At 70.3% G+C, this 57,266-nt stretch carries 51 protein-coding genes (1 of these 51 running past the window's edge); 33 read left to right on the top strand and 18 right to left on the bottom strand.

The features are described from left to right. Positions 1-642, top strand: the 3' end of a protein-coding gene (locus MKK68_RS03460; protein WP_244028723.1) for a methyl-accepting chemotaxis protein. Its footprint begins 1,041 nt before the window's first position; only the last 642 of its 1,683 coding nucleotides appear in the window; its start codon lies beyond the left edge, outside the window; its stop codon occupies positions 640-642. A 270-nt stretch (positions 643-912) separates the two neighbouring features. Beyond that, complete coding sequence (locus MKK68_RS03455) at positions 913-2,310, top strand: DUF459 domain-containing protein (protein WP_243989136.1); 1,398 nt, start codon at positions 913-915, stop codon at positions 2,308-2,310. Positions 2,311-2,326: 16 nt separating this feature from the next. Here MKK68_RS03455 and MKK68_RS03450 read toward each other — a convergent pair whose 3' ends face one another. From MKK68_RS03450 to gltB, 5 genes are all read right to left on the bottom strand, one after another. Then, the gene (locus MKK68_RS03450) at positions 2,327-3,760 is read right to left on the bottom strand and encodes a glutamate synthase subunit beta (RefSeq protein WP_147725179.1); all 1,434 of its coding nucleotides are present in this window, start codon (positions 3,758-3,760) and stop codon (positions 2,327-2,329) included. A gap of 48 nt (positions 3,761-3,808) precedes the next feature. Further along, a complete protein-coding gene (locus MKK68_RS03445; RefSeq protein WP_243935535.1) occupies positions 3,809-4,420 on the bottom strand; it encodes a glutathione S-transferase family protein in 612 nt (203 codons plus the stop codon). 100 nt (positions 4,421-4,520) lie between these two features. Next, on the bottom strand, positions 4,521-4,811 hold the full coding sequence (locus MKK68_RS03440; protein ID WP_244028721.1) for a BrnA antitoxin family protein: 291 nt from the start codon (positions 4,809-4,811) through the stop codon (positions 4,521-4,523). After that, a complete protein-coding gene (locus tag MKK68_RS03435; protein WP_244028719.1) occupies positions 4,774-5,043 on the bottom strand; it encodes a BrnT family toxin in 270 nt (89 codons plus the stop codon). The genes MKK68_RS03440 and MKK68_RS03435 overlap by 38 nt, the downstream gene beginning before the upstream one ends. Positions 5,044-5,068: 25 nt before the next feature. Beyond that, positions 5,069-9,769 (bottom strand): glutamate synthase large subunit, encoded by a 4,701-nt coding sequence (gltB, locus tag MKK68_RS03430; protein ID WP_244028717.1) that lies wholly within the window; start codon positions 9,767-9,769, stop codon positions 5,069-5,071. 795 nt (positions 9,770-10,564) lie between these two features. Here gltB and MKK68_RS03425 point away from each other — a divergent pair. Further along, positions 10,565-11,554 carry a hypothetical protein gene (locus tag MKK68_RS03425; protein ID WP_244028715.1) on the top strand — a complete coding sequence of 330 codons (990 nt, stop codon included), beginning with the start codon at positions 10,565-10,567 and terminating at the stop codon, positions 11,552-11,554. A gap of 7 nt (positions 11,555-11,561) precedes the next feature. Here the strand turns inward: MKK68_RS03425 and fdhD are convergent, their stop codons facing one another. Further along, a complete protein-coding gene (gene fdhD / locus MKK68_RS03420; protein ID WP_244028713.1) occupies positions 11,562-12,437 on the bottom strand; it encodes a formate dehydrogenase accessory sulfurtransferase FdhD in 876 nt (291 codons plus the stop codon). A gap of 285 nt (positions 12,438-12,722) precedes the next feature. Here fdhD and coxB point away from each other — a divergent pair, with 285 nt between their 5' ends. From coxB to MKK68_RS03345, 15 genes are all read left to right on the top strand, one after another. Then, entirely contained in the window at positions 12,723-13,559 is an 837-nt protein-coding gene (coxB, locus tag MKK68_RS03415; RefSeq protein WP_147725192.1) for a cytochrome c oxidase subunit II, read from the top strand. Between the two features lie 82 nt (positions 13,560-13,641). Further along, on the top strand, positions 13,642-15,270 hold the full coding sequence (gene ctaD, locus MKK68_RS03410) for a cytochrome c oxidase subunit I (protein ID WP_147725193.1): 1,629 nt from the start codon (positions 13,642-13,644) through the stop codon (positions 15,268-15,270). Between the two features lie 235 nt (positions 15,271-15,505). After that, a complete protein-coding gene (locus MKK68_RS03405; protein ID WP_243935525.1) occupies positions 15,506-16,450 on the top strand; it encodes a heme o synthase in 945 nt (314 codons plus the stop codon). Beyond that, positions 16,450-16,629 carry a hypothetical protein gene (locus tag MKK68_RS03400; RefSeq protein ID WP_147725195.1) on the top strand — a complete coding sequence of 60 codons (180 nt, stop codon included), beginning with the start codon at positions 16,450-16,452 and terminating at the stop codon, positions 16,627-16,629. The genes MKK68_RS03405 and MKK68_RS03400 overlap by 1 nt, the downstream gene beginning before the upstream one ends. Then, positions 16,629-17,231, top strand: a complete 603-nt coding sequence (locus tag MKK68_RS03395) for a cytochrome c oxidase assembly protein (RefSeq protein WP_244028711.1) — start codon at positions 16,629-16,631, stop codon at positions 17,229-17,231. Before MKK68_RS03400 ends, MKK68_RS03395 begins: the two co-directional genes overlap by 1 nt. Positions 17,232-17,397: 166 nt before the next feature. Then, entirely contained in the window at positions 17,398-18,255 is an 858-nt protein-coding gene (locus MKK68_RS03390; RefSeq protein ID WP_147725199.1) for a cytochrome c oxidase subunit 3, read from the top strand. Positions 18,256-18,408: 153 nt separating this feature from the next. Beyond that, on the top strand, positions 18,409-18,780 hold the full coding sequence (locus MKK68_RS03385) for a DUF983 domain-containing protein (protein WP_243935313.1): 372 nt from the start codon (positions 18,409-18,411) through the stop codon (positions 18,778-18,780). A gap of 74 nt (positions 18,781-18,854) precedes the next feature. Further along, positions 18,855-19,547, top strand: a complete 693-nt coding sequence (locus MKK68_RS03380; RefSeq protein WP_244028739.1) for an SURF1 family protein — start codon at positions 18,855-18,857, stop codon at positions 19,545-19,547. A gap of 63 nt (positions 19,548-19,610) precedes the next feature. Continuing rightward, on the top strand, positions 19,611-20,024 hold the full coding sequence (locus MKK68_RS03375) for a DUF4864 domain-containing protein (RefSeq protein WP_243945788.1): 414 nt from the start codon (positions 19,611-19,613) through the stop codon (positions 20,022-20,024). A gap of 69 nt (positions 20,025-20,093) precedes the next feature. Next, the gene (gene thrC, locus MKK68_RS03370; protein ID WP_244028710.1) at positions 20,094-21,506 is read left to right on the top strand and encodes a threonine synthase; all 1,413 of its coding nucleotides are present in this window, start codon (positions 20,094-20,096) and stop codon (positions 21,504-21,506) included. Next, entirely contained in the window at positions 21,503-22,798 is a 1,296-nt protein-coding gene (locus MKK68_RS03365; protein ID WP_244028708.1) for a M16 family metallopeptidase, read from the top strand. The genes thrC and MKK68_RS03365 overlap by 4 nt, the downstream gene beginning before the upstream one ends. Positions 22,799-23,009: 211 nt before the next feature. Further along, on the top strand, positions 23,010-25,880 hold the full coding sequence (locus MKK68_RS03360) for an EAL domain-containing protein (RefSeq protein WP_244028706.1): 2,871 nt from the start codon (positions 23,010-23,012) through the stop codon (positions 25,878-25,880). A gap of 167 nt (positions 25,881-26,047) precedes the next feature. Continuing rightward, complete coding sequence (locus MKK68_RS03355) at positions 26,048-26,479, top strand: DUF805 domain-containing protein (RefSeq protein ID WP_187274633.1); 432 nt, start codon at positions 26,048-26,050, stop codon at positions 26,477-26,479. A gap of 260 nt (positions 26,480-26,739) precedes the next feature. Beyond that, entirely contained in the window at positions 26,740-27,171 is a 432-nt protein-coding gene (locus tag MKK68_RS03350) for a hypothetical protein (protein WP_244028704.1), read from the top strand. Between the two features lie 34 nt (positions 27,172-27,205). After that, on the top strand, positions 27,206-28,135 hold the full coding sequence (locus tag MKK68_RS03345; RefSeq protein WP_244028703.1) for a ferredoxin--NAD(+) reductase: 930 nt from the start codon (positions 27,206-27,208) through the stop codon (positions 28,133-28,135). Positions 28,136-28,285: 150 nt separating this feature from the next. On the opposite strand, the gene MKK68_RS03340 is transcribed toward MKK68_RS03345, so the two are convergent. After that, positions 28,286-30,748: a glycogen/starch/alpha-glucan phosphorylase gene (locus MKK68_RS03340; protein ID WP_244028701.1), complete on the bottom strand. Its 2,463-nt coding sequence runs from the start codon at positions 30,746-30,748 to the stop codon at positions 28,286-28,288. 392 nt (positions 30,749-31,140) lie between these two features. On the opposite strand from MKK68_RS03340, the gene MKK68_RS03335 reads away from it, so the two are divergent. Together MKK68_RS03335 and glgA are read left to right on the top strand one after the other, a co-directional pair. Further along, positions 31,141-32,727, top strand: a complete 1,587-nt coding sequence (locus MKK68_RS03335) for an alpha-amylase family glycosyl hydrolase (protein WP_244028699.1) — start codon at positions 31,141-31,143, stop codon at positions 32,725-32,727. Positions 32,728-32,904: 177 nt separating this feature from the next. Continuing rightward, entirely contained in the window at positions 32,905-34,440 is a 1,536-nt protein-coding gene (gene glgA, locus MKK68_RS03330) for a glycogen synthase GlgA (protein ID WP_147725216.1), read from the top strand. A 13-nt stretch (positions 34,441-34,453) separates the two neighbouring features. Here glgA and MKK68_RS03325 read toward each other — a convergent pair whose 3' ends face one another. The 8 genes from MKK68_RS03325 to MKK68_RS03290 form a co-directional block, all read right to left on the bottom strand. Next, positions 34,454-35,899 (bottom strand): DUF2142 domain-containing protein, encoded by a 1,446-nt coding sequence (locus MKK68_RS03325; RefSeq protein WP_244028697.1) that lies wholly within the window; start codon positions 35,897-35,899, stop codon positions 34,454-34,456. Then, the gene (locus tag MKK68_RS03320; protein WP_244028695.1) at positions 35,896-36,594 is read right to left on the bottom strand and encodes a TVP38/TMEM64 family protein; all 699 of its coding nucleotides are present in this window, start codon (positions 36,592-36,594) and stop codon (positions 35,896-35,898) included. The genes MKK68_RS03325 and MKK68_RS03320 overlap by 4 nt, the downstream gene beginning before the upstream one ends. Further along, positions 36,591-37,349: a glycosyltransferase family 2 protein gene (locus MKK68_RS03315; protein WP_147858102.1), complete on the bottom strand. Its 759-nt coding sequence runs from the start codon at positions 37,347-37,349 to the stop codon at positions 36,591-36,593. The genes MKK68_RS03320 and MKK68_RS03315 overlap by 4 nt, the downstream gene beginning before the upstream one ends. A 54-nt stretch (positions 37,350-37,403) precedes the next feature. Next, entirely contained in the window at positions 37,404-38,363 is a 960-nt protein-coding gene (locus MKK68_RS03310) for a glycosyltransferase family 2 protein (RefSeq protein ID WP_244028694.1), read from the bottom strand. After that, a complete protein-coding gene (locus tag MKK68_RS03305) occupies positions 38,360-39,235 on the bottom strand; it encodes a glycosyltransferase family 2 protein (RefSeq protein ID WP_244028692.1) in 876 nt (291 codons plus the stop codon). The genes MKK68_RS03310 and MKK68_RS03305 overlap by 4 nt, the downstream gene beginning before the upstream one ends. 114 nt (positions 39,236-39,349) lie before the next feature. Then, on the bottom strand, positions 39,350-40,468 hold the full coding sequence (locus tag MKK68_RS03300) for an NADH:flavin oxidoreductase/NADH oxidase (RefSeq protein WP_244028690.1): 1,119 nt from the start codon (positions 40,466-40,468) through the stop codon (positions 39,350-39,352). A 103-nt stretch (positions 40,469-40,571) separates the two neighbouring features. After that, on the bottom strand, positions 40,572-42,500 hold the full coding sequence (locus MKK68_RS03295) for an AMP-binding protein (protein ID WP_244028689.1): 1,929 nt from the start codon (positions 42,498-42,500) through the stop codon (positions 40,572-40,574). A gap of 151 nt (positions 42,501-42,651) precedes the next feature. Beyond that, on the bottom strand, positions 42,652-42,834 hold the full coding sequence (locus MKK68_RS03290; protein WP_147725554.1) for a YdcH family protein: 183 nt from the start codon (positions 42,832-42,834) through the stop codon (positions 42,652-42,654). A 157-nt stretch (positions 42,835-42,991) separates the two neighbouring features. Between MKK68_RS03290 and MKK68_RS03285 the strand changes: the two genes are divergently transcribed. Then, the gene (locus MKK68_RS03285; protein ID WP_147725555.1) at positions 42,992-43,210 is read left to right on the top strand and encodes a YdcH family protein; all 219 of its coding nucleotides are present in this window, start codon (positions 42,992-42,994) and stop codon (positions 43,208-43,210) included. On the opposite strand, the gene MKK68_RS03280 is transcribed toward MKK68_RS03285, so the two are convergent. Continuing rightward, positions 43,200-43,364 carry a hypothetical protein gene (locus MKK68_RS03280; RefSeq protein WP_243935606.1) on the bottom strand — a complete coding sequence of 55 codons (165 nt, stop codon included), beginning with the start codon at positions 43,362-43,364 and terminating at the stop codon, positions 43,200-43,202. The genes MKK68_RS03285 and MKK68_RS03280 overlap by 11 nt on opposite strands. Here MKK68_RS03280 and purE point away from each other — a divergent pair. The 4 genes from purE (at position 43,333) to MKK68_RS29850 (ending at position 46,616) form a co-directional block, all read left to right on the top strand. After that, positions 43,333-43,830 carry a 5-(carboxyamino)imidazole ribonucleotide mutase gene (gene purE, locus MKK68_RS03275; protein ID WP_409567153.1) on the top strand — a complete coding sequence of 166 codons (498 nt, stop codon included), beginning with the start codon at positions 43,333-43,335 and terminating at the stop codon, positions 43,828-43,830. The two genes, MKK68_RS03280 and purE, sit on opposite strands and share 32 nt — an antisense overlap. After that, complete coding sequence (locus tag MKK68_RS03270) at positions 43,827-44,927, top strand: 5-(carboxyamino)imidazole ribonucleotide synthase (RefSeq protein ID WP_244028685.1); 1,101 nt, start codon at positions 43,827-43,829, stop codon at positions 44,925-44,927. Before purE ends, MKK68_RS03270 begins: the two co-directional genes overlap by 4 nt. Positions 44,928-45,201: 274 nt before the next feature. After that, positions 45,202-46,074, top strand: coding sequence for a tetratricopeptide repeat protein (locus MKK68_RS03265; protein ID WP_147725558.1), 873 nt, complete (start codon positions 45,202-45,204; stop codon positions 46,072-46,074). 200 nt (positions 46,075-46,274) lie between these two features. Further along, positions 46,275-46,616 (top strand): DUF6894 family protein, encoded by a 342-nt coding sequence (locus tag MKK68_RS29850; RefSeq protein WP_409567152.1) that lies wholly within the window; start codon positions 46,275-46,277, stop codon positions 46,614-46,616. A gap of 110 nt (positions 46,617-46,726) precedes the next feature. On the opposite strand, the gene MKK68_RS03260 is transcribed toward MKK68_RS29850, so the two are convergent. Then, complete coding sequence (locus MKK68_RS03260; RefSeq protein WP_244028683.1) at positions 46,727-47,848, bottom strand: aminotransferase class I/II-fold pyridoxal phosphate-dependent enzyme; 1,122 nt, start codon at positions 47,846-47,848, stop codon at positions 46,727-46,729. Positions 47,849-47,938: 90 nt separating this feature from the next. Here MKK68_RS03260 and MKK68_RS03255 point away from each other — a divergent pair, with 90 nt between their 5' ends. The 4 genes from MKK68_RS03255 (at position 47,939) to MKK68_RS03240 (ending at position 51,833) form a co-directional block, all read left to right on the top strand. Next, positions 47,939-49,210 carry an adenosylmethionine--8-amino-7-oxononanoate transaminase gene (locus MKK68_RS03255; RefSeq protein WP_244028681.1) on the top strand — a complete coding sequence of 424 codons (1,272 nt, stop codon included), beginning with the start codon at positions 47,939-47,941 and terminating at the stop codon, positions 49,208-49,210. Between the two features lie 868 nt (positions 49,211-50,078). After that, positions 50,079-50,477: a response regulator gene (locus MKK68_RS03250; RefSeq protein ID WP_244028680.1), complete on the top strand. Its 399-nt coding sequence runs from the start codon at positions 50,079-50,081 to the stop codon at positions 50,475-50,477. A 147-nt stretch (positions 50,478-50,624) separates the two neighbouring features. After that, positions 50,625-51,353 (top strand): MarR family winged helix-turn-helix transcriptional regulator, encoded by a 729-nt coding sequence (locus MKK68_RS03245; protein ID WP_244028678.1) that lies wholly within the window; start codon positions 50,625-50,627, stop codon positions 51,351-51,353. A 264-nt stretch (positions 51,354-51,617) separates the two neighbouring features. Beyond that, positions 51,618-51,833 (top strand): hypothetical protein, encoded by a 216-nt coding sequence (locus MKK68_RS03240; protein ID WP_244028676.1) that lies wholly within the window; start codon positions 51,618-51,620, stop codon positions 51,831-51,833. A gap of 25 nt (positions 51,834-51,858) precedes the next feature. Here the strand turns inward: MKK68_RS03240 and MKK68_RS03235 are convergent, their stop codons facing one another. Next, positions 51,859-52,365 (bottom strand): hypothetical protein, encoded by a 507-nt coding sequence (locus MKK68_RS03235; RefSeq protein ID WP_147725565.1) that lies wholly within the window; start codon positions 52,363-52,365, stop codon positions 51,859-51,861. A 308-nt stretch (positions 52,366-52,673) separates the two neighbouring features. Here MKK68_RS03235 and MKK68_RS03230 point away from each other — a divergent pair, with 308 nt between their 5' ends. The 4 genes from MKK68_RS03230 to MKK68_RS03215 are packed head-to-tail and all read left to right on the top strand — an operon-like array spanning position 52,674 to position 57,174. Next, positions 52,674-54,266 carry an ABC transporter substrate-binding protein gene (locus MKK68_RS03230; protein WP_244028674.1) on the top strand — a complete coding sequence of 531 codons (1,593 nt, stop codon included), beginning with the start codon at positions 52,674-52,676 and terminating at the stop codon, positions 54,264-54,266. A 24-nt stretch (positions 54,267-54,290) separates the two neighbouring features. Then, positions 54,291-55,268: an ABC transporter permease gene (locus tag MKK68_RS03225; protein ID WP_243945806.1), complete on the top strand. Its 978-nt coding sequence runs from the start codon at positions 54,291-54,293 to the stop codon at positions 55,266-55,268. Further along, positions 55,265-56,197 (top strand): ABC transporter permease, encoded by a 933-nt coding sequence (locus tag MKK68_RS03220; protein WP_244028672.1) that lies wholly within the window; start codon positions 55,265-55,267, stop codon positions 56,195-56,197. Before MKK68_RS03225 ends, MKK68_RS03220 begins: the two co-directional genes overlap by 4 nt. Beyond that, positions 56,194-57,174, top strand: a complete 981-nt coding sequence (locus MKK68_RS03215; RefSeq protein ID WP_147858105.1) for an ABC transporter ATP-binding protein — start codon at positions 56,194-56,196, stop codon at positions 57,172-57,174. The genes MKK68_RS03220 and MKK68_RS03215 overlap by 4 nt, the downstream gene beginning before the upstream one ends. Positions 57,175-57,266 lie beyond the last annotated feature (92 nt).

Here is a 57,266-nt window from a genome sequence, read left to right as displayed (position 1 = left end):
GAGCAACTCGGATCCTCGGTGCAGGAGATCGGACGGCAGATGTCCAGCTCGTCCGAGCTGGCGCGAGCCGCCGTGGTGGACGCCGATCAGACGGCGCGGCTTGTGCAGGAGCTCAGCCACGCCGCCGAGCAGATCGGGGCCATGGTCGGGATGATCTCCAACATCGCCTCGCAGACCAACCTGCTCGCTCTGAACGCCACGATCGAGGCCGCGCGTGCCGGTGAGGCTGGCCGCGGCTTCGCGGTCGTCGCGACGGAGGTGAAGGAGTTGGCCGGCCAGACGGCCAAGGCCACCGAGGAGATCAGCCAGCGCATCGGGCACGTGCAACACGTGACCGATCAGGCCGTGAGCGCGATCGGCGGCATCACGACCCGGATCCGCGAGATCAACGCGGTGGCCGCGACGATCGCGGCGGCCGTCGAGGAGCAGGGAGCGGCGACCCAGGAGATCGTGCGCAACGTTGCGCAGGCCTCGGCCGGTGCGAGCGAGGTCACGGCCCACATCGCGGGCGTGGCGCGCGCGTCGGAGGACACGGGCGCTGCCGCGACCCAGGTCCTGGCGTCGAGTTCCGAGCTGTCGCGCCAATCCGAACGCCTCGGCGCAGAGGTCGCGCACTTCCTGGCCACCGTCCGCGCCGCCTGAAACCCCGTCGACGCGTTCGTCGGCCCGTTTCCCTCATCCTCGCGGTGCCGCTTCGGCGGCTGCGAAGGATGAGGGGGACGAACGATCGTCGGAAGACCGACGCTTTCAGGGTCGAATGGCCGCCCGTCATCCGTCGCAGGACCGCCGTCGCGCCATGCCTGGCACTGGAGACCGCCGGCGCTCGGGAGGTTTTGCGGGAGGCTCTTAGACGCGGCGCGGCCGCTCCGCTATGGTCGCCCGCGGGCTCAGACCCGCGGCACCGGAGGGCGCATGAGACGCGACGCGACAAACCGAGCCGACGCGGCAGCCGCCAAGGCGCGCCGCCTCGTTCTGGCGCTCGGGGCCGGCCTCGCGCTTCCGCTCGTCCTCCTGCCGCCGTCGCCGGCCGAGGCGCAGTGGGGCGACAGCTACGACCAGCCGCGCCGACGCGGCCGCGACGCCTATTACCGCGAGGACGACGGCTATGCCCGCGCGCCGCGCCGCGCCGCGCCGGAGCCCGAGCAGCGCCAGTTCTACTGGCCGTGGGAAGACCGGCCGAGCCCGCCGGAGCCGCGGCAGGCGGCCCCGACCTATCGCCCGCCGCGTGTGCGCCCGCCCGCCAGCGCGGAGACCGGCCGCCAGCTTCGGCGTCCGCAGACCCGGCCGGCCCCCACTGTCGCGGCGCCGGCGCCGGCCGTGAAGAAGACCGAGGCGAAGGTCCAGATCGCGGTGTTCGGCGATTCGCTGGCCGACCATCTCAGCCGCGGGCTGGACGACGTGTTCGAGGACACCGCCGACGTCGCGGTGATCGATCGCGCCAAGGCCGACAGCGGCCTCGTGCGCAGGGACGTCGTCGATTGGCCGAAGGCCGCCGAGGACTACCTGAAGGCGAACCCGAAGGTCGGCTATGCCGTGGTCATGCTCGGCGCCAACGATCGCCAGCCGATGCGCGACGGGGACCAGACCCTCGATCCGCTCTCCGACCGCTGGCGCGAGGTCTACCGCACCCGCGTGGACGCCCTGGTGAAGGTCTTCACCGACCGGAAGATCCCGCTCGTCTGGGTCGGCGCCCCGCCGATGCGCAGCGAGAGCCTGACGCGCGACCTCGGCAGCCTCAACGAGATCGTCCGGGATGCCGTCACCAAGGCGGGGGGCACCTACGTCGATGTCGGGCCGGGCTTCTCCGACGACCGCAACCACTACACCGCCACGGGACCGGACCTCGACGGGCAGAGCGCCAAGCTCCGCACCGCCGACGGCGTGCACTTCACCCATGCCGGCGCCCGCAAGCTCGCGCATTTTGCCGACGTGGAGCTGAAGCGCCTGATGGGTGCGACGGCGCCCACCGCGCCCGAGCAGCCGGCCGCCGCCGTCTCGGCCCTGCCCGCGACGCCGCTCGACGGGGCACCGACGACGACCCTCGACGACGTCACCGCGATCGACCGGCAGATCACGGCGATGCTGCCGAGCCTGCCCGAGCCGCCCGGCGTCCCGGCCCTCCCCGTCAAGCCGGCGGCGGGGCCGGTCGTCCCGCTCGGCCGGATCGAGCTGTCGCCCGGCGGCGTCCTGGTCAGCGGCCGACCGCGCGACGGCGACGCCACCGGCACGGTCGAGCGCGCGCTCCAGCGCGGGGCGGCACCGCTGCCGCAGCCCGGCCGCGCCGACGATTTCCGCTGGCCGCCGGGCTGAACGCCCGGCGAAAACCTCAGCGCGGGAGGATCGAGGCACCCATCAGCGTCTCGTCGATCGAGCGGGCGGCCTGACGGCCCTCGCGGATCGCCCAGACGACGAGGGACTGGCCGCGCCGCATGTCGCCGGCCGCCCAGATCTTCGGGTCGGAGGTGCGGTAATCCTCCTCGTTGGCGGTGACGTTGCCGCGCTTGTCGACCGTGATGCCGGACTGCTCGAGCAGACCCTTTTGGATCGAGCCGGCGAAGCCGATCGCCATGAAGACGAGGTCGGCCGGCAGCACGAACTCGCTGCCCTCGATCGGCTGGCGCTTGGCGTCGACGCGCGCGCAGACGACGCCGGTGAGCCGGCCCTTCTTGTTGCCTTCGAGCCGGAGCGTCGCCGCCTGGAACTCGCGCTCGGCGCCCTCGGCCTGGCTCGACGAGGTCCGCATCTTGGTCGGCCAGTACGGCCAGACCGAGAGCTTGTCCTCGCGCTCGGGGGGGCGCGGCCGGATGTCGAGCTGCGTCACCGACAGGGCGCCCTGCCGGAAGGCGGTTCCGACGCAATCGGACGCGGTGTCGCCGCCGCCGATCACCACCACGTTCTTGCCCGATGCCAGGATCGGCGCCTCGCCGTTGCCGCGCATCGGCTCGGCGCCGACGCGGCGGTTCGACTGGATCAGGTAGGGCATCGCGTAGTGCACGCCCTCCATCTCCTGCCCCGGCAGCTGCGGGTTGCGCGGGTCCTCGGCGCCGCCGGAGAACAGCACCGCGTCGAACTCCGCGGTCAGCTCCTCGACCGGCTTCGTCACGCCGACGTTCTGGTTGTAGTGGAAGACCACGCCCTCGGCTTCCATCTGCTTCACGCGTCGGTCGATGTGGCGCTTCTCCATCTTGAAGTCGGGGATGCCGTAGCGGAGCAGGCCGCCGGCCTTCGGCTCGCGCTCGTAGACGTGCACCGCGTGCCCGACCCGGGCGAGCTGCTGCGCCGCCGCGAGGCCGGCCGGGCCCGACCCGATCACCGCGACCTTCTTGCCGGTGCGGATCGACGACGGCTCGGGCTTGACCCAGCCCATGTTCCAGGCGCGGTCGGCGATGGCCTGCTCGATCGTCTTGATCGCGACGGGCTGGTTCTCGAGGTTCAGCGTGCAGGCTTCCTCGCACGGCGCCGGGCAGATGCGGCCTGTGAATTCCGGGAAGTTGTTGGTGGAGTGCAGGTTGCGCGCCGCCTCCTCCCAATCCGACTGGAACACGAGGTCGTTCCAGTCCGGGATCTGGTTGTGCACCGGGCAGCCGGTCGGCCCGTGGCAGAACGGGATGCCGCAATCCATGCAGCGGGCGGCCTGCTTCTTCAGGTCGTGCTCGTCGAGCGGCAGGGTGAACTCGCGGAAGTGCCGCACGCGGTCGGCCGCGAGCTGGTACTTCTGGTCCTGCCGGTCGAATTCGAGGAAGCCGGTGATCTTGCCCATCGGGATGCTCAGCGTCGGTAGCGAAAAATCGGTGGTGCCGCGATCGGGTCAGCGACCGGCGGCGGTGGCGATAGCGTCGGGTTCGATCCGGAACGCGACCTTGCATCGGTCGAGCCAATCCCGGATCGCGGGCCTCGCGGCCAGATCGAATCCACCCTCGTCGGCCCACTGGGTGTAGGCGAACAGGGCGACGTCGGCGATGGTCGCGTCGTCGCCTACGAACCAGCCCGTTCCGGCGAGATGCCGCTCCATCAGGTCGAGCGCCGCCTCGCCGCGCGCGACCCTGGCCGGATCGCGGGCCTCGCGCCGCACGCCGCGGAACTTCATCTCCGCCCGGCAGACCGCGACCGCCGGCTCGTGGCTGTACTGCTCCCAGAACAGCCACTGGTCGACCGTCGCCGCCGCGAAGGCATCGTCCGGCAGCAACGCGCTGCCGCGGGCGAGGTAGCGGATGATCGCGTTCGACTGCGCGAGCCGACGCCCGTCCGCGAACGCCACGCCCGGGATCTGGCCCGCCGGAAACAGGCCGAGGTAGGCGGGCGTCCGGCTCTCGCCCTTCAGCGCGTCGACCTGAACCCATTCGTAGGCGAGGCCGAGCCGATCGGCGACGATCTTGATCTTCAGGCAATTGCCCGAGGTGAGATCGCCGTAGATCCGCATGGCGGCAGGTGGGATCGTCGCAAGCGTCGCCGTCATGTCGTCCCCCCTCGCGATGTCCGCCATCGCTCGCGTGTTTCGTCCGGGCCGTCCGTCGGCCGGCTCAGAGCCGGTCGGAATGCTCGCGCAACCATTCCTTGAGCGCGGTCTCGATCCGTATCTGCCAGCCTGGCCCTCCGGCTCGGAACCGCTCGACGAGATCGGTGGGAAGCACCAACCGTTCAGTCTTGCCGGGACGGTGCCCGCGCTCGATCAGGCGGCCGCCGACGAAACGATCGGCCTTCTCGAACCAAGCCTCGTCCAGTTCCGGCGCGTCGTCCGGATCCCAGCCGATCTCGTCGGGGTTCAGCGGTCGGTCAGCCGCGTTCGCGATAGCGCGCTTGCTCTCGGTCATTGGCCTTCCTCATGCTGATGATCCGGCGAGTATGATCCCGTTCGGTCCAAACGACGACCACCATCCGTCCGTCGAGCATTCCCACCGTGATCGATCGCGCCTCGCGGTAGTCCATTCTCTCGTCCCTGAAGGTCGTCACCGCGGCGGCGAAGACTTCAGGGGTGCGTGCGAAATCGAAGCCCCTCTCGCGCAACGTCACCAGACGCTTCGCGGGATCGAACGTGATCTCCATCGACCGGCACGAGGCCGGCGCGCGCCTACTCGGCCGCCACCGGCATCCGTGCCATCTCCATTTCGCGCAACGCCCGGCGGTACTCCACCGGCATCACCTTGACGAACTTGGTGCGGTAGCCCGCCCAGTCGTCGAGGATCGCCTTGGCACGCGGGCTGCCCGTATACTTCAAGTGATTGGTGATGAGCTGCGACAGGCGCTCCTCGTCGTGGCCGGACATGTCGGCGAGGATGTCGACGCGGCCCTTGGTCTCCAGGTCGCCGTCCTGGTGGAAGCGGCGCATCAGGTCGTCCTCCTCCTCGACCGGCTCGAGATCGACCATCGAGAGGTTGCAGCGGGCCGAGAACGAGCCGTCCTCGTCGAGCACGTAGGCGATGCCGCCGGACATGCCGGCGGCGAAATTGCGGCCCGTCTCGCCGATCGACACGACCACGCCGCCGGTCATGTACTCGCAGCCATGGTCGCCCATGCCCTCGACGACGGTGATCGCACCGGAGTTGCGCACGGCGAAGCGCTCGCCGGCCGAGCCGCGGACGTAGCACTCGCCGGCGATGGCACCGTAGAGCACGGTGTTGCCGACCATGATGGTCCTGTCGGCGGGCGCCTTCAGCGCGTCGCTCGGCCGGATGATCAGCTTGCCGCCCGACAGGCCCTTGCCGACGTAGTCGTTGCCGTGGCCGGTGAGCTCGATCGTCACGCCGGCCGCGACCCAGGCGCCGAAGCTCTGGCCGGCCGTGCCGGAGAGCTTCACCACGATGGTGTCGTCGGGCAGGCCCTCGTGGCCGTGCGCCTTGGCGACGGCGCCCGAGAGCATCGCGCCCGCGGTGCGGTCGGAATTGCGGATCACGTCGTGGAGCACCACCGGCTCGCCGGTGTCGATCGCGTTCTGCGCGCCGGCGATCAGGCGCCGGTCGAGGACGTGGTCGATCGGGTGCTTCTGCGTCTCGACCCAGCGGATGGCGACCTCCGGCCCGACGTCGGGACGGTGGAACAGCTTCGAGAAGTCGAGCCCGCGCGCCTTCCAGTGCTGGATCGCCTCGACCTTGTCGAGGAAGTCGGAACGCCCGACGAGGTCCTCGAGCTTGGTGAAGCCCATCGCCGCGATCAGCTCGCGCAGCTCCTCGGCGACGTAGAAGAAGTAGTTCACCACGTGCTCGGGGGTGCCCTTGAAGCGCTTGCGCAGCACCGGGTCCTGGGTCGCGACGCCGACCGGGCAGGTGTTGAGGTGGCACTTCCGCATCATGATGCAGCCGGCCGCGATCAGCGGCGCGGTCGAGAAGCCGAACTGGTCGGCGCCGAGCAGGGCCGCGATCAGCACGTCGCGGCCGGTGCGGATGCCGCCGTCGGCCTGCAGCGCGACGCGGCCGCGCAGGTGGTTCATCACCAGCGTCTGCTGCGTCTCGGCGAGGCCGGTCTCCCACGGGCCGCCGGCATGCTTGAGCGAGGTCAGCGGCGCCGCGCCGGTGCCGCCGTCGAAGCCCGAGATGGTGATGTGGTCGGCCCGCGCCTTGGCGACGCCGGTCGCGACCGTGCCGACGCCGACCTCGGAGACGAGCTTGACCGAGACGTCGGCCGCCGGGTTCACGTTCTTCAGGTCGAAGATCAGCTGTGCCAGATCCTCGATCGAGTAGATGTCGTGGTGCGGCGGCGGCGAGATCAGGCCGACGCCGGGCGTGGCGTAGCGGACCTTGGCGATCTTGGCGTCGACCTTGTGGCCGGGCAGCTGTCCGCCCTCGCCGGGCTTGGCGCCCTGCGCGACCTTGATCTGCATCATGTCGGCGTTGACGAGGTACTCGGTCGTGACGCCGAAGCGGCCCGATGCGACCTGCTTGATCGACGAGCGGCGCGAGCGACCGTCCGGCAGCGGCTTGAAGCGCTCGACCTCCTCGCCGCCCTCGCCCGAGTTCGAGCGGCCGCCGAAGGAGTTCAGGGCGATCGCCAGGGTCTCGTGCGCCTCCTTCGAGATCGAGCCGTAGGACATCGCGCCGGTGGCGAAGCGCTTGACGATGTCGGCGGCCGGCTCGACGCTCTCCACGGGCACCGGCTCGCGTCCGATCTCGCCGGCGAGCTTGATCCGGAACAGGCCGCGCAGGGTCTTGAGCTGCTGCTCCTGGTCGTTCACCAGCTTGGCGTATTCGCGGTAGCGCTCGGGCACGCCCAGGCGCACCGCATGCTGCAGCGTCGCGACGGTGTCCGGGGTCCAGGTATGGGCCTCGCCGCGGAGCCGGTAGGCGTACTCGCCGCCGACATCGAGGGCGTTGCGATAGATCGGCGCGTCGCCGAACGCGTCGGCGTGGCGGCGCACGGTCTCCTCGGCGATCTCGGCCATGCCGACGCCCTCGACCATCGTCGCGGTGCCGAAGAAGTCGCGCGCGACGAAGGCCGAGTTCAGCCCGATCGCGTCGAAGATCTGCGCGCCGCAATAGGACTGGTAGGTCGAGATGCCCATCTTCGACATGACCTTCAGCAGGCCCTTATCGATCGACTTGATGTAGCGGTAGATGATCTCCTCGTCGACGAGGTCCGGCGGGAACTCGTGCTTCATCGCCACCAGCGTCTCGAAGGCGAGATACGGGTTGATCGCCTCGGCGCCGTAGCCGGCCAGGCACGCGAAGTGATGGATCTCGCGCGGCTCGCCCGATTCGACCACGAGCCCGACCGAGGTGCGCAGCCCCTTGCGGATCAGGTAGTTGTGCACGGCCGCCGTGGCCAGCAGCGCCGGGATCGGGATGCGGTCGGGGCCGACCGCGCGGTCGGACAGGACGATGATGTTGTAGCCGCCGCGCACCGCGACTTCCGCGCGGTCGCAGAGCCGGTCGAGCGCGCCGTTCATCGCCGCCGCGCCGGTCTCGGCCGGGTAGGTGATGTCCAGCGTCTTGGTGTCGAAGCGGTCCTCGAAATGGCCGATCGAGCGGATCTTCTCGAGATCCGTGTTGGTCAGGATCGGCTGGCGGACTTCCAGGCGCTTGCGGCGCGAGGCACCTTCCATGTCGAGCAGGTTCGGGCGCGGGCCGATGAACGAGACGAGGCTCATCACGGCCTCCTCGCGGATCGGGTCGATCGGCGGGTTGGTGACCTGCGCGAAGTTCTGCTTGAAGTACGTGTAGAGCGACTTCGACTTGTCGGACAGAGCGGAGAGCGGCGTGTCGGTGCCCATCGAGCCGACAGCCTCCTGGCCGGTCACGGCCATCGGCGCCATGAGCAGCTTGAGGTCTTCCTGGCTGTAGCCGAAGGCCTGCTGCCGATCGAGCAGCGACACGTCGGTGCGGCTCTCGCGGGCGGTGACCGGCTTGAGGTCCTCGAGCACGATCTGGGTGTTCTTCACCCACTCCGCGTAGGGGTGCGCGGCGGCGAGCTCGCCCTTGATCTCCTCGTCGTCGACGATGCGGCCCTTCTCGAGGTCGATCAGCAGCATCCGGCCCGGCTGCAGGCGCCAGGACTGGACGATCTTCTCGTCCGGGATCGGCAGGACGCCCATCTCCGAGGCGAGCACGACGAGGCCGTCGTCGGTGACGACGTAGCGGGCGGGGCGGAGGCCGTTGCGGTCGAGGGTCGCGCCGATCTGGCGGCCGTCGGTGAAGGCGACGGCGGCGGGCCCGTCCCACGGCTCCATCAGCGCGGCGTGGTACTCGTAGAACGAGCGCCGATCCTCGCCCATCAGCGGGTTGCCGGCCCAGGCCTCGGGGATGAGCATCATCATCGCGTGGGCCAGCGGGTAGCCGCCCATCACGAGGAACTCGAGCGCGTTGTCGAAGCACGCGGTGTCGGACTGGCCCTCGTAGGAGATCGGCCAGATCTTCGAGATGTCGTTGCCGAACAGCTCCGAATCGACGCTCGCCTGGCGGGCCGACATCCAGTTCACGTTGCCGCGCAGCGTGTTGATCTCGCCGTTATGCGCCACCATCCGGTAGGGGTGCGACAGGCGCCAGGTCGGGAAGGTGTTGGTGGCGAAGCGCTGGTGCACCAGCGCGATCGCCGAGACGAAGCGCTGGTCCTTCAGGTCGAGGAAGTAGTTCCCGAGCTGGTTCACCAGGACCATGCCCTTGTAGACGATGGTCCGGCTCGACACGGAGACGGGGTAGAACTCCATCACCCGCGGGTCCTTCAGGCCGTAGACGCGGCCGGAGATCACCTTGCGGGCGACGTAGATGCGCCGCTCGAACGCGTCGCCGTCGGCCGCCGAGGCCGGGCGCCCGATGAAGAGCTGGCGGTGATGCGGCTCGGTCGCCTTCACGGCGATGCCGAGATCCTCGGGGTCGACCGGCACGTCGCGCCAGCCGAGCAGGGGCAGCCCTTCCGACGCGAGCGCTTCCTCGACGATGCCTTCGATGATCGCGCGCGGCTCGTCCGCCTTCGGCATGAACAGCTGCGCGATGGCGTAGTCGCCGGCCGGGGGCAGCTCGAAGCCGAGGCGCGAGCATTCCTCGGCGAAGAAGGCGTGCGGGATCTGCGTGAGGATGCCGCAGCCGTCGCCCATCTTCGGGTCGGCTCCGACCGCGCCGCGGTGGTCGAGGTTCTCCAGGATCTTCAGGCCCTGCTCGACGATGGCGTGGGTGCGCCGGTCGTGCATGTCGGCGACGAAGCCGACGCCGCAGCCGTCCCGCTCGTTGCGGGGATCGTAGGCGCCCTGCGCCACCGGCATCGCCGGATCGCGCACCACCAGCGGCGCGACGCCGTCGCGGGCCGCCGGCGCCGTGTCGGCGTTGAGGTTCCCGCTCACGGCCATGTCCGCATTCCCGAAAGCCGCCATGCCCACCATCCCCGAAAGATCGACCAGACCCGTTCGAACGCCCATGCCCGCCAGGCGAGCATGTTTCATGCCCGGCGCTCAAGCGAGGCCGGGCCAGTCATCTTGTCTCGTCGGGTCTCAGGAGGGTCCTCGGTGGAGGAAGCGCCCGCTACCCGCGGGCTCGCACCGGCCCGATGTCAGCCGGCGTGGGCCCGGATCGCCTCTGCGGCGACCGGCTTGCGATCTCGTTTCGACGTCACGATGGTCACGTCCCGAAACCCTCTGCCCAGGCCTGAACGGCCCCACCGCGCGGCATCGTTCGCACGCGCGCACCGGAAATGGGACAGTCATACTGTCCTAACGCTGCAAACTGGCAGATTTCAAAAATTCCAGCAAGGGCCCCGCGGGACCAAAAGCGGCGTTTTGATGCCGCATCCCATGACGGATCCCATGTCCGGTCCCATGTCCGCCCCCACGCCGGATCGGCAGGCGAGCCAATTCCCCGTCGTGCGAGGGGCGATGCGAACGGAGGGATCGGCGTCGAGATCGGCCCTTCGCCGCCCGCTTTCTCCCGCAATTGCGCCCAAATCCTCCGCTCAAAGGCGAGCGCCGAGCACAAGCGGCATGCGGGGCAACGACCCTGCCGGAATGGCCGAAGGACACGCGGGACGCGGTCCTTCGGCGCGGGGCCCGGGGCGGATCGTCGGCAGGTCCCGATCGGGACTCCCCGGCGCGGGGCGAGCGCCTGCGGAGATTTCGGGCGATCTTGAGAATGCGACCGGGAGGTCAGCCGTGAACCGATCCTATCGTCGTCTCCGTGCGGGCCTCGCCGCCTGCGCCCTGCTGATCGGTGCCGCCGACGCGGCGCGGGCGCAATACGCGTACGACGAGGCGATCATGCCGCCGCGCGCCGTCGCATGGCGCCTGAGCGAGCGCGGCTTCAGCGGCATGAGCCGCCCGCGCTTCGACGGACGCGCCTACATCGTCGAGGCCTTCAACCCGATGGGCGCCCGCGTGCGCCTGTTCGTCGATGCCCGGGACGGCGCGATCCTCGGCCGCCAGCGCCTCGATGACGGCCCGATCGCCCTTGCCCGCCCGGCGCCCGGCTACGGCTGGACCGAGGAGGACGAGATGCCGCGCCAGCCGATGCGGCAGGCCGAGCGCCTGATCCCGCCGGCCGACATCCCGTTGCCCGAGGCGCGTGGAATGCCCCTGCGCCGAGCGCCGGCCGAGGCCGATTATGCCCGACCCGACGGATCGAACGGCATGCCGGGGCGCACGCTTGCGGACCCGAACCCGCAGGGCATCAACCCCGATCGGCGCGGCCCCGCCGAATCGCCGCGCAAGCTCGCCCGCGTCGCCAACCCGCCACGGTTGTCCGACACCAAAGCGCTCGACGAGAAGGCGCGCGATGGCAAGGCGATCGAAGGAAAAGCGCACGCGCGCACCGTTCCCGAGGCGCCCAAGCTCCGCCCGGTGGACGCCGCCAAGCCCGAGGCGAAGCCGGAGGCTCCCGTCGCCGCCGTGGATCAGCCGAAGGCCGCGCCGGTTTCCGGCGTCATGCCGACTCCGGCAGCGGTCCAGCCGCCCGCCGACGGGACCTTGGCCAAGTCGGTCGAATCGAAGGCGAGCGAATCGAAGGCGGCGGACGTGAAGACCTCGGAGGTCAAACCCGCCGACCAGAGCTGGAAGAATCCGCCCGAGGCCAAGCGCAACGTCCGCGTCATCGGTGGCGCGACCCTCGTGCCGGGCGCGCCGGACAAGGACGCGCCGACACCCTGATCGGCCGCTACCCTGCGCGGCCGACCACGCGCTCGTCCCCGCAGAACAGCGTGAACGAATCGGCCCGGGCGATGGCGCAGAGCGTCATGTCGTGCAGGCGCGCCCGCTCGATCGCGAGCGAGGTCGGGGCCGAGATCGCGACCAGGACCGACGCGCCGAAATGCGCAGCCTTCTCGACCATCTCGAACGAGCACCGGCTGGTGATCACGAGGAAGCCCGCGGCCGGGTCGGTTCCCGTCCGGATCAGCGCCCCGATCAGCTTGTCCAGCGCGTTGTGCCGGCCGACATCCTCGCGGACCGCCACGAGGCTCCCGTCGAGGCGCGCCCAGGCGGCGGCGTGCACGGCCCGCGTCTCGCGCCCGAGCACCTGGGAATCGCCGAGATCCGACAAGGCCCGCGCGATCGCCTCCGCCCCGACGCGCACGCGGCCCGACGCGGCCCGGGTCTCGGCCCGCGGCAGGGCGGCGAGATCCTCGATCCCGCAGACGCCGCAGCCGGTGCGCCCGCTGATCGCGCGCTTGCGGGCGAGATGCTCGCGCAGGCGCCCGGGCGCCAAATCCACCAGCAGGCGCAGCCCGCCGTCGCCCGGCTCGACCGCGGCGCCGCGAATCTCGTCGGCCGCCGCGACGATGCCTTCGGTCAGGCTGAAGCCGTAGGCGAAATCCTCCAGGTCGGCCGGCGTCGCCATCATCACCGCATAGGGCACGCTGCCGTAGACGAGGTTCACCGGCATCTCGACGGCGAGCGCGCGGTGATCGTCGCGCGGCTCCGGCGCGGCGTAGGCGACGACGCGGGTCGCCACCTGCAAGGCCGTCTCCTGCAAGGCCGTCTCACGCAGGCCCGTCTCCGAAGTGGCCTGAACCGGCCGCCGTCCGTCCGTCATGGGCTGTTCCCGCCGCTCGACCCGAGCACGCCCTATAGCAGGCCGCGGGCCGAGCCGCCCCTGCGGCGATCGCCCGGGTGACGGAGCGGAGCGTCCGGAAAGCGTGCGATGCGACGCTTGTGCGGTTGCGCCTTTCACGACCTTGTGGTCTGACACCGCGATCGGATACCCGGGCCTCGCGCCTTCGGGGCGTCCATTCCGTCGAGCGACACCGCAAACCTCGTTCAAGCAAGATGCGGGCGGTCGACGTAGCGTAACGTGACCAAGGGGAGCCACGAGAGGCACATGCGGACGGCGCAGACGAAACACCGCTCCATGAGGGGGCTCGCCGCGTTCGGCGCGCTGCTCCTGACGTCGTCGCAGGCCCTGGCCGCCGGCATCGGCCAGCCCGAGCCCTGGCAGATGGACCGCCAGGTCCCCGTGACCGAGAACGCCCGCGACATCCTCCAGTTCGAGTCGTGGGTGCACTGGCTGTCGCTGGCCATCTGCGTGTTCGTGCTCGGCCTGATCCTGTGGTGCATCTACCGCTTCAGCGAGAAGCGGAACCCGACGCCCTCGAAAACCACCCACAACACCCTGATCGAGGTGGCCTGGACCATCGTCCCGGTGCTCATCCTCGTCGCCGTCGCGATCCCGTCGTTCCGCCTGCTGCGCGTCCAGCTGTCGGATCCGAAGTCCGACGTGATGATCAAGGTCACCGGCCACGCCTGGTACTGGTCCTACGAGTACCCCGCCGACCAGGGCGGCGGCTTCTCGTTCGATGCCAACATCGACGAGGACAAGCAGCCGCGGCTGCTGCAGACCGACAACGAGATGGTCGTTCCGGTGAACAAGATCGTCAAGATCCAGGTCACCGCCGCCGACGTCATGCATTCCTGGGCGATGCCGTCCTTCGGCTTCAAGATCGACGCCGTCCCCGGCCGCCTCAACCAGTTCTGGTTCAAGGCCGACCGCGAGGGCACCTATCACGGCCAGTGCTCCGAGCTCTGCGGCCAGCGCCACGCCTATATGCCGATCGTCGTCCGCGTCGTGAACGACGAGGCCTACGCAGCCTGGCTCGGCGAGGCCAAGACCAAGTACGCCCGCATCGACGACGGGTCCAAGCTCGCCGACGCCCGGTAGCGGGCGCGCCTCGGGCCGGCGCCGCGACGGCGCCGGCCCGACCCACCGAGATCTCGAGAGACACGCACAAGGCTCAGCTCAGATGGCAACCGCCGCAGCGCATGCAGGGGCCCACGAGGCCCACGACCACAAACCCTCGTTCTTTGCCCGCTGGTTCCTGTCGACGAACCACAAGGACATCGGCACGCTCTACCTGCTGTTCGCGTTCTGCGCGGGCATGATCGGTGCGTTCCTGTCCTTCGGCATCCGGATGGAGATGGAGGCGCCCGGCCTCCAGTACTTCTCCAATCCGCAGACCTACAACGTCTTCGTCACCGGCCACGGCCTCATCATGGTGTTCTTCATGGTGATGCCCGCGCTGATCGGCGGGTTCGGCAACTGGTTCGTGCCGCTGATGATCGGCGCGCCGGACATGGCCTTCCCGCGCATGAACAACATCTCGTTCTGGCTGACGGTGGCGGGCTTCTGCAGCCTGATCTGCTCGCTGTTCGTCGAGGGCGCGCCCGGCGCGTCCGGCGCCGGCACCGGCTGGACCGTCTACCCGCCGCTCTCCACCGCCGGCCATCCCGGCCCGGCCGTCGACTTCGCGATCTTCGCGCTGCACCTCTCTGGCGCCGGCTCGATCCTCGGGGCGATCAACTTCATCACGACCATCCTCAACATGCGCGCCCCCGGCATGACGCTGCACAAGATGCCGCTCTTCGCCTGGGCCGAGCTCGTCACCGCCTTCCTGCTGCTGCTGTCGCTCCCGGTCCTCGCCGGCGCGATCACCATGCTGCTCACCGACCGCAACTTCGGCACCACCTTCTTCGACCCGGCCGGCGGCGGCGACCCGATCCTGTACCAGCACCTGTTCTGGTTCTTCGGTCACCCCGAAGTGTACATCATGATCCTGCCGGCCTTTGGCATCGTCTCGCACATCATCGCCACGTTTTCGCGCAAGCCGGTCTTCGGCTACCTCGCGATGGCCTACGCGATGGTCGCGATCGGCGTCGTCGGCTTCGTCGTGTGGGCGCACCACATGTACACCGTCGGCCTGTCGCTGCAGACGCAGTCCTACTTCGTGTTCGCCACCATGGTGATCGCGGTGCCGACCGGCGTGAAGATCTTCTCCTGGATCGCGACGATGTGGGGCGGCTCGATCCGCTTCACCGCGGCGATGCACTGGGCGGTGGGCTTCATCTTCCTGTTCACGGTCGGCGGCGTCACCGGCGTCGTGCTCGCGAACTCGGCGGTCGATAAGTACCTGCACGATACCTACTACGTCGTCGCGCACTTCCACTACGTGCTCTCGCTCGGCGCCGTGTTCATCATCTTCGCCGGCATCTACTACTGGTTCCCGAAGATGACCGGCCACATCATCCCCGAATGGGCCGGCAAGCTGCACTTCTGGCTGGCCTTCATCGGCGCGAACATCCTGTTCTTCCCGATGCACTTCCTCGGGCTCGCTGGCATGCCGCGTCGCTACGCCGACTACCCGGAGGCGTTCGCGGGCTGGCACAAGGTCTCGACCTACGGCGGCCACATCTTCGGCCTCGGCATGATGGTGTTCGTGATCGGCGTCATCCTCGCCTTCCGCTCGAAGGAGCGGGCCGCGGACAACCCCTGGGGTCCCGGCGCGACCACCCTGGAGTGGACGCTGTCGTCGCCGCCACCCTTCCACCAGTTCGAGACACTGCCCCGCATCGTCGACGAGCCGGGTCACCACTAACAACTTCGCGGGGGCCGCATCGCGCGGCCCCCGCCCTTCCCCGGATCCTTCCCGCGAAGGGTCCCGGTAAGGGCGGTGCGACGGTCTGGTCTGAGCGGCGCTCGGCAGGCCCCCCCTTTTTCCGGCGTACGACGCCCGGACGTTTGGAACTGTTCCGGTTCGCGACCTCCCGTGCCGGATCGAGCGCTCCCGCCGCGCGGGCCCGAGCGCGAAAAGCAGAATGGTTACGGTGTCCATGACCACCCTGTCGAACAGCCTGCCCGCCGGCGCGACGCCGGTCTCGGTCGTCGGCGGAGACGTGCCCGACTACTTCGCCCTGCTGAAGCCGCGGGTGATGGTGCTGGTGATCTTCACCGCCCTCGTCGGCATGGTGGTGTCGCACGGTCACGTGCCGCCGGCCGTCGCGGTGATCTCGCTGCTAATGATCGCCATCGGCGCCGGCGCCTCGGGCTGCCTCAACATGTGGTGGGACGCCGACATCGACGCGATCATGACGCGCACCGCCAAGCGCCCGATCCCCGACGGCCGCATCCAGCCGAACGAGGCCCTGGCCTTCGGCCTCGTGCTCTCGGTCGGCTCGGTGATGGTACTCGGGCTTGCGGCGAACTGGCTCTCGGCCGGGCTGCTCGCCTTCACCATCGTGTTCTACGCGGTGATCTACTCGATGTGGCTCAAGCGGGCGACCGCGCAGAACATCGTCATCGGCGGCGCCGCCGGCGCCCTCCCCCCGGTGATCGGGCAGGCGGTGGTGACCGGTTCTGTCGGCATCGAGTCGCTCGTGCTGTTCGCGATCATCTTCATCTGGACGCCGCCGCACTTCTGGGCGCTCGCGCTGGTGAAGGCCGGCGAGTACGCCAAGGCCGGAATCCCGATGATGCCGAACACCGCCGGCCCGACCTCGACCCGCCGCCAGATCATCTACTACACGCTGCTGCTCGCGCCGCTCGGCCTCTTGCCGGTCTGGCTCGGCTTCGCCGGCCTGCTCTACGCGGTGGTCGGCGTGCTGGGCGGCCTCGGCATGCTGGCCTTCAGCGTGCAGGTCTATCGCAACCGCGAGGGCGAGGCCGAGAAGAAGGCCGCCATGGGGATGTTCGGCTTCTCGATCCTCTACCTGTTCGTTCTGTTCTCGGCGCTGCTCGCCGAGCAGAGCCTCGGCCTGTTCCGCCCGGTCTTCGCCTGATGGAATACGATCCGCACGGCTTTCCCAAGATCGAGATGCGCCCCCTCACCCCCGAGGAGGAGGCGCGCCGGCGCAAGCGCTCGATCGCGATCGCCCTGGCGCTCGGCGCCATGGTGCTGCTGTTCTTCGTCCTGACGATCGCCAAGCTCGGGCCGCAGATCCTGAACCGGCCGCTCTGATGAGCACACCGAACACCGACAGGACGATGCTGCGCACCGCCTTCGCCTGCGGCGGCATGGCCGTGGGCATGATCGGCCTCGCCTTCGCGTCGGTGCCGCTCTACGACGCGTTCTGCAAGGCGACCGGCTACGACGGCACGCCGCGCCAGGGCCCGGCGCTCACCGCCGGCGTCGCCACCGACGACAGCATGGTCGTCCACTTCGACACCAACGTGTCTTCCTCGCTGCCGTGGCGGTTCAAGGCCGAGTCGCGCCGGGTCGAGGCGCACCTCGGCGAGACGAAGACCGTCTTCTTCCAGGTCAAGAACACCGGCACGACGCCGTCCACCGGCGTGGCGACCTTCAACGTGCAGCCCGGGCTGATGGGCAGCTACTTCGTCAAGATCGAGTGCTTCTGCTTCAAGGAGCAGACGCTTCAGCCGGGCGAGACGCTCGACGTGCCGGTGGTGTTCTATATCGATCCCGAGGTGCGCAAGGATACGAACACCGCGCATCTCTCCGAGATGACGCTGTCCTACACCTACTTCGCCTCGAAGAACGGCGAGCCGGTCACGGCTGCGGTCGCCAACACGAGCACGCCCGGAAACAAGCGGGATTTCTGACCGCGCCGGGATTTCCCGGTGCGCGAAGCGTGACAACACGCGCCCGCCTCCGCTAAGGGTGCGGGTAGACCGGACGGGCCGGACGGCCCGAATTCGGCGTTCAGGGTAAGCGGACCGCGAGCCGGCGACGGCGCAGGACCGACGGGGTCGAGGAGAGACGGGTAAGATGGCCGAGGCGCACGCCAAGAATCACGACTTCCACATCCTCGCACCGAGCCCTTGGCCGCTCATCGGCGCCTTCTCCGGCTTCGTGATGGCCTTCGGCGCCGTGTTCTGGATGAAGAGCCTGCAGATCGGCACGCTCACCCCCGGCCCCTACATCTTCGGCGCCGGCTCGCTCGGCGTGCTCTACACCATGTTCTCGTGGTGGAAGGACGTGGTCCACGAGGCCAACCAAGGCGACCACACCCGCGTGGTGCAGCTTCATCACCGCTACGGCATGATGATGTTCATCGCCTCCGAGGTGATGTTCTTCGTTGCATGGTTCTGGGCCTATTTCGAGGCGGCGCTCTACACCGCCGACCCGATCCAGGCCTCGCGCGTCGGCTTTACCGGCGGCGTCTGGCCGCCGAAGGGGATCGAGGCGTTCGACCCCTGGCACCTGCCGCTGCTCAACACCCTGATCCTGTTGACCTCCGGCACCACCGTGACCTGGGCCCACCACGCCCTGCTCCACGACGACCGCAAGGGCCTGAAGTACGGCCTGTGGCTGACCGTGATCCTCGGCGTGCTGTTCACCGCCTGCCAGGCCTACGAGTACGGCCACGCGCATTTCGGCTTCGCCGGCAGCATCTACTCGTCGACCTTCTTCATGGCGACGGGCTTCCACGGCGCGCACGTCCTCATCGGCACGATCTTCCTCGGGATCTGCCTGTACCGCGCTTATCTCGGCCAGTTCACGGTCAAGCAGCATCTCGGGTTCGAGTTCGCCGCCTGGTACTGGCACTTCGTCGACGTGGTGTGGCTGTTCCTGTTCGCGGCGATCTACGTCTGGGGCTCGGGCGCCGGGCACGCGGCGCACTGAGCGCGATCGGGCAGGATCCCCTGTGACGCAGGGGGGACATGCATCGAAGGGCGGCTCCGGCCGCCCTTTTTCGTGTCCGGGCACCCATATCCTCGGTGAGGCCGACACGTGGTGCATCGCTGCGGGGCTTCACGTCATGCAAGGAACCTGAGCTTGGCCCGGACCTACACGCCACAAGCACCGATCTCGACCGGCCTGCGCGGCCGCTGCCCGCGCTGCGGCGAAGGCCACATGTTCAAGGGGTTCCTCACCGTCGCCCCCGCCTGCGAGGTCTGCGGCCTCGACTACGGCGCGTTCGATTCGGGCGACGGGCCGGCCTTCTTCGTGATGTCGATCGTCGGCATCCTCGTGGTCGGCCTCGCCCTGTGGATGGAGATCACCTACCAGCCGCCGATGTGGGTCCACGCGCTGGTGGCCGGATCGCTCTCGATCGGCCTCAGCCTGATCCTGGTCCGCCCGCTGAAGGGCATGCTGCTGGCCCTGCAATACACCAACAAGGCCGAGCAGGGACGCTTCGAGCCGTGACCGCGGCCGAGACCGCCTCGCGGACGCGCCCCGGCGCGATCCGCGACCTGATCCCGCCGGCGCTCGCGACGCTGATGGCACTCGCGATCCTCCTCGGCCTCGGGGTGTGGCAGCTCGAGCGCAAGGGCGAGAAGGAGGCGCTGATCGCCCGCATCGTCTTGCGCTCGCAGGCCGAGCCGGTGCCGCCGCCCGCCGACTGGAACCCGGCGCGCGACGAGTTCGAGCATGTGCGCGTCGGCGGCCGCTTCCTTAACGCTCGCGAGACGCTGGTCCACGGGCTCGCGGCCGGCGAGACGCCGGGCCGCGCGCTGCAGGGCTACTATGTGATCACGCCGTTCCGGCGCGACGACGGCTCGATGGTGCTGGTCAACCGCGGCTTCGTGCCGACCGAGCTGAAGAACCAGGCCGATCGCCGCGACGGGCTGGTCGAGGGCGACACCACGATCGTCGGCCTGATGCGCGGCAGCGAGCCACGGACGATGTTCGTGCCGGCGCCCGATCCGGTGCGCAACGAGTGGTTCAACCGCGACGTGCCGGGCATCGCCGCGGCGCGCGGCTTCCCGGAGGCCGCCCCCTACCTGATCGAGGCGGATGCCGTGCCCGGCAGCCGGACCTGGCCGCGCGGCGGGCAGCTCCGGGTCGACCTGCCCAACAACCATCTGCAATACGCCTTCACCTGGTTCGGCATCGCCGCCTGCCTGCTCGGCGTCTTTTCCGTGTTTGCCTGGAAGCGCCTGCACGAGCCGGACCCGCCTTCCGGCGCCTGAGGCCGGGCTTGCGGCGGCGGCGACGCCGGCTACACTCGCTGCGTCCCATGGCGGAGTGATCCGATGCGCAGCTGGCTCGCCCTGTTCCTCGCCCTCGCGTTGACGTCGGCGCACGCTGCCGACGACGGCGCCCGCGAGGCGGCCCGCGCGGCGATCACCCGGCAGGCCGAGGCGCTGGTGCGCGACGACGCCGCCACCGCCTACGCCCAGGCCGCCCCGGCGATCCAGGGCATGTTTCCGACCGCCGACGTGTTCCTTGGCATGGTGCGCAACAACTACCGGCCGGTCTATCGGCACCGCACCTTCGTGTTCGGGCAGATGCAGGACCTCGGCGATGGGGCGCTCTCGCAGGACGTGGCGATCCAGGACGAGGACGGCGTCGACTGGACCGCCGTCTACAGCCTCGAGCGCGGCGCCGACGGAGCGTGGCGCATCAGCGGCTGCCGGCTGGTCAAGGCCGAGGGCACGAACGCCTGAACCCGCCTCGGCGGTCTTCGACACGCCCGACCGCATCGTGTAGAGGGGGCGCCTTCCCCGGAGGCCCCCGTGCTGCACGTCTCGACCCGCGGATCCGCCGCGCCGCTCTCGTTCTCCGATGCCCTGCTCGCCGGGCTCGCCCGCGACGGCGGCCTCTACGTGCCGGAGGCGTGGCCGACCTTGTCCGCGAGCGAGATCGCGGGTCTGGCCGGCAAGCGCTACGCCGACGCCGCCAAGCTGGTGCTGCGCCCCCTGATCGACGGCGAGATCGCGGATGCCGACCTCGACCGGATGATCGAGGAGGCCTACGCCACCTTCCGCCACCCGGCGATCTGCCCGCTGACCCAGCTCGACGACAACCTGTTCCTGCTCGAGCTCTTCCACGGCCCGACGCTGGCGTTCAAGGACGTGGCGATGCAGCTGCTCGGGCGGCTGATGGACCACGTGCTCCGCGCCCGCGGCAGCCGCGCCACCATCGTCGGCGCGACCTCGGGCGACACCGGCAGCGCCGCGGTCGAGGCCTTCGGCGGGCTCGACCAGGTCGACATCTTCATTCTGTTCCCGCACGGCCGCGTCTCGGAGGTGCAGCGCCGGCAGATGACCTCGGTCGACGCGCCGAACGTCCACGCGCTCGCGGTCGACGGCAACTTCGACGACTGCCAGAACATGGTGAAGGCCATGTTCCAGCACGCCGACTTCGCCGACGCGGTGAAGCTCTCGGGCGTCAACTCGATCAACTGGGCCCGCGTCGCGGCGCAGGCCGTGTACTACTTCACCAGCGCGGTCGCGCTCGGCGCGCCGCACCGCAAGGTGTCGTTCGCGGTGCCGACCGGCAACTTCGGCGACGTGCTGGCCGGCTGGGTCGCCAAGCGCATGGGGCTGCCGATCGAGCGCCTGATGATCGGCACCAACGCCAACGACATCCTGGCGCGCACCCTCGAGCACGGCGTCTACGAGCTGCGCGGCGTCCAGGCCACGACCTCGCCCTCGATGGACATCCAGATCTCGTCGAACTTCGAGCGGCTGCTGTTCGAGGCGCTCGATCGCGACGCCGCCTCGCTCGGCCGCCTCATGTCCGGGCTCAAGCAGTCCGGCGGCTTCAGCCTCGACGAGGGAGTGCTCGCCAAGGTGCGTGCCGAGTTCGACGCCACCGCCGTGTCGGAGCCCGACGTGATGGACGAGATCGCCCAGACCCACGCCGCCACCGGGCACGTGCTCGATCCCCACAGCGCCATCGGCGTGCGGGCCGCCCGCCGCCTGCTGCGGCAGGACCCGGCGACCCCGGTGGTGGCGCTGGCGACCGCGCACGCCGCCAAGTTCCCCGACGCGGTGAGCCGCGCCACCGGCGGCCTTCGCCCCGCCCTCCCCCCGCATCTCGCCGACCTGATGGACCGGCCCGAGCGCATGACGCGGGTCGGCAACGACCAGGCCGCGGTCGAGGCCCTGATCCGCGACCGCGCGCGCATCACGAGGGGCGCATGAACCAGCACTTCGCCACCCACGCCGCCTCCCCGGGCCTGCGCATCACCGCCCTCGACAACGGCGTCACCGTAGCGACCGAAGCGATGCCGGGCGTGGCCACCGCGACGCTCGGCGTTTGGGTCGGGGCGGGATCGCGCCACGAGCGCCCGGACGAGAACGGCCTGAGCCACCTCATCGAGCACATGGCGTTCAAGGGCACGCGCACGCGCTCGGCCCGGGCCATCGCCGAGGACATCGAGAACCTCGGCGGCGAGATCAACGCCGCGACCTCGGCCGAGGGCACGAGCTACACCGCGCGGGTGCTCGGCGAGGATGTCGGCACCGCGCTCGACGTGCTCGGCGACATCCTGACCGATTCCGTGTTCGACGCGGGCGAGCTCGCCCGCGAGAAGGGCGTGATCCTGCAGGAACATGCCGGGATCGAGGACACGCCGGACGACGTGGTCTACGACGCCTTCACCGAGGCCGCCTTCCCCGGGCAGCCGATCGGGCGCCCGATCATCGGCCGGCCGGAGACCATCCGGAGCTTCTACGAGGCCGGCATCCGCGCCTACCTCGCCCGCGAATACACCCCCGACCGCTTCGTGGTCGCCGCCGCCGGCGCCGTCGAGCACGAGGCCTTCGTCGCGTCGGCCGAGCGCCATTTCGGCGCCATGCCGAGGTCGAGCGCGCCCGAGGCGATCCCCGGGACCTATGCCGGCGGCGAGCGCCGCATGCCGAAGAAGCTCGAGCAGGCCAACGTGGTGATCGGCCTGCCCGGCCTGTCGTTCCGCGACGACGCCTACTACGCGCTGCACATGTTCTCGCAGGTGCTCGGCGGCGGGCTGACCTCGCGGCTCTGGCAGGAGGTGCGCGAGACCCGTGGCCTCGCCTACGAGATCCAGGCGTTTCACTGGCCGTTCTCCGATTGCGGGCTGTTCGGCATCGGCGCGGCGACCTCCGGCGCGGACCTGCCTGAGCTTGTCGAGGTGACGCTGTCGGCGACCGCGCGCGCGGCACGCGACCTCGACACCGTCGAGATCGCCCGCGCCAAGGCCCAGCTGAAGGTCTCGCTGCTCTCCGCGCTGGAGACGCCCGGCGGCCGGATCGAGCGCAACGCGCGCCAGATCCTCGCCTGGGGCCGCGTGATCCCGGCCGAGGAGGTGATCGCCAAGGTCGACGCCGTCACGGTGGACCACGTGCGCGCGGCCGGCCTCGCGGTCCTCGCCGGGGCGCCGACGCTCGCCGCCATCGGCCCGATCAAGAAGCTCCCGTCCCTCGACCGGATCACGGCGGTGCTGCGCGCCGCCTGAGCGAGACCGGGGACGACACGCCCGCGCTGCGACCGAAAACTTGTTTTGGCCGCAAAAGCGGGCGATCCCCGGCCCGGACGATCGCGTATGCCAGCGGTGGGTGACGCCGGCCGCCGGGCCTCTGCCGCCTTGCTCCAGGTTAATCCCGCCTCTACCACTGCGCGGAACCTGAGCCGTACTCGCCGCCGTACCCGGCTGGAACACTCGCCCGTTGCGCATCCTCGCCCTTTATCTCGCACTCTTCTGCGGCCTTCTGCTCAGCGGTTCCGCTCTGGCCGTGGAGGCGGTGCGGGTCACCCTCGACGCGCCGGTGATCGACCTGACGACGGCGATCGAGCGCTACCGCTCGGACGGCGACCTGATCCAGATCTCGACGGCACCGGGCAAGGACGGCATCGTCCGCCGCATCGTCGTGAAGGCGCGCGATGCCGGCGCGCGGCCCGACTGGATGGTGTTCGCGCTCACCAACGACACCGACGAGCAGATCGAGCGCATCCTCGTCGCGCCGCATTTCCGGCTGGTCGATTCCGGCGTGGTCTGGCCCGATCTCGGCGGCTCGCGCATCGCGGCGATCACCGCGAGCCAGGGCATCCGGCCCGAGCGCAACGAGAACCCGGAAGCCGACGAGTTCGTCATCACCCTCGATCCCGGCACGACGATCACCTACGTCGCCGAGCTGCGCGGCCCGAACATCCCGCAGGTGCACCTCTGGGACCAGGACGCCTACCGCAAGAAGGCCGCCGGCCTGACGCTCTACAAGGGCATCATCATCGGCATCAGCGGCCTTCTGGCGCTGTTCCTCACCATCGTCTTCGTGGTCAAGGGCGCGATCATCTTCCCCGCGGCGGCCGCGCTCGCCTGGTCGGTCCTGGCCTATGCCTGCATCGATTTCGGGTTCCTGCAGCGGGTCTTCCCGGTCACCGAGTTGGCGGAGCGGGTCTACCGCGCCTCGGCGGAGGCGGTGCTGGCCGCGACGCTGCTGGTGTTCCTGTTCGCCTACCTCAACCTCTCGCGCTGGCACGTGCGCTACAGCCACGTCGCGTTCTTCTGGCTGACCTTCCTGGCAGGGCTCGTCGGCCTCGCCCTGTTCGATCCGCCGGTGGCGGCGGGCGTCGCGCGCATCTCGATCGCCGCGGTCGCCGGGGTCGGGCTGCTGCTGATCGCCTACCTTGCCGCCCATAACGGCTACGACCGCGCCATCCTGCTCGTGCCGACCTGGACGCTGCTCGTCGTCTGGGTCACGGCCGCCGGCTTCGCGGTGACCGGCCAGATCGGCAGCGAGCTGACCCAACCGGCGCTGATCGGCGGCCTCGTGCTGATCGTCATGCTGATCGGCTTCACGGTGATGCAGCACGCCTTCGCCGGCGGCGGCCTCACCCACGCCCTCGTCTCCGACACCGAGCGGCGGGCGCTGGCGCTCACCGGCGCCGGCGACGTGGTGTTCGACTGGGACGTGCCGGGCGACCGGGTCTTCGCCGGCCAGGAGATCGAGGTCCAGCTCGGCCTCAAGCGCGGCGCATTGGAGGGGCCGGCCGCGAACTGGCTCGGGCTGCTGCACCCGTTCGACATCGAGCGCTACTCGGCCACCCTCGACACCATGATCGAGGAGCGGCGCGGCCGCATCGTCCACGATTTCCGCCTGCGCACCTCGGGCGGGGCCTATTACTGGTACCGCCTCAAGGCCCGCCCGGTGATCGGCAACGACGGCGAGGTGATCCGCATCGTCGGCACCATCGCCGACGTCACCGAGATCAAGACCGCCGAGGAGCGCCTCCTGCACGACGCCGTGCACGACAGCCTCACCGGCCTGCCGAACCGCGAGCTGTTCGGCGACCGTCTCGATGCCGCGATCGCCTTCGCGAGCCAGGACCCGCGGCTGAAGCCGACGGTGATCGTCCTCGACATCGACCGGTTCAAGGGCATCAACGACGCGATCGGCCTCTCGGCCGGCGACTCGATCCTGCTCACCCTGTCGCGCCGCCTCGGCCGCCTGCTGCGGCCGCAGGACACGCTGGCGCGGGTGGCCGGCGACGAGTTCGCGGTCATCCTGCTGTCGGAACGCGATTCGGACCGCATCCTGGCTTTCGCGGAGATGATCCGCCGCGCCATCGCGACGCCGATCACCTATGCCGACCGCGAGATCTTCCTCACCGTCTCGATCGGCCTCGCGCTGCACGAGACCGGCGCCAGCCTCAAGCGCGACGAGGTGTTCAAGAACGCCGAGACCGCGATGGTCCAGGCCAAGCGCGGCGGCGGCGACCGCATCGAGGTGTTCCGCGCCGACATGCGCGCCGAGCGCTCGGACCGGCTGATGCTGGAGAGCGACCTCCGCCGCTCGCTCGAGCGCAACGAGATGAAGGTGCTGTTCCAGCCGGTCGTCCGCCTGGAGGACCGCACGGTGGCCGGCTTCGAGGCGATCCTGCGCTGGGATCACCCCAAGCTCGGGCGCATCCCGCCGGCCACCTTCATGCCGGTCGCGGAGGAGAGCGGGTTCGTCGTCAACCTCGGGATCTTCGCCCTCGAACGGACCGCGCTGGAGCTCGCCGCGTGGCAGCGCTCGCTCGAGGTCGACCCGCCGATCTTCGCCTCGGTCAACGTCTCGTCGCGCCAGCTGCTGCGGCACGACCTGCTGCACGACGTGAAGACGGTGCTCGCCCGCTCCGGCGTGATCCCGGGCTCGCTCAAGCTCGAGCTCACCGAGAGCCTGGTGATGGAGAACCCCGAATACGCCGCGCAGATGCTGACCCGCATCCACGATCTCGGCGCCGGGCTCTCGCTCGACGATTTCGGCACCGGCTACTCGGCGCTGTCCTACCTGCAGCGCTTCCCCTTCGACACGATCAAGATCGACCAGTCCTTCGTCCGCCAGATGGCCTCGGGCAAGACGGCGATCCTGCGCTCGATCGTGCGGATGGCCAACGAGCTCAACCTCGCCATCGTTGCCGAGGGTGCGGAGTCCGAGGCCGACGCCCAGGCCTTGGCCGAGCTCGGCTGCGACTACGCGCAGGGCTACGCCTTCGGCGAGCCGATGACGATGCTGCAGGCCCGCCAGCTCGTGGGGGCGGCACCGGAAGCCGCCTGATCGCGGTTTCATCCCCAGGTCGATTGCTCCGGCGTCCCGAACTCTTGCACCCCCGTCCCGCGGTCGCCCTTCGCGTTGAAGCCAAGCTTTCGGCGCCCTAACGCTCGATCGCCGGCCGATCCCGCAGAACCATGCGCGGACGGAGGGCCGATGGGGCTGTCGACATCATGAAAAAACTTCTCTTCTCCGCCGAAGGCCGGATCGGGCGCGCGACCTTCTGGAAGGGCATCCTCGGCTCGGTGTTCGGCGCCATCATCGTCGCGTCCGCGCTGAACTACGTGCTGGCCCAGATGATCCCGAACGAGGCCGCCGCAGGGGAAGGCTTCAAGGTCGATGGGCCGGCAGCGATCCCGTTCGTAATCCTGAATCTCCTCACCACGGTCTTCATCGTCTGGTCGTCGGTCTGCCTCGGGATCAAGCGCTACCACGACCGCGACAAGCCCGGCGTCTGGGTGCTGCTCTCGCTCATTCCGCTCGGCAACCTCTGGTACTTTATCGAGACCGGGTTCCTGCGGGGCACGGTCGGCCCGAACACGTTCGGCCCCGACCCGCGCGGCCGCGGCCTCGCGACGTCCGCGGGCCTGTCTCCGGCGATCTGACGCCGCTCGATCGACGCTGCGACGATCCCGAATCGGTGACGTCGCAGCGTTTCCGCGCGACGATGCGCACCCATTTCGGTCGGCGCCGGGTGCGCAGCCGAATTTTCAGAAGGCGGACGGGCGCCATGCTCGCCCGTCGCCGACCGGAGGAATCGGCGCGTGACAACCGCGATTTAAGCCTCCCTTAACCATGCCGACGGAAGGTTGTGTGGAGAAATGGCAGGGCGCACGACGCCCCTGCCGCGTGCTGGAGAACGGTGATGGCCGAAGCGGCAAGGCGGTTTCGCGAGACGAGCGGCTCCGATGTGGTACGCCGGCTGATCGCGCGCCCGATCCGCCTCGACGCGCCGCGCAGCGCCGCGCCGACCGCGTACGCCATGCCGGCTTATGAGCCGGCCGACGCCCAGCTCGAGGCCGCGTTCGCCACCTCGGAGCACGAGATGGCGGCCCTCGAAGACCTCGAATTCCAGGACGAGACCTTCGAAGGCGAGCCCGAGGAGGACGTCGTCGCGCGACTTCAGGCCGAGATGGCGGTGATGAAGGCCATCCTGATGGCCGAGCGGGCCGAGGCGGCTTCCCTGCGCGCCCGCATGGCGCTGCACGTTGAGCCGGAGCCGATCGGCGCGGAGGCGCGTGCCACCCGCGAGCGCTGGGCCGGCATGGTCGATCGCCTGCTGATGTCCCCGCGCTGATCGCCGCCATCCTCATGACATTCGGGAGACGACCATGAGCGCGCGCTGCTCGCTCGTCGTCAACGGCAAGTCCGTCCGCATCGCCACCGGCGACACCCCGCTCGATGCGGCGGTCGCCGACGGCATGATCGCGCCCGCCCAGGCGACCCACGGCGCCGCCGTTCCGGGACAGGGAGCGACTCCCGGGGCGCGCCGCGTCCCGGGCCGCCGCGAGCGGGTCGACCCGATCAAGCTGGCGCTTCCGGCCGGCCCGTCGATCCACGCGCATGCGGAGGAGCCGGCCCCGGCGGTCGCGATGCGCACAGGCACCGTCACCGAGGTCCGCGCGCTCACCGCGCATGTGATCGAGCTCGTCGTCACGGTGAGCAAGGACCTGCCGCTCGGACCCGGCGCCCAGGTCGCGCTCGCACTCGACGGCGTCGGCCTGCGCACCCTGTGCCCGACGCTGCGCGTCGACGGCTCGGCGGAACTCAACGAGCTGGTGTTCCACCTCGCACGGGACGAGGACGGCTGGTCGCTCGCCGATTCGCTGCCGCTGCATTCCGAGGTGAAGATTCGCGGCCCGGTCGGACGGGCGCAGTACCGCCCCGGCGGCGGGCGCCTCGTGCTGGTCTCGGCCGGCTGCGGCTTCGGGCAGATCTGGTCGATCGCCCGCGCCGCCCGCTACATCGAGCCGACCCGCGACCTCTGCGTCGTCGTCGGCGCGCGCGATCCGCTGGATCTCTACATGCGCGAGAGCCTGGAATGGCTGCGGGCCACGGGCGTCGGGCGCATCGTGCTCAGCGCCAACCGCAGCCGCCAGCGGCCGCCGGACGTGCGGCCCGGACCGCTCACCGCCCACCTGCCGGCTTTGCGCGCCACGGACGTGGTGCACGTGGCCGGCGACAGCTCGACGGTCGGCGCGGTGCAGGTTCTCGCGGCTGCCGTCGGCGCACGATGCTATCCGGTCCTGGTCGACGCGTAGATCGCCCAGACGCCCGCCTCGTTCTCGCTTTGCGACACGAGCCACCCTGAGCCTGAGCGGCTGGCCTGTGCAGCGATTCTCTTGAAGGGGCCCGCCCTTCCCTCCCCCCTTTAGCGGGGGGAGGGAAAAACCGCGGCGAGAGGCGTCCCCCTAGACCTGCACCCGCCAGATCTCCTGCGCGTATTCCCGCATCGACCGGTCCGACGAGAACCAGGCCATCCGCGCCGTGTTGCGGATCGCCTTGGCCCACCAGCCGGCCTGGTCCTTCCAGGCGGCGTCGATCTCGCGCTGGACCCGCCAGTAATCGTCGAAGTCGACGGTGAGCAGGTACTGGTCGCGGTGGCGCAGGTCGTCGGTCAGCGGCCGGAAGCGGTTCGGCTCGTCCGGCGAGAACCGGCCCGAGGCGATCATGTCGAGGGCGGCGGCCAGGCGCGGCGAGGCCTGGATCGCGTCGCGCGCGTAGTTGGTCTCGGCGATGCGGGCCTGAACGCCGGCGGCGTCGAGCCCGAAGATGAAGATGTTGTCCGCACCGACATGGTCGCGGATCTCGATGTTGGCGCCGTCGAGCGTGCCGACGGTGAGCGCGCCGTTGAGCGCGAGCTTCATGTTGCCGGTGCCCGACGCCTCCATGCCCGCGGTCGAGATCTGCTCGGAGAGGTCGGCGGCCGGGATGATCGCCTCGGCGAGGCTCACCGAGTAGTTCGGCAGGAACACCACCTTCAGGCGGTCGGCGACCTCGGGGTCGTCGTTGACGGCCTTGGCCACGTCCAGCGCCAGCTTGATGATCAGCTTGGCCTGGCTGTAGCTCGGCGCCGCCTTGCCGCCGAAGATCTTGACGCGGGGCGTCCAGTCCTTGTGGGGCTCGGCCTTGATCGCCTGGTAGAGCGCCACCGTCTCGATGACGTTGAGAAGCTGGCGCTTGTATTCGTGGATGCGCTTGATCTGCACGTCGAACAGCGCCGAGGGGTCGATGTCGATCCCGGTGCGCTCGGCGATGATCCCGGCCAGCGCCTGCTTGCGGCTGAAGCGGGCCGCCGCGTAGCGCTTCACGAAGGCCGGATCCTCGGCGAAGGCGTCGAGCCCGCGCAGCAGGCCGGGATCGTCGAGGACGCCGGGCCCGACCGCTTCCACCGCGAGGCGGGTCAGGCCGGGATTGGCGTTGTGCAGCCAGCGGCGGAAGGTGATGCCGTTGGTCTTGTTGACGATCTTGTCGCCGTCGAGCGCGTGCAGGTCGCGGAACACCGTCGAGCGCATCAGATCGGTGTGGAGCGCCGAGACGCCGTTCACCCGGCGCGCGCCGTGGAAGGCCAGGTGCCCCATCCGCACCCGGCGCCCCTGCGATTCGTCGATCAGCGAGACCGAGGCGAGGTGGGCGGCGTCGTGGCGGCCGTGGCGGCCCTGCTCCTCAAGGTGCATCCAGTTGATCAGGTAGATGATCTGCATGTGGCGCGGCAGCAGCCGCTCCATCAGCTCCACCGGCCAGGTCTCGAGCGCCTCCGGCAGCAGGGTGTGGTTGGTGTAGTTCAGCGTGTTGGTCGTGACGTGCCAGGCATCGTCCCACTGCAGCCCGTGATCCTCCAGCAGGATGCGCATCAGCTCGGGCACGGCGATGGCCGGATGCGTGTCGTTGAGCTGGATCGCGGCGTGGTCGTGCAGCGAGCGGACGTCGCCGCGCTCGGCCACGTGCCGCCGGACGAGGTCCTGCAGCGAGGCTGACGTGAAGAAGTATTCCTGGCGCAGGCGCAGCTCCTGGCCGGCGGTCGACGAGTCGCTCGGGTACAGCACCCGCGAGATCGCCTCGGCGCGCATCCGGTTGGAGACCGCGCCGACATGGTCGCCGCCGTTGAACTGCGCCAGATCGACCGGCGCCTCGCTTTCGGCCTTCCACAGGCGGAGCGTGTTCACGGTCTTTCCCCGCCAGCCGACCACGGGCACGTCGTGCGCCACCGCGAGCACCGTCTCGGCCGGATGCCAGTGCCGGCGGATCACGCCGTCCGAGACCGCCGCCATGGTGACGTGGCCGCCGAAGCCGATCGCGTAGGTCGCGTCCGGACGCACGAACTCCCAGGGGTTGCCCTCCGCGAGCCAGGTCTCGGGCGCCTCGCGCTGCCAGCCGTCCTCGAAGGTCTGGCGGAACAGGCCGTGGTCGTAGCGGATGCCGTAGCCGATCGCCGGGATGCCGATGCTCGCCATGCTCTCCATGAAGCAGGCGGCGAGGCGGCCGAGGCCGCCATTGCCCAGAGCCGCGTCGGGCTCGGCGCCCTTGACGGTGCCGAGGTCGACGCCCAGGCTCTGCAGGGCGGCACGCGTGGTCTCGACCAGGCCGAGATTGTTCATCGCGTCCGACAGGAGCCGGCCGATCAGGAATTCGAGGGAGAGATAGTAGACCCGCTTGTTCGGTACCGACGGGTCTGCGGCCTGGCAGGCGTCGACGATCCGGTCGCGCAGCGCGAGGGCGGTGGCCGCGAACCAGTCGCGCTCCCGCGCCGTCTCGGGAGACTTGCCGATCGCGTAGGCGAGCTTGGCGCGGATCGCTTCGCGGAGGTCGGCGACGGCATCGCCCGAGGCGGGCTGCGCCGGCTTGTCCCACACCTGCGGTTCACGGAACGGCACGGTGCTCGTCCGATCCGGCGCGTCGGATCGCTCGTCGCCGGGTACGGGTGCCAAGATAGCGTCTTTCAGCACGTGCAATCCCCCATCGTCGGCCCCGGCGCGTCTTCGCGTCTCGGGAGCGCCGCTTGCGTTCGTCGGCGGCGATCGACCCCTGTCCCGGATCGACGATCCTGCGGTCGCTCACCGGTCTTGTCGAGGCGTCGCTGGGGCTCGATCCCGTCGATGGCGGCGATCTGATTCGCCTTTGTGTCCTTTCAGACACAAGCACCGTCGCACCGAAACCCGACAGGACTTTGTCACGCCGGTGTTGAACTCCGGGTGAACCGTACCCCCGTCGCCTCCCGCCGGCGAAAACGCTAAAGCCGAGCCTGTCAACTTCGGGGATATCGCTCATGGCCGGCACGGTCTGGTGGAAGCGCGGCACGGTCTACCAAGTCTATCCGCGCTCCTTCCAGGACACGGACGGCGACGGGATCGGCGACCTGCCCGGCATCACCGCCCGGCTCGAGCATCTCGCCTGGCTCGGGGTCGACGCGGTCTGGATCTCGCCGATCTACCCGTCGCCGATGGCCGACTACGGCTACGATGTGGCCGACTATTGCGGGATCGACCCGCTGTTCGGCACGCTGGCCGATTTCGACGCCCTGGTCGCAGAAGCGCATCGGCGGCGGCTGAAGGTGATTCTCGACTTCGTGCCGAACCACAGCGCGATCACGCATCCCTGGTTCGCGGAAAGCCGCGCGTCGCGCACGAACCCGCGGCGCGACTGGTACATCTGGCGCGATCCGGCCCCGGATGGTGGGCCGCCGAACAACTGGCTCAGCAACTTCGGCGGACCGGCCTGGACCCTCGATCCGGCCACCGGGCAATACTACTACCACGCTTTCCTGAAGGAGCAGCCCGACCTGAACTGGCGCAACCCGGCGGTGCGGGCGGCGATGCACGACGCCCTCCGGTTCTGGCTCGAGCGCGGCGTCGACGGGTTCCGCGTCGACGTGATCTGGCACCTAATGAAGGATGCCGGATTCCGCGACAATCCGGCCAATCCCGACTTCTCGCCCGAGCAGCCGGAGATCAACCGCTTCGCCCAGGTCTACTCCGCCGACCGCCCAGAGGTGCTCGACGTCATCGCCGAGATGCGCGCGGTGCTGCGCCCCTACGGCGAGCGGGTGCTGATCGGCGAAATCTACCTGCCGATGGAGCGGCTGATGGCCTATTACGGCCCGGACCTCTCCGGCGCCGACATGCCGTTCAACTTCCAGCTGATCCAGACGCCGTGGAGCGCGGAGGCGGTGTCCGACCTCGTCGAGAACTACGAAGCCGCGCTGCCCGACGGCGGCTGGCCGAACTGGGTGCTCGGCAACCACGACCAGCCGCGCATCGCGGCCCGCGTCGGGGCGGATCAGGCGCGGATCGCGGCGATGCTGCTGCTGACGCTGCGCGGCACGCCGACGCTGTATTACGGCGACGAGATCGGCCTGGCCCACGTGCCGATCCCGGCCGACCGCGTCCGCGATCCGTGGGAGCGGAACGAGCCCGGACACGGCCGCGATCCCGAGCGGACGCCGATGCAGTGGGACGGCGAGGTCCATGCCGGCTTCTCGACGGTGGAACCGTGGCTGCCGCTCTCCGACGATGCGGCGGCCCGGAACGTCGACGCGCTCCGCGACGATCCGACCTCGATCCTCACCCTGTACCGGCGCCTCCTCGCGCTGCGGCGCGAGCACGCGGCGCTTTCGGTGGGCGCGTATCGCGGCATCGCGACCGAAGCGGCCGACGTGTTCGCCTATGAGCGGTTCGGCGATGACGGCGCGTTCCGCATCCTGCTGAACTTCGGCGGCGCCTCGCACATGCTGGCCCTGCCCGCCGACGAGACCTGGACGGTGCTTCTCTCGACCCGCGGGCATCGTGGCGGCGATGGCGCGGTCGCTTCCATCGCGCTCGGGCCGGACGAGGGGCTGATCCTGCAGAAGTGCTGAAACCGCGAACCTAAATGCCGCAGTGCAATGCGATGAACCGCGCATTAACGATCTGCCTGGCCTAGATTGTGCGTCGCAGCGGAAACCCGGCGGAGCACGAGGGCGTTGGCAATGTCGAGATCGGCTGCGGATGGAACGGTGCGCCAGGACCGATCCGCACGGCGCGGAAACCCATCGATGGTCGAGCCCCACGCGTACCACCCGGCCGCCGCGAACCTCGATCGGCCGATCCTGACGCCGTCGCACGCCCTGCCCGACCTTCGCACCGCACTCCAGCCCCGCATCCTCTACGCGACGCCGGAGATGGCCGACTTCGTGAAGACCGGCGGTCTCGGCGAGGTCGCCGGCGCGCTGCCGCGGGCGCTGCGCAAGCACTACGATGTCCGCGTCCTGATCCCCGGCTACCGGCAGGTGGTCGACGCGTTTCCAAACATGCCCGTCGTGGCGCGGCTCGACGGCTTCGCCGGCGTCCCGCCCTGCGACCTCGGCCTCGTCGAGACCGGCGACGGACTTCGCATCTACGTCCTACTCAGCCCCGGCCTCTACGAGCGCGACGGAACTCCCTACGGCAACGCCGACGGCGACTTCCCCGACAACGACCTGCGCTTCGCCCGGCTGAGCCTCGCCGCCGCCGAGATCGCGCAGGGCGCCGACCCGGCCTGGGCGGCCGATCTCCTCCACCTCAACGATTGGCAGTCGGCCCTCGCCCCGGCCTATCTCGCCTGGCGCCGGATCCGCGTGCCGAGCGTGCTGACGATCCACAACCTCGCCTACCAGGGCCTGTTCCCGCGCGAGACGATGGCGCGCCTCGGCATGCCTGAGGACGCCTTCGACATGAACGGCGTCGAGTTCTACGGGCAGCTCTCGTTCCTCAAGGCCGGCCTGTACTACGCCACCCACGTCACCACCGTGAGCGAGACCTACGCTCGCGAGATCCTGACGCCGGACTCGGGCTGCGGCCTCGACGGGCTGCTGCGCACGCGCGCCGCGCAGGGGCGGCTCGCCGGCATCCTCAACGGCATCGACGAGAGCTGGGACCCGCGCACCGATCCGCACCTCGCGACGCGGTTCGAGGCCGACGACTGGAAGGGCAAGCGCGCCAACGCGGAATCGGTGCGGCGCCAGTTCGGGCTCGCGGTCTCGCGCGGGCCGCTCTTCGCCATCGTCTCGCGGCTCGTGCACCAGAAGGGCATCGACCTCTCGATCCAGGCGGCCGAGACCATCGTCGCGGAAGGCGGACAGCTCGTGGCCATCGGCCAGGGCGAGGCGCGGTTCGAGGATGCACTGCGCGGCCTCGCCCGGCGGCACCCCGATTCGGTCGGCGTCCATGTCGGGTTCGAGGAGCGCGACGCGCGGCGGATGTTCGCCGGAAGCGACTTCCTGCTGATGCCGTCGCGTTTCGAGCCCTGCGGTCTCGCGCAGATGTACGCCCAGCGCTTCGGCTCGCTGCCGATCGTGCGCCGCACGGGCGGCCTCGCCGACACGGTCGAGGACGGCGTCACCGGCTTCACCTTCGCCGACACCTCGTCGAAGGGGTTCACCGGGGCCGTCCGCCGGGCGCTCGACACCTTCGGCCAGAAGAAGCGCCTGAACGCCATGCGCCGCACGGCGATGTCGCGCACCTTCGGCTGGGACGATGCCGCGGCCAATTACGGCACCCTCTACGGCCGCGCCTTCGGCAACGGCGCCGCCCTGCGCTGGCGCGCGGCCTGACCCGAGCCGCCGCTCACAAGGCCACGATCGGGACCACGACAAGGCCGAGGGCCGCGACGGCGACCGCCGCGTAGCGGACGAGGCGTCGGGGGGGCGCGACGCCCGCCTCGGCATCGGGCCTCAGGACCAGCGCGAAGATCGGCAGGATCGGCAGCAGGTAGCGTCCCTGGGGCCCGTCGATGCGCAGATCGCCGACATTGGTCCAGCTGAGATACTGCGAGATCAGGACGAGCCACAGGGCGAGCGCGGCGGCGAGCACCAGCAGCGCGAGGGTGGCGCCGCTTCCGCGGGCTCGCCCGGTGCCGGCCAGGGCCGCCGCGAGCGCGAGAATCCACAGCGCGTGCAGCACCACCGGAAGGTGGCGGTCGTGCCAGCGCAGGATGCCGACGACGCCCTCGGTCATCGTCGCGGCGTGCTTCACCGTCAGCAGGAAGCGCGCCGGCACGGTCAGGAAGCGCATCGGCTCCGCGATCAGCACCCGAAGCTGCGCCGCCGGGTCGGTGCCGTGGAAGGTGGCCGGACGGTCGCCGGGCCAGAGCGGGCCGGCCTCGTAGGGCGGCCGTGGAACCGGGGTCGCGATCGTCGCGGTGGCGTATGCGGTCCAGAGCACGGCCGGCAGGACGACCGCCGCGACCGCAGCCAGGCGCGAAAGCAGGCCGGCGCCGATCCGGTGCCCGGTTCCGCGCGGGAGCGGCAGGAGCAGGATCAGCGCGATCGGAGCGTAGGGCGGCTTCGTCAGGAGGATCAGCGCGATCAGGATGGCGGCGCTGGCGAAGCGTCGCCGCGCCCGCGGGTCGTCCGGCTCATGGGTGAGCAGCGCGACGGCCAGGATCGCGACGGCGACGATCAGCCCGTCCTGGTTGAACGAGGCGGCGAGCGACAGGGTCATCGGCAACGCGAGGAGGGCGAACAGCCAGGCCCGGCCGCGGCGTGCCACCGCGAGGGCGCAGAGGCCGATCAGCGCGTAGGCCGCCACGTCGAATAGGCGCCCGAGCCGGGCGGTGGCCCGGGCCGACAGGTCGAGGGCATGACCGATCCCGAGGCCGGCGGCCGCCGGCAGGTAGAAGACGGGGAAATAGGTGGCGATCGTGTAGAGCGGCGCGAAGGCGCCGGTCCGGCGCCAGGGCCCGGTGCCAACGGCCGGATCGACGGGCGGCGCCGCGATCTTGGCGTTGTCCGGCATGCGGGTGCGCGCCAGCTCTTCCCAGACGGGATCGACCCGGACGCCCGCCGCCATCGCGGATCGCCCGTCGGGGCCGACGATGGTCTCGCGATGCCCGACGATCTGCCCGTCGACGAGGCTCGCCGCGCGAATGAGGTGGGCGGGCTCGTCCGCCACCTCGCCGAGGGGGATCGCCAGCGCCAGCACCAGGCAGAGCGGCATCGCCAGGAGCAGGAACGCACCGAGCCAGAGACGGAGGTCGTCGGCTGCGCGGCCGGAAACCGAGCCGAGGGTCATCGCTCGGCGCCCTCGAACGGCCCGAGCGCGCTGCGCAGCCTCATCGTCAGGCCGAGGGTCGCCGCGATCCCGATCCCGAGGAGGATCGGCGAAAGCCATGCCGTTCCGCCGGTCGCGGCCAGGACGCCGCTGCGCCCGGCCGCGCCCGTGAGGACGCAGACGAAGAGGCCGGGCAAGGCTGCGAGCGTGCCGATGGCGTAGGCACCCGCGTGCACGGTGGTGAGGCTCAGGGCGAAGCTCGTCGGCGCGAACGGCAGGATCGGCGACAGGCGGATCAGGCCGACCGCCTTCCAACCGTCGGCAACGATTATCCGGTCGATGGCAGCCAGCCGGCGGCCGCCGGAAACCCAGCCCGCGAGGTGCGGGCGGAGCCACGACCGGCCGATGGCGAAGCTCGCGCCCGCGCCGAGCAGCGTCCCCGCCGTCGCGAGGGCGAAACCGAGGCCGGGCCCGTAGAGCGCGCCCGCCGCCACGCCGATGAGGGAGGCCGGTAGGATCCCGACGGTGGCGACGAGGGTTTGCGCGAGGACGAGGCAGGCCCATCCGGCCACACCGAAGGCCGCACCGGCGCTCATCGCTGCGTGGAGCAGGTCGAGGATCGTTCCGGGGAAGACCGCTCCGAGCACGATCGGGACCGCGATCGCAGCCAGAAGCACCCCGCCCGCCAGGACGAGGCGGGTGCGTGCGGCGTTCATCGCCGCGGCGTCCCGGTGGGGGCGAAGAGCGGTTCCCGGCGGATCCCGAGGCGGTGCAGGCGGTAGGCGAAGGCCGTCCGCAGCACGCCGAAGCCGTAGACGACGCTGCGGCGGAAATTGATCGACGAGGCTTCGGGGAAGTACCGCGTCGGGCAGGAGATCTCGCCGATCCGGAACTCGGCCTGCATCGCCAGGGCGAGCATCTGGTTGTCGAACACGAAGTCCTCCGAGCAGCGGTCGAGGGGGATCGTCTCGATCACCGTGCGGCTCCAGGCGCGGTAGCCGGAGTGATATTCCGAGAGCTTCTGGCCCATGAGGAGGTTCTGCAGCAGCGTCAGCACGCGGTTGGCGACGTACTTGTACCGCGGCATGCCCCCGACGAGGGCGCCCTTGCCGAGGATGCGGGAGGCGAGGACCGCATCGTACTCGCCCGAGACGATCATCGAGGCCATCGCGGTGACCAGGCGCGGCGCGTACTGGTAGTCGGGGTGGAGCATGACGACGATGTCGGCGCCCCGCGCCAGCGCCGCCTCGTAGCAGGTCTTCTGGTTGCCGCCGTAGCCGCGGTTGCGCTCGTGCCGGATGGTGTGGATGCCGAGGCCCTCGGCGATGAGGGCGGTCCGGTCGCGGCTCGCGTCGTCGATCAGGATGATGTCGTCGACGATGTCCTTGGGGATGTCGTCGAACGTCTTCTGAAGGGTCGCGGCCGCGTTGTAGGCCGGGAGGACGACGGCGATCTTCTGTCCGTGAAGCATGGATCCTGCTGACGTCGGCGCGCTTCGGGACGGTCCGTCGCGCTTGTGGTCGGGTCAATCGGCGCGGCGCAGCCGCGCGAGAAGGGCGGGAACGGCGCCGCCGAGCAGCGCCGCCGCGTGGACGACCTGCCCGGCCTCACGCAGGGACCGGCGACGCAGTGCCAGGGCGAGGCGCAACGGGATCTGGACCGCGAAGGTCGCCGCCAGCAGCGCGAGGGCGGTCGCCGCACCCTGGTGCTTGGCCGCATAGAGGATGCGGCTGCGCTGGATGTAGAACAGGCGCCGCGCCTTCACCTGCCGGGTCGTCCCCTGGCCGTCGTGCCGGACCGTCGCCTCGGCGACGTGGCGCACCGTGAAGCCCGCATCCCAGGCGCGGGCGCAGAGATCGACATCCTCGTAATAGACGTGGAAGCGCTCGTCGAAGCCGTCGAGCCGTTCGAACAGCGACCGGCGGATCAGCAGGAAGGCGCCCATCACCTGGTCGACCGGACCGGACGCGGCATGGTCCCATTCCGTCATGAAATGCGTCGGCACTCGGCTCGGCATCACCCGGTCGAGATAAAGCTCCTGGCCGATCAGGCTGCCCGCGGTCGGGCGCCTTGCGCACATCCGCTGCACACGGCCGGCTTCGTCGACCAGCTGTGCGCCGACGACGCCGACCGTCGGATCGGCGTCGAGCGCCGCCAGCGCCAGACGCAGCGCATCCGGCCCGACCTCGGTGTCGGGGTTGAGGAACAGGATCGCCGGCGCCCGGCCGACCGCCGCGCCCTGGTTGCAGGCGCGCCCGAACCCGGCATTGTCGGCGTTCCCGATCACGATGAGGCGCAGGTCCGGCCGCTCCAGGCCGTCGGCGGAGCCGTCGGTCGAGGCGTTGTCGACCACGACCACGTCCGTGGCGGGATCGTCGCCGGCGGCGGCCAGGCTGGCGAGGCAGGCGCGCACCAGGGGGCCGCCGTTCCAGTTGACGATCACGACGTCGATCGCGGGCGGTCGATCGGTGCGGGGCGTCGTCATGGCGCGTCGAAGGGGCGGCCGAGGCGGCCGCGGAAGCCATCGAGCACCGCCCCGGCCAGCCGCCGCAGCACCGCCGGGCGGTAGCCGCTGTCGCGCCAGTACAGGAGCGTCTGCACCGGGAGGTAGGCGACCTGGCGCAGCTTCCACGGCAGCGGGATGTGCCGCAGGCGCCAGCCGTAGACGGAGTTGCGCAGGTAGGTCGCCATGCGGAACAGCGGCTGGCGCGGCGTCTCGATGCCGAGGGCGCGGATCGTGCCGCCGCCGACGCGGTGGCCGATCGCGGCGTCCTGCGCCATCCAGCAGCCGTAGCCCACATCCCAGGCGCGAAAGCACCATTCGAGCTCGACGCCGTCGATGAAGTAGTCCGCCCGGAACGGCCCCACGGCGCGGAACGCCGCGACGTCGACGAGCGAGCCCGAGGTCGCGAGGAATTCCACCGGCACCAGCGTGCCGACGGCCTCCTGCCCGGGCCGGCGCCGAAACCGCGGCGGCTTGGCCTCGGCGTTTGCACGGCCCGGCACCGGTCCGATCACCGCGCAGGGCCGATTCTCCGCACGGAGCCGCGTGCGGGCATCGGCGAGCGCGCCGATCATCTCCGGCCCGACCTGCGCATCCTGGTCGAGCAGGAGGACGCCGTCCGCGCCGACCCGCGTCGCGGCCTCGACGACGCCGTTGAGGGCGGCGGCGATGCCGACGTTGCTCCCGGCCGACAGCAAGCGCACGCCGGCCGCTTCGAGCTTCATCCGATCCACGGGGCCGAGGCCGCCATTGTCGAAGGCGAGGACCGGATGCCGGCTGCCGGCATAGCGTCGGACGATGTCGTCGACCTGGTCTCGGCTCGGGTGGAACAGGGTCAGGCCGATGGCCAGCATCACGCACATCCAGGACAGGCCGCATCCGGCCTGCGGCCCGAGCCGATAACGGAAACGCACGCCCGAGGCGAGGCCCGGGCCGAGGCTCGGGCCCAGGCTCAGGTATAGGTGCGATCAGCGCTGGCCGAAGGTCGGGTCCTTGAACAGGTCCTTGTGCTCGCGGGGCTGCGAGCGCCAGTACTGCTTGGGCGCGCGCACCGTCTCGCCGAGCGCGGCCGCCGCGTGCCAGGGCCAGCGCGGATCGTAGAGCAGGGCGCGCGCGAGCGAGATCGCGTCCGCCCGGCCCTCGGCGAGGATCGCCTCGGCCTGGTCCGCTTCGGAGATCAGCCCGACGGCGATGGTGGCGAGCCCGGTCTCGGCCTTGATCCGCTCGGCATAGGGCACCTGGTAGCCAGGCCCGAGCTTGATCGCCTGCTTCGGCGAGACGCCGCCGGTCGAGACGTGGATCGCGGGGGCGCCGGCGCGCTTCAGGCGCTGGCCGAGCTCCACGGTCTCCTCGAGGTCCCAGCCGTCCTCGACCCAGTCGGTCGCCGAGACCCGCATCCACACCGGGTGGCCTGCGGGCACCACCGCCCGCACCGCCTCGAACAGCTCGAGCGGGAACCGCATCCGGTTCTCGAGGCTGCCGCCGTAGGCGTCGGTGCGCTGGTTGGCCAGCGGCGAGAGGAACTGGTGCAGCAGGTAGCCGTGGGCGCCGTGCAGCTCGAACGCCTCGATCCCGAGGCGCACCGCGCGCTTGGCGGTCGCGACGAAGTCGTCGCGGATGCGCTTGAGGTCCGCGCCGTCGAGGGCGTGCGGCGCCACCTCGCCGTCGCCGTGTGCCAGGGCGGACGGGGCTTCGGTGCGCCAGCCGTAGGGATGATCCGGCGCGATCTGCTGGCCGCCGTCCCAGGGCGCTCGGCTCGACGCCTTGCGGCCGGCATGGGCGATCTGGATGCAGACCGGGATCGGCGCGTACTCGCGGATCGCCGCCAGAACCCGACCGAGCGCGCGCTCGCAGCCGTCGGAGTACAGCCCGAGGTCCCACGCGGTGATCCGCGCCTCGGGCGACACCGCCGTCGCCTCCAGCGTCAGCAGCCCGGCGCCCGACATCGCGAGCTGGCCGAGATGCATCATGTGCCAGTCGGTCGCCTCGCCGTCGCGGGCCGAGTACTGGCACATCGGCGCGATCAGGATGCGGTTCTCCAGCGTCAGGTCGTCGAGCGTCAGCGGTTCGAACAGGCGGGCGGTCATCGGCAACTCCGGGTTGCGGGGGCATCGGCTGTGTGCCGCACTCTCGGGATGGACGCCAGCTCGCCGCCTCATGCCGGCCCTTCGCGCCGTAGCCGGGCGCGGCTCACCCCTCCCCGATCCCGCGGGCCTTCAGGCTCTCGCCGATCTCGTCGAGCACGCCGGCATCGTCGATGGTCGCCGGCATGGTCCAGGGCTCGTGGTCGGCGATGCGCTTCATCGTGGCGCGCAGGATCTTGCCCGAGCGCGTCTTCGGCAGCCGCTGGACCGTCAGCGCCAGCTTGAACGCGGCCACGGGCCCGATCTCGTCGCGGACCTTGGCGACGAGCTCACGCTCGATCTCCGCCGGATCGCGCGCGACCTGGGCCTTGAGCACGACGAAGCCGCAGGGCGCCTCGCCCTTGAGCGCGTCGCGGATGCCGATGACGGCGCATTCGGCGACATCGGGGTGGGCGGAGAGCACCGCCTCCATCCCGCCGGTGGAGAGGCGGTGGCCGGCGACGTTGATGATGTCGTCGGTCCGCCCGAGCACGGTGATGTAGCCGTCGGCGTCGATCACGCCCGCGTCCGAGGTGTCGTACCAGCCCGGGAAGGTCTCGAGGTAGCTCGTGCGCATCCGGGCGTCGGAGCCCCACAGGGTCGGCAGGCAGCCCGGCGGCAGCGGCAGGCGGATCGCGATGGTGCCCATCGTGCCGGCGGGCACCGGCTTGCCGCCCTCGTCGAGCACCTGCACGTCGTAGCCCGGCATCGGCACGCAGGTGCTGCCGTGCTTGACCGGCAGCATCCCGAGGCCGACCGGGTTGCCGGCGATCGGCCAGCCGGTCTCGGTCTGCCACCAGTGGTCGATGACGGGCCGGTCGAGCACCCGCTCGGCCCAGGCGACCGAATCCGGGTCGGCGCGCTCGCCGGCCAGGAACAGGGTGCGGAAGCGCGAGAGGTCGTGGCCGGCGACGTGGGTGCCCTTCGGGTCCTCCTTCTTGATCGCCCGCAGCGCGGTCGGCGCGGTGAACAGGCAGACGGTCCCGGTCTCGGCGACGACCCGCCAGAACGCGCCGGGATCGGGGGTGCCGACCGGCTTGCCTTCGTAGAGCACCGTGGTGCAGCCGTGTAGGAGCGGCGCGTAGACGATGTAGGAATGCCCGACCACCCAGCCGATGTCGGAGGCGCAGAAGTAGGTCTCGCCGAGCTGGACGCCGTAGAGGTTCGGCATCGACCAGGCCAGCGCCACGAGGTAGCCGCCGGTGTCGCGCACCACGCCCTTGGGCTTGCCCGTCGTGCCGGAGGTGTAGAGCACGTAGAGCGGGTCGGTCGCCGCCATCGCGACGCAGTCCGTCGACCGTCCCGAGGCCGCGGCGACCGCCTCGGCCCAGTCGCGGTCGCGCCCCTCGACGAGGCTCGCGGCCGCTTGCGGACGCTGGAGGATCAGGCAGGCGGCGGGCTTGTGCTTGGCCGCGGCGAGCGCCGCGTCGAGCAGCGGCTTGTAGGCGACCACCCGGCTCGGCTCGATGCCGCAGGAAGCGGCGAGCACCACCTTCGGCGCCGCGTCCTCGATCCGGACGGCGAGCTCGTTGGCGGCGAACCCGCCGAACACCACCGAATGCACCGCGCCGATCCGGGCGCAGGCCAGCATGCCGAACAGGGCTTCGGGCACCATCGGCATGTAGAGGATCACCCGGTCGCCGCGCACCACTCCGAGGTCGCCGAGTACCGCCGCCAGGGCGGAGACCTCGCGAAGCAGCTCCGCGTAGGTGATCGCGCGCTTGGTCCCGGTCACCGGCGAATCGTACCGGATCGCGACCTGGTCGGCCCGGCCGGCCGCGACGTGACGGTCGACCGCGTTCCAGCAGGCGTTCAGCGATCCGTCCGGGAACCAGCGGCCGTAGGGGCCGGAGGCGGCGTCGAAGGCCCGCGTCGGCCGGGTCGCCCAATCGATCGCCCGCGCCGCGTCGAGCCAGAACCCCTCGGGATCGCGCATCGCGGCGGCGTGCACGTCGGCATAGCGCGACGGCGCATCGGCGGAGGGGTCGGTCGGCATGGCAGCTCCTCGGGGCGACCTCTTCACGGGGCGCCTTACGGGGCGAGCCTAGCAGACTCGCGCTCGCCGCAGGATCGGCGGACCGCACAAAAAAGCCGCGCCGTCAGGGACGGCGCGGCGGACCTCGGTGCCGTGCTGGGGATCAGGCGCGTCAGTGCAGCGTGTCGACGTCGGCCTGCAACCGGTTGATCTCGTCCTTCAGGAGAAGCTTTCGCCGCTTCAGCTCCGCGATGCGAAGGTCGTCCTCGGACGGCCTCAGCGTCGCCTGGTGGATTTCCCGTTCGAGGGCTTCGTGCTTCCGGGTGAGCTGGCTCAGATGCGTCTGCAGCGACATGAGTCGTGTCTCCTGTCATCGTTCCGACCGGTCGAATCTCGCACATGTCGAGCCGGCTGTCGAAGGCAATCCTCAGCCTATGCCTCACGAATGCTTGCCGCTCGGGCGTGCCTGACGCATGCTCGCTCCAGGCACGCGGCGGGTTTCGAAGGCGACGATGACGGTTGAGTTGGTCCCGGATGAGCAGTCCGAACTGGACGTCGAGCTGGCGCGGCTGAGGCAGGAGCACCGCGACCTCGACGACGCCATCGACGCCCTCGAGCGCAACGTCGCCGGCGATCAGCTGCAGATCCAGCGGCTGAAGAAGCGCAAGCTCACGCTGCGCGACCGGATCGCCTTCGTCGAGGACCAGATCACCCCCGACATCATCGCCTGATGCCGGTGGATGCCGCCGCGCCTCGCCTTGCCGCGTCGGGCCCGCGCCTGTAAGCGGCGAGCTTGCCAGCGGCGGATTCGGGCTCACGGGCCTCCTTCGCGCAGAGAATGGGTTTGACGCGGATGGTGCCGGCGCCTGCGGTCGCGATCATCATGGGCAGCCAGTCCGACTGGGCGACCATGCGGCACGCCGCCGAGACGCTCGACGCGCTCGGCGTCGCCCATGACGCGCGCATCGTCTCGGCGCATCGCACGCCGGACCGTCTGGTGGCCTTCGCCAAGGGCGCGAAGGCGGCCGGCTTCCAGGTGGTGATCGCGGGCGCCGGCGGTGCCGCGCACCTGCCCGGCATGGCCGCCGCGATGACGAGCCTTCCGGTCTTCGGCGTGCCGGTCGAATCCAAGGCGCTGTCAGGACAGGACAGCCTGCTCTCGATCGTGCAGATGCCGGCCGGCATTCCGGTGGGGACGCTGGCGATCGGCCGGGCCGGCGCGGTCAACGCCGCGCTCCTGGCGGCCGCCGTGCTCGCGCTGTCCGATGCCGACCTCGCCGCCCGCCTCGATGCGTGGCGCGCGGCCCAGACTGCATCCGTCGCCGAACGGCCGGAGACCGAGACCCCGTGACCACGAAGACCATCGCGCCCGGCAGTACCCTCGGCATCGTCGGGGGCGGCCAGCTCGGCCGCATGATCGCGCTCGCGGCGGCGAATCTCGGCCTCAAGGTCCACGTCTACTGCCCCGACGCCGACAGCCCGGCCTTCGACGTCGCGGCCGCGACCACCTGCGCGGCCTACGACGACTCCGAGGCGCTGGCGCGGTTCGCGCGAAGCGTCGACGTGGTCACCTACGAGTTCGAGAACATCCCGCGCGAGACCGCCGACCTGCTGGCGGCGCACGCGCCGCTTCACCCGAGCGCCTCGGCGCTGGCGACGACGCAGGACCGGCTGTCGGAGAAGGACTTCATCAACCGCCTCGGCATCCCGACGGCGCCGTTCCGCGCCGTCGACACGCCGGACGACTTCGCCCGTGCGCTCGACGCCATCGGCCGCCCGGCGGTGCTGAAGACCCGCCGCTTCGGCTACGACGGCAAGGGCCAGCGCATCATCCGGACGGAGGCCGAATCGGATCGCAACGCGATCTTCGCCGAGTTCGGCGGCGCGGCGCTGATCCTCGAAGGCTTCGTCGCGTTCGAGCGCGAGGTCTCGGTGGTGGCCGCACGCTCGGCCGACGGAAGCTTCGCCGCCTTCGACCTGTGCGAGAACGAGCACCGCAACCACATCCTGGCCGTCACCCGCGCGCCGGCGCCGGGGATCGCGCCGGAGACGGCGCAGGCCGCCTTCGCCATCGCCAGGACGATCGCCGACGCCCTCGACTACGTCGGGGTGCTCGCTGTCGAGATGTTCCTGGTGCGCGAGGCCGACGGCGGCGAGCGGCTCGTCGTCAACGAGATCGCGCCGCGGGTGCACAATTCCGGGCACTGGACGATCGAGGGCGCCGCGACCTCGCAGTTCGCGCAGCACGTGCGCGCGGTCTGCGGCTGGCCGCTCGGCGATCCGTCCCGCCCCGGCGGACTGCGCGCCGAGATGCGCAACCTCATCGGTGACGAGGTTTCGGGCTGGCGGTCGCTGCTGGCCGAGCCCGGCGCGCATCTGCATCTCTACGGCAAGGGCGAAGCCCGGCCCGGCCGCAAGATGGGCCACGTCACCCGCCTCGAGCCCTGAAATCCGATGCATCCGCACAACAGCGGATGCTTCGCGTGCGCTCTGCTCCCAAGATCGCAAGGTCTTTTCCAGTCGAGCCATATGTTCGCCACATCGGCCCGCATCAACGGGTCCGTCGCCCGTGCTTAATCGGGCGTTCACCGCGATGCGCGAACGTGCCGGAGCCTACGCGACCGGATCGGACCGGTTCCGTGTCGGCCGCGCCGCTCGGGGTGCGTGGATCAAGGTTCGGGCGTGCTGCAGACTTGAGCACCGTGCCGAGGGGAATGGGGCGATGACGTCAGACAGCGTGCGGTTTCAACGGTCGGCCCTGCTCGGCCTCGCTGCGCTCGCGAGCGTGGCGCTCGCCGGCTGCGAGACCGTGGGGAGCGCTGCCGGCCCACGGCAATTCGCGGTGCTCGAGGCGGACACCACGGGCGCGACCAACGTCAACATCGCCTCGCTGACCGAGGTGGTGCAGCGCAACCCGAACGACGCCGCCGCCTACAACACCCGCGGCGCGGCCTATGCCCGCGCGGGCCAGTTCAACGACGCGATCGGCGACTTCACCAAGGCGGTGCAGATCGACCCGAATTCCGGCTCGGCCTACAACAACCGCGCGCTGGCCTATCGCCAGACCGGCCGCAACGACGCGGCGCTGCAGGACTTCACCAAGGCGATCGCCTCCGACCCGAATTACGGCCCCGCCTATATCGGCCGCGCCAACGTGCTGCGGGCGCAGGGCGACCTCGATGGCGCGATGAGCGACCTCAACGTGGCGATCCGCCTGATGCCCGAATCGGCCGAGGCGTATCATGCCCGCGGCCTGGTCCGGCAGAAGCAGGGCCAGAACACCGCCGCCATCGGCGACTTCGACGCCGCGATCGACCGCAATCCCTTCGTCAGCGCGCCCTACGCCGCCCGCGGCCAGAGCCTGATAGCCACGAACCAGTACGACAAGGCGATCGAGGACTACAACGCGGCCCTCAACGTGAACAACAAGGACGCGACCTCCTGGGCCTATCGCGGCCTCGCCTACGAGAAGTCGAACCGCAAGAAGGAAGCGATGGAGAACTACCAGCGCGCCTCCACCATCGACCCGAGCAACCCGATCGCCCGCCAGGGCCTCGGCCGGGTGCAGGGCGGCGTCGGCTCGCTGTTCAACTGAAGCCCGAGGTTTGCTCGAACGAAGAACGCCGCGCGAGAGCGCGGCGTTCTTCGTTTCGGATCGCGATGACCACCACCGCGCGAACAGCCGAGATAACCAAGACCGTAGGGTGAAAGCGACAGGAAAATGACGACCTTTGCCGCCATCGGGCCGAGGAACACCCATGGCGCCGGCGCTCGAAACCTGTCACACTTCGTCGGATGCCGTACTTCTACTGTCATCTACGTGGCCCGAGCGGTTATGAACGCGACGAGATCGGGCTGGAATTCGCCGACCTCGATGCGGCGTATCTCGAGGTCTGCCGCGCCATCCTCGACATGGCGGCGGAGCTGGCACGGTCCGGCCACGACCCGATGCCCTACGCCTTCGAGATCACGGATGCCGACGGCCTCCTGCTCATGGACGTCCCGTTCCGCGAGATGCTGAGCAAGGGTCTCCGAAGCAGGCGTCGGCTTCTTCCCGCCCGTCGGCCACGCAGCGCCGCGAGATGGTGCGGGCGGTGCGTCTGCGCGCAGCCGTCTCCGACTCGATCGATCGCCTGAGCCAGACGATCCGCATGTCCCAGCTGATCGTCGCCCGGTCGCGCGCGAGCGGCGCGGCCGATCCATGGGGCGCCTCGCCGCGATCGGGTGCCGTCGCCTCTTAGGTCAAGTCACGCCGAGCGCAGGGCGGCGATGCCGTCGGCCAGCGCGTCCACCTGCGCCGCGTCGTGCGCCGCCGAGAACGCCACCCGCAGCCGCGCGGTGCCGGCCGGGACGGTCGGCGGCCGGATCGCCACCACGAGGAAGCCCTGCGCTTCGAGGGCGGCCGAGCGCGCGAGCGCGGCCTGCGCCTCGCCGACCATTACCGGCACCACGGCGCTTTCGGCCTCCGGCAATCCGAGCCGCGCGGTGAAGCGGCGGGCGAGCGCCAGGGGCTTGGCACCCCGCTCCGGCTCCGCCTCCAGAATCGCCAGAGCTTCGAGGGCGGCGGCCGCAGAGGCCGGCGGCAGCCCGGTGGTGTAGACGAAGCTGCGGGCGCGGCTGGTGAGCAGGTCGATCACCGCCTGCGACGCGCAGAGATAACCGCCGTAGGAGCCGAGCGACTTCGAAAGGGTGCCCATCTCCAGCGGCGCCCGCGGGCCGCCTTCGACGACGCCGAGCCCGTGCGCGTCGTCCACCAGCGTCCAGGCGTCGTGGTCGTCGCCGAGCCCGAGGATGTCGCCGAGCGGCGCGCGGTCGCCGTCCATGCTGAACACCCGCTCGGTCAGGATCATCGCCCGGCGATGCTGCGCGCGATGCGCCGAAAGCAGGCGGCCGAGGTCGGCGACGTCGTTGTGCCGGAACGTCAGGATCGTCGCGCCCGAGATCCGCGCACCGCCCCACATGCAGGCATGGGCGAGTTCGTCGACGAGGATGAGGTCGCCCCCACCGACCAGCGCCGGGGTGATCCCGAGGTTGGCGAGGTAGCCGCTGCCGAACACCAGCGCCGCCTCGGTGCCCTTGTGCGCGGCGAGCCGCGCTTCGAGCGCGGTCAGCAGCGGATGGTTGCCGGTCACCAGCCGCGACCCGCCGGAGCCGGCGCCGTAGGCGGCGACGGCAGCTTGCGCGGCCGCGATCACCCGCGGGTCGTGGCTCAGGCCGAGATAATCGTTGCAGGAGAACGAGACGAGCCGGCGCGCGCCGCGCTCGGCCATCGCGTCGGCGGCGCGGATCGTCGGCACCAGGCGGCGGCGGAGGGCGGCGGCATCCAGGCCGGAAAGCTTGTCGCGGGCGAAGGATTCGAGGCTCGACATCGGGCCTCAAAGCCCCGCGGCGCCGGCCGGAGTCAAGTCCGGCTTCGCGCCCGGTTGACCGTCGCGCGGCATGCCCGCATCGATCTGCGGATGCCGACCGACGATCCGAGCGCCGCGCCCCTGTGGCGCCCCTACACGCAGATGAAGCATGCGGCGCCCCCGCTGGAAGCGGTGCGCACGCACGGCTCGCGCATCGTGCTCGCCGACGGGCGGGCGCTGGTCGACGGCATCGCCTCGTGGTGGACGGCGGTGCACGGCTACAACCATCCCCACATCGCCGCGGCGGTCTCCGAGCAGCTCGGCACCATGCCGCACGTGATGTTCGGCGGGCTGACGCACGCCCCGGCCGAGCGTCTAGCGCGCCGGCTCGCCGGCTTGCTGCCCGGCGACCTGAACCACGTGTTCTTCACCGATTCCGGCTCGGTCGCCGTCGAGGTCGCCCTGAAGATGGCGGTGCAGCTCTGGCTGAACCGCGGCGAGGCCGGCCGCACCCGCATCCTCGCGTTCCGCGGCGGCTACCACGGCGACACGGTCGGGGCGATGTCGGTCTGCGACCCCGAGGAGGGCATGCACCGCCGCTTCGGCGCCTTCCTGCCGAGCCAGCTCTTCTCCGACCTGCCGCGGACCGAGGCGGAGGCGGCCGCCCTCGACGGCATCCTCGCGCGCCACCGCACCGAGCTCGCCGCGGTGATCGTCGAGCCGCTGGTGCAGGGTGCGGGCGGCATGCGGATGCATCCGCCCGAGGTCTTGGCGACGATCGCGCGCCTCGCCCGCCGCCACGGCCTGCCGCTGATCGTCGACGAGATCTTCACCGGCTTCGGCCGCACCGGCACGCTGTTCGCCTGCGAGCAGGCCGGCATCGTGCCCGACATCCTGTGCCTGTCGAAGGCGCTGACCGGCGGCACGTTGGCGCTCGCGGCCACGATCGCCACCACCGAGGTGTTCTCCGCCTTCTGGTCGGACGATCCCGGCGCCGCGCTGATGCACGGCCCGACCTTCATGGCCAACCCGCTCGCCTGCGCGGCCGCCAATGCCAGCCTCGACCTGTTCGCGCGCGAGCCGCGGCTCGAGCAGGCCCGCGCGATCAGCACGCGCCTCGCGGAAGGGTTCGAACCGCTCCGTGGGCGGCCGGGCATCGCCGACATCCGCACGCTCGGCGCGATCGGCGTGGTGCAGTTCGCCGAGCCGCCCGACCTCGCGACGCTCAAGGCGCGGCTCGTGGAGCGCGGCGTCTGGGTGCGCCCGTTCGGCGACGTCGTCTACCTGACGCCGGCGCTGACCATCGGCCGGGACGACCTCGACCACCTGATCGAATCCGTCGTCTCGGTATCCACGGGGGTCGCGTCGCACAGGGCGATTTGACGGGCACCATGACGCGGGCTGCGGCGAGGAAGGCGGTGCTTCGCGAAGGAATGGGATCCCACCCACTCAAGGCCGCGCCGGATGTCGCATCTCGCCGGCACGCACGGGGGGCGGTTCAGCGCTGACCGTCCCGATCTCAGGATCCAGTACAGCGTGCCGCTCCAGACCACGCAAACGGCCGATCCGATCGCGACTCCGCCATCAAGCGCGGCGACGAGGTCGTAGAGCGGCCGCGCGGCGATCGCCGTACCGAGGAGCGTCCAACCCGCTGCGATGATGATAGGCCTCTTCCTGATCGCCCGTCCGTCATCGAATGCCGATGGCATTCGCCGGGTTTCCAGCCACCATTTCATCAGAGGCGAACAAGCGGCGCTCGCGGCGGTCGCCAGCGCTCCAGGCCGCGAGTCGAGTCGTACGGCCAGCACTGTGGAAATGCTGAGAATGGCGAGGGGGAGAAGTTGCTCGAGGTCACGCCGTCGCATGGCATCCTCCGATCCGTCGTCGCGGTCGGGGGCCGGAACCGCGCCGAGATCGACGATCCGGAGGCGCTCCATTATCACGGAATGATTACCTAGCGATAGAGATCGCAGCCGCCCGTGTCGCCGAACGCCGCGCTGCGGGTCGCCGGCACGAAGCGGGGACATCGCCGGATCGGCGGCGGATCGTTGCAGGGCGGAGCGACGACCTTCGGCCGTCATCCACGGGAAAGACTTTCCGACCCGATGTCGGTGGCATTCGACCTGCCACGGACGCTTCGAGGACCGGCCAGCGTCGCTGCAACCGGAACGCCCCTCTGCCGTTGGACATCCAGGATGAGGGTGCGGCGGGGGGCGTGTCCCGGCGACGCTCCCGGACCAAAACGCTGGAGATGCATATCGTGACGAGCGAGCAGACGAGTCCCCACGAAGACCGGCCCGTGATCCTCCTCGTCGAGGACGAGGCGCTGACCATCATGGATCTCGGCGACGTTCTCGAGGGTGGCGGCTACGAGACGGTGCAATGCGCATCGGCCGAGCGGGCGATGAGCATCCTTCAGGCGCGGCCGGACATCTGCGGCCTCGTCACCGACGTGGAGCTTTCGGGCAAGGCCAACGGCTTCGACCTCGCCAGCTCCGTCGCCGAGGCGCGGCCGAAGCTGCCGATCCTGATCGTCTCCGGCCGCGCCGCGCCCGACCCGGCCCGGATGCCGGCCGGCGCGCACTTCATCGCCCGCCCGTGCAGCGGCGAGGACATCCTCGACCAGCTCCGCCGCCTCATGCCCTGCTGAGGCCTCATGCCCTGCTGAGCAGGGGATCGCCGCCCCGACCGTCATCCCAGCTTCACACGCCCGAGGCACAGCCGGCCGCGAACGAGGCCGGTCCCGTTTCCGGGGCCGGATTTTCGGCGTGTTCGGTCGTGCAGCGCGGAGTATGGGATGTCAGCGGCGGACGAGATCCCGGCAGCCGCGCCGGTCATCGAGAACCCGGGGCTCCCCGTGAACGGCAAGGCGAAGAACCGGAAGGACGGGCGGCCGGCTCCCGACGCGGCGCGGATCAAGCGCAAGAGCCGCGACGCCTCGGCTGAGCGCCCCGGTGAGGTCCCGGCTCCGAGCCCCGAAACGGCGGCCGCGAAGCGGCCCGGATCGAAGCCACCGGGCGCCAAGAGCGTCGGCTGGGCGCTGGTCCAGGCGGCGCGCCTGCATCGCGCCCGCATCGGCGACCGGCTGGCGACGCTCGACCTGTTCGCCGGCCAGGAGCAGGTCGTGCAGGTGCTCGCGGCCTCCGGCACGATGACGATGGGCGACCTCGCCGCGACCTTGCGCGTGCGCCCGCCGACCGCATCGAAGACGATCTCGCGGCTCGCCGCCCTCGGCTTCGTCGAGCGACGCGCGGAGGCCGGCGACGGCCGCATCGTGCGCGTGCGCCTCACTGAGGCGGGCCTCGCCAAGGCGGAGGCGATCGAGGGCATCTGGGACGCGGTCGAGGCGGAGCTGCTCGCCGGCCTCGACAACAAGGAGCGGCGACGCCTGCGCAAGCTCCTGCGCAAGGCCGCCAAGGGACTCGCCGAGGCCGGCGGGCTGACCGGGCACGAGACCGAGGCCGATGCGGAAATCGAGGCCGACGAGGACGAAGCCGACGCGCTCGCCCCGATCCCGGCGCACTGACGCGGCGCCGTTCGGAGCCGCTGCACACGATGGCCGCGGGCGATACGCTGCGGGCACGCCCACGCCCCTCGCCGTCGCCGTCGTGATCGCCGCACGCCTTGCCGGACCCACCGTCGCCGGCGATGCGATGCCGAGGCGGGTCGGGGCCTGCGCGACGACGGTGATTCCCGCGATCGGGAGGCGCTTCGGCGCTCCGCTGATGAGACCCAAGAGCAAGGCCACCGACGACGGCACCGGCGTCGAGCTTGGAAACGGCGTCGAAGCGTGTCCTACGTCTTCGTCCCGGCGGTCGCGGACGCGAAGGTCGGCGATCCTGTGAAGACCTGCCCGGTCTCGATCCCGAAGGGCGATGACCGCGGCAAGGTCTTCACGACGACCAACCTGCGCACGCAGGATTTCCGGACGCTCGGCGATTCCCGGCACCTGTGCGGCGGCGCCGGGCCGGACCGCCGCGAGGGCAGGTCCGCCCCGGCGAGCTAGGTCCGCCCCGGCGACGGCGAGTCGCCTATCGGCCGAGCGGCTGGATGCTGTTGGCGATCGCCTTGAGCTGCGCCGCGTACTTCGTCTCGCCGGCGGGCGAGCCCCAGTAGGACAGCATGCCGACCTTGGTCTCCGACAGCACGATGATCGACAGGCTCACCTTGGTCGGGCCGTCCTTGTCGACGCCGTCCCAGCCGAGATCGACCACGTCGAAGCCGTTGATCTTGGCTTCGGACTTCTTCTGCGACTTCGGATCGATCTTCACACCGCTCTCGGCGAAGAACTTCACGCCTTCGACGATGGCGTTCTCGAGGTTCTTAAGGTTCTGCACCTCGAAAGCGACGTAGATCGACGTATCCGGGGACGTCGCCTGGGCACCCTTCTCGATTTCCTCGGGCGACCACGCGTTAGGGAGGTCGATCGTCACGATCGGCTTGGTGTCGGGCAGCTCGAACGGCTTCGCCGACGCGGTGGATGCTGGGTTTGCGAAAAGGAATCCAAGAACCGCCGTCGTCGCAATGATGTTTCTCAAGACAACCTCCCCCGTCGCCGATCGCGGCGCGCGCGAAGAGCCGTGGACGACGGTGCATCGAGAGTCGAGGGGCCTCGGAAAGGTCATGCACCGCCGAGATCGATCCGGCGCGGTCGGCGATCCGCAACCGCTGGCACGAGTCCCGCATGGTGCATGGCGATCCATGCGTGCGCGCCCTCGCGGCGGGCGCCGAAACGACGGATCATCCCGAATGATATGACGGGCGGTTGACCCGGTGCCGTTTTCTTAGGCATCCAAGGGTCGTCGATCCCGCCGAGACCGGTCGCTTCAGGGAGTTGCGTTTGTCGATGTCACGGATCCGGACGTTCGCGGCCGCCGCCGGCCTTGCCCTGGCCTTCGGGATGGCGCCGGCCCAGGCGGCCAACGTCTTCCGCTTCGCCTTCCAGGGCGACATCAAGTCCCTCGATCCGTATTCGCTGAAGGAAAGCTTCACGATCGGCATGCACGCCGCGGTCTATGAGGCGCTGATCACCCGCGACAAGGATCTCAACCTCGCGCCCGGCCTCGCCGAATCGTGGGAGACGCCGGAGCCGACGCGCTGGCGCTTCCACCTGCGCAAGAACGTCAGCTTCCACGACGGCTCGCCCTTCACCGCCGACGACGTGCTGTTCTCCGCCGACCGGGTCCGGGCCGCCGGATCGAGCTTTACCACCAACATCCCGTCCGACGCCAAGTTCGTGAAGGTCGACGAGCACACCGTCGACATGGTGCTGGCGAAGCCCAACCCGATCGCGGTCTACCAGTTCTCGACCTGGTACATCATGTCGAAGGCCTGGGCGGAGAAGAACAACGCCGTCGCGCCCTCGCCCGTGAGCGCGGCGTCGCCGAGCTACGCCACCCTGCACGAGAACGGCACCGGCCCGTTCGTCATCACCGAGCACCAGCCCGGCGTCCGCACCATCTTCAAGAAGTTCCCCGGCTACTGGGGCAAGGTCGAGTCGAACCTCGACGAGGCGGTGTTCACCACGATCTCGAACGACGCCACCCGCGTCGCGGCCCTGCTCGGCGGCGAGGTCGACTGGATCGACCCGGTGCCGCTGCAGGATCAGCAGCGCGTCAACGCCAGCGGCAACGCCACGGTGATGACCGGGCCGGAGCTGCGCACGATCTTCCTCGGGATGGATCAGGTCCGCGAGGAGCTCAAGGATTCGAGCGTCAAGGGCAAGAACCCGTTCAAGGACGTGCGCGTGCGCGAGGCGATGTACCTCGCCATCGACGAGGACACGATCGCCAAGCGAGTCATGCGCGGGCAGGCGACGCCGACCGCCCTGATGATCGCGCCCTCGCTCTACGCGCGCTCGGCCGAGTTCAAGCGCCCAACGACGGACGCGAAGCGGGCCAAGGCGCTGCTCGCCGAGGCCGGCTACCCGGACGGCTTCACCGTCCCGATGGATTGCCCGAACGATCGCTACGTCAACGACGAGGCGATCTGCCAGGCGGTCGTGTCGATGCTGGCCCGCGTCGGCGTGAAGGTGAACCTCAACGCCCAGCCGAAGGCCAAGTACTTCGCCAAGGTGCTGGCGCCGAACTACGACACCGCGTTCTACCTGCTGGGCTGGACGCCGTCGTCGCAGGACAGCCACAACATCCTCTACGAGATGGTCGGCTGCCGGACCGATCCGAAGTCGAGCCGCGGCGGCTGGAACCTCGGCGGCTATTGCAACACCAAGCTCGACGCCATCGCCGACCAGGTCGAGGGCGAGACCGATCAGGCCAAGCGCGACGCCGAGATCAAGGAGGGCTTCGAGATCCTGCAGAAGGACTGGGCCGTCATCCCGCTGCACCAGCAGGCGCTGGCCTGGGGCGTCTCGAAGACGGTGACGCTGACGCAGCGGCCCGACAACCTCCTGCTGCTCTACTGGGTGTCGAAGAAGCCTTGAGGCGCGGCATGAACGGTTGACCCGATGCTCGCCTTCATCCTCCGCCGCCTGCTGCAATCGGTCGTGGTCCTGGCCGTCGTCGGGGTGATCGCGTTCTCGATGTTCCGCTTCGCCGGCGACCCGGTGAACCAGATCGTCGGCGTCGACACCCCGGTCTCGGAGCGGGCCGAGATCCGCAGGAACCTCGGGCTCGACGATTCCGTCGCGGTGCAGGCGGCGCGCTACGCCGCCAACGTGCTGCGAGGCGATTTCGGGATCTCGTACCAGTTCCGCCAGCCGGTCTCGCACCTGCTGGCGGAGCGGATGCCCGCGACCCTCGAGCTGGCGCTGTGCGCCACGATCTTCGCCCTCGTCGTCGGGATCCTGATGGGGGTCTACTGCGCGCTGCACCGCGAGACGGCGCTGGCCAAGCTCTTCCTGGCGATCTCGCTCGCCGGCGTCAGCCTGCCGACCTTCCTGATCGGCATCCTGCTGATCTTCCTGTTCTCGGTGACGCTCGGCTGGCTGCCGTCGTTCGGCCGCGGCGACACCGTGCGCCTCGGCTGGTGGACCACCGGCTTCCTCACGGTCTCGGGGCTCCGCGCCCTGATCCTGCCCTCGATCACCCTGGGGCTGTTCCAGATGACCCTGATCATGCGGCTCGTCCGCGCCGAGATGCTGGAGGTGCTGCGCGCCGACTACATCCGCTTCGCCCGGGCGCGCGGCCTCACCACCCGCTCGATCCATTTCGGGCATGCGCTGAAGAACACCCTCGTCCCGGTCATCACCATCGCCGGGCTTCAGCTCGGCTCGGTGATCGCCTTCTCGATCATCACCGAGACGGTGTTCCAGTGGCCGGGCATGGGCCTGCTCTTCGTGCAGGCGGTGCAGAACGTCGACATCCCGATCATGGCCGCCTACCTGCTGCTGGTCGCGGCGATCTTCGTGGCGATCAACCTCGCGGTCGACGTGCTCTACACGATCGTCGACCCGCGCCTGCGGCTGGCGGGGCGCACCGCATGAGCGCCCTCGCCGCGACGCCCTCGCGCTGGGCGCGGTTCCTCGATTCCGACGTCTTCGCGAGCTTCCGCCGCTCGAAGCTGGCGATGGCGGCGCTCGCCGTCACGGTGCTGTTCTTCGCGCTCGCCATCGCCGCGCCGTGGATCTCGCCGCAGAATCCGTACGATCCGGCCGAGCTCGACCTGATCAACTCGAACCTGCCGCCGATCTGGTCGGCGGAGGGGCAGGCGCCGTTCCTGATCGGCACCGACGACCAGGGCCGCGACGTGCTCTCGGCCGTCTTCTACGGCCTGCGCCTCTCGCTCGTCGTCGGCCTTCTCGGCGTGCTCGTCTCGGGCGGCCTCGGCCTCGCGCTCGGGCTGATCGCCGGCTACTTCGGCGGCCTCGTCGACACGGTCATCATGCGCGTCGCCGACGTGCAGCTGACCTTCCCGGCGATCCTGATCGCGCTGGTCGTCGACGGCGTGGCGAAGGCTGCGGCCGGCGGCGGCCTCGACACCAACGCGACCATCGGGCTGATCGTCGTCTCGATCGGGCTGTCGTTCTGGGTGCAGTACGCCCGCACCGTCCGTTCCTCGGTGATGGTCGAGAAGAACAAGGACTACGTCCAGGCCGGGCGCCTGATCGGGCTGTCGTCGCCCGTGATCATGGTCCGCCATGTCCTGCCGAACGTGCTGGGACCGGTCTTCGTCATCGCGACGGTCAACCTCGCGCTGGCGATCATCACCGAGGCGACGCTGTCGTTCCTCGGGACCGGCCTGCCCGAGACCATGCCGTCGCTGGGCACGCTGATCCGCACCGGCAACCGCTTCCTGTTCTCCGGCGAGTGGTGGATCGTCGCCTTCCCCGGCCTGGCGCTCGCCGGGCTGGTGCTGGCGATCAACCTGCTCGGCGACTGGCTGCGCGACGCGCTGAACCCGAAGCTGCAATGACAGAACCCGTCCTCTCCGTCCGCGACCTGCGCGTCGAGTTCGCGACGCGGCGCGGCATCCTGAAGGCGATCGACGGCGTGTCCTTCGACATCGCCCGCGGCGAGATCCTCGGCGTCGTCGGCGAATCCGGCGCCGGGAAATCGGTGACCGGCGCGGCGGTGATCGGCCTGATCGACCCGCCCGGCCGGATCAGCGGCGGCGAGATCCGGCTCGGCGGCGAACGCATCGACGACCTGCCGCCCGAGCGGCTGCGCCGCATCCGGGGCCGGCGCATCGGCATGATCTTCCAGGACCCGCTGACCAGCCTCAACCCGCTCTACCGCATCGGACGGCAGATCATCGAAACCGTGCAGACGCATACCGACCTCTCGGCCAGGGCCGCGCGGACGCGGGCGATCGACCTGCTCGCCGAGGTCGGCATCCCGGCGCCCGAGCGGCGGATCGACGGCTATCCGCACGAGTTCTCCGGCGGCATGCGCCAGCGCGTGGTGATCGCCCTCGCCCTGGCGGCCGAGCCTGAGCTGATCATCGCCGACGAGCCGACGACGGCGCTCGACGTCTCGGTGCAGGCGCAGATCATCACCCTGCTCAAGCGCCTCGGGCGCGATCACGGCACCGCCGTGATGCTGATCACCCACGACATGGGCGTGATCGCCGAGGCGGCCGACCGGGTCGCGGTGATGTATTCCGGCCGCATCGCCGAGATCGGCCCGGTCCGCGCCGTGGTCGGCGACCCTCTGCATCCCTACGCCAAGGGCCTGATGGGCGCGATCCCGACGCTGACGCAGGAGACCGGGCGGCTGGCGCAGATCCCCGGTGCGATGCCGCGCCTGACCGCGATTCCCGCCGGCTGCGCCTTCAACCCGCGCTGCCCGAAGGTGTTCGACCGCTGCCGCGTCGAGCGCCCCGACCCGATCCCGGTGGGCGGGCACCGCGTCGCCTGCCACCTCTACGATCGCGCCGAGGTGGCGGCATGAGCGCGCCCGCGCCGTACGTCGAGGTCGAGGGCCTGCGACGGCTGTTCGACGTGTCGAAGCCGTGGCTCAACCGGATGATCGAGCGGCAGCCG

The organism is Methylobacterium sp. E-016 (assembly GCF_022829745.1).
GTDB lineage: Bacteria > Pseudomonadota > Alphaproteobacteria > Rhizobiales > Beijerinckiaceae > Methylobacterium.
Note: the sequence above shows the minus strand (reverse complement) of the source record. Positions and strands in the feature narration are given on the sequence as shown.

Bases quoted from the DNA above. Each gene is read 5' to 3' on its own strand.
- MKK68_RS03455 (WP_243989136.1), top strand. From the start codon at position 913: ATGAGACGCGACGCGACAAACCGAGCCGACGCGGCAGCCGCCAAGGCG.
- MKK68_RS03450 (WP_147725179.1), bottom strand. From the start codon at position 3,760: ATGGGCAAGATCACCGGCTTCCTCGAATTCGACCGGCAGGACCAGAAG.
- MKK68_RS03445 (WP_243935535.1), bottom strand. From the start codon at position 4,420: ATGCGGATCTACGGCGATCTCACCTCGGGCAATTGCCTGAAGATCAAG.
- MKK68_RS03440 (WP_244028721.1), bottom strand. From the start codon at position 4,811: ATGACCGAGAGCAAGCGCGCTATCGCGAACGCGGCTGACCGACCGCTG.
- MKK68_RS03435 (WP_244028719.1), bottom strand. From the start codon at position 5,043: ATGGAGATCACGTTCGATCCCGCGAAGCGTCTGGTGACGTTGCGCGAG.
- gltB (WP_244028717.1), bottom strand. From the start codon at position 9,769: ATGGCCGTGAGCGGGAACCTCAACGCCGACACGGCGCCGGCGGCCCGC.
- fdhD (WP_244028713.1), bottom strand. From the start codon at position 12,437: ATGACGGACGGACGGCGGCCGGTTCAGGCCACTTCGGAGACGGGCCTG.
- coxB (WP_147725192.1), top strand. From the start codon at position 12,723: ATGCGGACGGCGCAGACGAAACACCGCTCCATGAGGGGGCTCGCCGCG.
- ctaD (WP_147725193.1), top strand. From the start codon at position 13,642: ATGGCAACCGCCGCAGCGCATGCAGGGGCCCACGAGGCCCACGACCAC.
- MKK68_RS03405 (WP_243935525.1), top strand. From the start codon at position 15,506: ATGACCACCCTGTCGAACAGCCTGCCCGCCGGCGCGACGCCGGTCTCG.
- MKK68_RS03400 (WP_147725195.1), top strand. From the start codon at position 16,450: ATGGAATACGATCCGCACGGCTTTCCCAAGATCGAGATGCGCCCCCTC.
- MKK68_RS03395 (WP_244028711.1), top strand. From the start codon at position 16,629: ATGAGCACACCGAACACCGACAGGACGATGCTGCGCACCGCCTTCGCC.
- MKK68_RS03390 (WP_147725199.1), top strand. From the start codon at position 17,398: ATGGCCGAGGCGCACGCCAAGAATCACGACTTCCACATCCTCGCACCG.
- MKK68_RS03380 (WP_244028739.1), top strand. From the start codon at position 18,855: ATGGCACTCGCGATCCTCCTCGGCCTCGGGGTGTGGCAGCTCGAGCGC.
- MKK68_RS03375 (WP_243945788.1), top strand. From the start codon at position 19,611: ATGCGCAGCTGGCTCGCCCTGTTCCTCGCCCTCGCGTTGACGTCGGCG.
- MKK68_RS03365 (WP_244028708.1), top strand. From the start codon at position 21,503: ATGAACCAGCACTTCGCCACCCACGCCGCCTCCCCGGGCCTGCGCATC.
- MKK68_RS03355 (WP_187274633.1), top strand. From the start codon at position 26,048: ATGAAAAAACTTCTCTTCTCCGCCGAAGGCCGGATCGGGCGCGCGACC.
- MKK68_RS03350 (WP_244028704.1), top strand. From the start codon at position 26,740: ATGGCCGAAGCGGCAAGGCGGTTTCGCGAGACGAGCGGCTCCGATGTG.
- MKK68_RS03345 (WP_244028703.1), top strand. From the start codon at position 27,206: ATGAGCGCGCGCTGCTCGCTCGTCGTCAACGGCAAGTCCGTCCGCATC.
- MKK68_RS03335 (WP_244028699.1), top strand. From the start codon at position 31,141: ATGGCCGGCACGGTCTGGTGGAAGCGCGGCACGGTCTACCAAGTCTAT.
- glgA (WP_147725216.1), top strand. From the start codon at position 32,905: ATGGTCGAGCCCCACGCGTACCACCCGGCCGCCGCGAACCTCGATCGG.
- MKK68_RS03325 (WP_244028697.1), bottom strand. From the start codon at position 35,899: ATGACCCTCGGCTCGGTTTCCGGCCGCGCAGCCGACGACCTCCGTCTC.
- MKK68_RS03320 (WP_244028695.1), bottom strand. From the start codon at position 36,594: ATGAACGCCGCACGCACCCGCCTCGTCCTGGCGGGCGGGGTGCTTCTG.
- MKK68_RS03315 (WP_147858102.1), bottom strand. From the start codon at position 37,349: ATGCTTCACGGACAGAAGATCGCCGTCGTCCTCCCGGCCTACAACGCG.
- MKK68_RS03310 (WP_244028694.1), bottom strand. From the start codon at position 38,363: ATGACGACGCCCCGCACCGATCGACCGCCCGCGATCGACGTCGTGATC.
- MKK68_RS03305 (WP_244028692.1), bottom strand. From the start codon at position 39,235: ATGCTGGCCATCGGCCTGACCCTGTTCCACCCGAGCCGAGACCAGGTC.
- MKK68_RS03300 (WP_244028690.1), bottom strand. From the start codon at position 40,468: ATGACCGCCCGCCTGTTCGAACCGCTGACGCTCGACGACCTGACGCTG.
- MKK68_RS03295 (WP_244028689.1), bottom strand. From the start codon at position 42,500: ATGCCGACCGACCCCTCCGCCGATGCGCCGTCGCGCTATGCCGACGTG.
- MKK68_RS03290 (WP_147725554.1), bottom strand. From the start codon at position 42,834: ATGTCGCTGCAGACGCATCTGAGCCAGCTCACCCGGAAGCACGAAGCC.
- MKK68_RS03285 (WP_147725555.1), top strand. From the start codon at position 42,992: ATGACGGTTGAGTTGGTCCCGGATGAGCAGTCCGAACTGGACGTCGAG.
- purE (WP_409567153.1), top strand. From the start codon at position 43,333: ATGGTGCCGGCGCCTGCGGTCGCGATCATCATGGGCAGCCAGTCCGAC.
- MKK68_RS03280 (WP_243935606.1), bottom strand. From the start codon at position 43,364: ATGATGATCGCGACCGCAGGCGCCGGCACCATCCGCGTCAAACCCATT.
- MKK68_RS03265 (WP_147725558.1), top strand. From the start codon at position 45,202: ATGACGTCAGACAGCGTGCGGTTTCAACGGTCGGCCCTGCTCGGCCTC.
- MKK68_RS29850 (WP_409567152.1), top strand. From the start codon at position 46,275: ATGCCGTACTTCTACTGTCATCTACGTGGCCCGAGCGGTTATGAACGC.
- MKK68_RS03260 (WP_244028683.1), bottom strand. From the start codon at position 47,848: ATGTCGAGCCTCGAATCCTTCGCCCGCGACAAGCTTTCCGGCCTGGAT.
- MKK68_RS03255 (WP_244028681.1), top strand. From the start codon at position 47,939: ATGCCGACCGACGATCCGAGCGCCGCGCCCCTGTGGCGCCCCTACACG.
- MKK68_RS03250 (WP_244028680.1), top strand. From the start codon at position 50,079: ATGCATATCGTGACGAGCGAGCAGACGAGTCCCCACGAAGACCGGCCC.
- MKK68_RS03245 (WP_244028678.1), top strand. From the start codon at position 50,625: ATGTCAGCGGCGGACGAGATCCCGGCAGCCGCGCCGGTCATCGAGAAC.
- MKK68_RS03230 (WP_244028674.1), top strand. From the start codon at position 52,674: ATGTCACGGATCCGGACGTTCGCGGCCGCCGCCGGCCTTGCCCTGGCC.
- MKK68_RS03225 (WP_243945806.1), top strand. From the start codon at position 54,291: ATGCTCGCCTTCATCCTCCGCCGCCTGCTGCAATCGGTCGTGGTCCTG.
- MKK68_RS03220 (WP_244028672.1), top strand. From the start codon at position 55,265: ATGAGCGCCCTCGCCGCGACGCCCTCGCGCTGGGCGCGGTTCCTCGAT.
- MKK68_RS03215 (WP_147858105.1), top strand. From the start codon at position 56,194: ATGACAGAACCCGTCCTCTCCGTCCGCGACCTGCGCGTCGAGTTCGCG.